Source organism: Paenibacillus enshidis, assembly GCF_042136365.1.
GTDB classification, from domain to species: domain Bacteria; phylum Bacillota; class Bacilli; order Paenibacillales; family Paenibacillaceae; genus Paenibacillus; species Paenibacillus enshidis.
Map to the genome: position 1 here is coordinate 57,672 of NZ_JBHHMI010000003.1, position 57,671 is coordinate 115,342.

Below are 57,671 nucleotides of genomic sequence, written 5' to 3' on the forward strand. Positions count from 1 at the left end.
CACGATCGTATCCACAATCCTGACCCTGGTCATCAGCTACGCGATGGCGGTATATCTGCGCTTTGGCTCCGGATTTGTCGTGACTTGGATTCGGCGTCTCTATTTTGTGCCGATGTTCATCCCGGGAGTTATTGCGACCTATGCTCTGATCACCACCTACAGCAATCATGGCTGGGCGCCGCGTTTTCTGCTTACGCTGGGAATCGACTCGTTCCCCAAGATTATTTATGACTACAAAGGAATTCTGCTGGCTAATCTGTGGTTCAATATTCCGTTTGCCACCATGCTGCTCAGCTCGGCGCTTGCCGGCATTCCGAATTCCGTCATTGAAAGCGCAAGAGATGCCGGAGCGCGTACTCTGCAGCTGTTTGTCCGCTTTATCCTGCCACTGTCGTACAAGACGATGTGGGTGGCGGCGACCTTTATCTTTATGGGCGTGATCGGCAGCTTTACCGCCCCCTTCCTGATCGGCGCCAACTCGCCGCAGGTGCTGGGTGTGGCTATGCAGCAGGTGTTCTCCAGCTATCAGGAAACACATATGGCGAGCGCCATGGCTGTGTTTATGTTTATACTGTGCTCTTTTATGGGTTATTTCTACATCCGGACCATGGTGCAGGATGCGGATGCCAACTAAGCTGATTTCCATGATTATCGAGGAGGCAGGACCAATGACAATGACCGGCAGTAAAACGGAAGCAGAGCGGATGGAAAGTGAAAGCGGGCTGAAAAAAGAAGGAATGCCTGATGTATACGTGCTGGCAGAACATCGTCCGGAGATGGAAATCAGTCAGCAGAACAGCTGCCGTTTTCCCTTTATCATGCCGGAGGACGGATTTGCGGAGCTGGATCTGACGGCCCGATCGGACAGCGATTGGTCGGAGCCGGACCGGGAATCCGCTATTGTGCGTGTATATATGGGAGAGCAATATAACCAGGATGTCATCCTCTTTTACGGCAGCAGCTCTTTCACATATACACGACTGCTTGGACATCTGACGGCAGGAGAATATGAAGTGGAAATTGCGTTCAGAGCTGAAGCCTCGTCACCCAAGGTGGAGAGAGCATGGATTGATGCTGTGCAAGTGCGAATCGTCCCGGATTCTTCCCCACAGGCCTTGGTGTACCGGCATACTCCTCTGCTGTACGGCCGCTGTCTATCCCACCCGTATGAGAACCGGTTCACCGATACGCCGTTAATGATGTTTTATTCCGTGGATGAGCGTGAAGATAAAACAGTCATTGAATATCAGATGATGTTCAGCCATGAGGACGAAGGAACACCGGCTCCTTTTCTGATGAGCAAATGGGGAAGAACGACGGACATCGAATGGATGTACCGTATTGAGCTGGATGCAGCCGGAAATACGGTAACTGCGGAGTTCCAGGGGGAGCATCACATCACCACCTCCTTTGGCGGCGGATATGATCTGGGTGGACATCCGGTACTGCAGACGGCGACGGCGAACGGGAATATTACGGACCGTATTACTGCGGATTACCGGTTTATGCTGTCCCCGGCTTTCCAGTGGAAGCCTGAACAGGAGCCGCGCGAGGCGGTCATGATGAAGCATCCGTTTGCTTTTCAGGTCACCAACTGGGAGATGAAGCGCCAGGAGCCGCTGGAACTGCCGCCTGCACCACCTTCCATTGCCTTGGCGGATCAGCGCTATTATGTATTCGTTCAGCTGTTCAAGCAGCCGCTCCCAGCCGATGTTGCGGAGCTTGAGGGCCTGCCCAAGCGAGGTTTTAACAGACGTGAGGAAGACGGATGCGTAGATATCCAGGTGCGGCTTAAAGGCTCGGATGAATGGTATTCCTCCTGCTATCATGATTTGCATGCAGACGGTTTCCGGGCGGCGTATGAAGGGGCGGAGGCTCATTTTTCGACGACGATCAAGCTGCCGTGTCTGGCCGTGCTTGAGGATATAGTGGAAATAAAAGCTGTCCTGCTTGAGGGCGGAGCAGACCGGATGCGGGTGGGAGAGCTGCGCGCTTTTGTTCTGGATGAGCATTACAGACCGGCAGCCGATGAAATCCGCTCACCGGCGATGCGGCTGCTGACACGTCATCAGCCTGTGTCCGTGTTATGGACGGCAGGGGAAAGCGGGGCTGTATGAAAAAAATATTCGCTGCGGAAGGCTCGGTCTTCCCGGACTGCACACACAGCCACATTACGTATGCATTTCATATTCCCGAGCCTGCCTCAGAGATCTGCATTCGCTTCGCCTACGACCCTAAGCTGCTGGCAGACGAAGACCGGGCCAGGGTGATTATACAAGACAGCATGCGCAAATACGGATACGCGGAAGAGGACGGCGGTGACGGTTGGAAGAAATACGCCCCTCTCAAAAACCTGCTGACGCTGTCGGTGGATGACCCGGTTCGCCATCGCGGCGCCGCGCACAGGCATGAGCCCCGGCAGGAGCACCGTCTTGGCTTGATTGAAGCGTCCCCCGGTTTTCTGGCGGGCGCCAATCCGCAGGGAGTATGGCGTGTGACCATCAGCCTGCACGCTGTCGTAACGGAGACGCTGAATTACCGGCTTGAGATTGAGGCTGAAATGCCGCAGAAGGGAGAGACGCATGATGAAATGGATTGCATCCGAGCTGCACACCCACACCTTTCATAGCGACGGTTCCCATAGTCTGCTGGAATTGGCACAAAGCGCCGCCCGCCTCGGACTGGATTGTATTGCCCTTACAGATCATAATACGCAATCCGGATTAACGGGCGCGGAGCAGGTAGAGCGGCAGACCGGCATCCGCATTGTGCCTGGGATGGAGTGGACGACATTTTACGGGCATATGCTGACCCTGGGCGTCAAGGAGTTTGTGGACTGGCGGGTATTGGGGCTGGAAGACATTCATAAGGGCATACAGCTTGTACATGAGCAGGGCGGCATCGCCGGCCTGGCTCATCCGTACCGGATCGGCAGCCCGATCTGCACAGGCTGCTTCTGGGAATATAACATCCTGGATTGGAATGATGTCGATTTCATTGAAGTATGGTCCACCCTCATGCCTACCGTCAAGCGTGACAGCCAAAGAGCTTTTGCGCTGTGGACGGACCTGCTGAACCAGGGTTACCGGATCACGGCGACGAGTGGCCGCGATTGGCATGGCACCAAGCCTGACGATCCGCTGCCTGCTGTCACCTACATTGGGTTGGAGGAGACAGACGACGTACCTCCGTATGAGCAGATCGTCGAGGCACTACGCCTCGGCCGTGCTGCCGTCACCATGGGGCCGCTGCTTACTTTATCCGGCAAAACGGCAGGTGATGAGCGTGAGTATGCTATAGGGGACTGTGTTGAATGGCACGACGAGCCTGATCCGATGGCGATGGAATTCACTGTGAACGTGGATATGGACATCCGGCGGGAGTTTTACGAACTGCAAGGAGACCGCTTCCAGCTCGTGCTGAGAAGCGGGCAGGGCGTGTGCTGCGAAATGCAGATCCCGGCCGAGACGGCAGCTTTCAGCTTCACAATCCATGCTGAGGCAGCATGGCAATGGGTACGTGCCGAGCTGTTCGGCTGTTTGGGCAATGCCGTCACCCTTGTTGCTTTTACCAATCCTGTATATATTCATGCGCCGGCGGTTCAAGCGACGCTTGTACGGAGTGGCGGGCGCTGCGAATTTTAAGGAAAGGAAAGAGGCTTTATCGTGGCATCCAAACAGGAAAAAATCAAACAGCGGATCGAGGATTACATCCGTGACAGCGGGATCAGACAAGGCGGCAAGCTGCCGCCCGAAACCGCGCTGGCGCAAGCCTTTCAGGTGTCGCGCACCACGGTCCGCGGGGCAATTCAGCGGTTGGAAAACGAGGGGAAGCTGCTCGTCAAGCATGGCAGCGGAACGTTCATTACACGTCCGCTGCCTGCTATTCCGAGTTCTCTGGACCGGTTGTACAGCATCGGGGACATGATCCGGTCCGCAGGATTGAAGGAAGACGAGCAGCTTGAATCCATCAAGCGGCTGGATTCCTGTCCGCGTGAAATTGCGGAACGAATGGAACTGGACCGCCATGAACCGGTCATTGTGCTGGAGCGCACGAGAACAGCCAACGGAGAAGCGGTGGCTCATTCGATCAATTACATACCTGAGCAAATCGCCGAGGTGATTATGGTGAATGGCTCTTTTACAGGATCGTTGTTTCAAAATTTCGAATACAAGGCCGGAGTGCGTATTGTAGGCGCTTACTCGGAGATGACCGTACCGGCCCGGACGGACCCGCACGCTCGCCGGCTCATGACTTCGCCGCAGGCAGCCGTGCTATTGTTCAAGCAGCTTCATTATGATGAACTGAACAGGCAGGTGCTCTATTCATATGATTATGTGCGCAGCGATATTTTTCAGTTCTGGATTCGGCGCAACCGCTGACAGGAGCGGAAAAAATAATTAAGCAATGGCATGACACTCTATTGATCCACGAAAAAATACAAGCCTCAGGAGTTCCCTGGGCTTGTTTGCGTTATCTCTTTCAGCCTTTGCAATCCATGCATCAATTTAAATTAATGGACACCATGTGTTATCAAATTTTAATTGTTGTATGGTTCTTTTGAGCTTCAAGAACATCGTATAATGCCAATTTATAATTGATTTTATCCATATTATAGTATAGCTCTTTTATTTTATTCTCGATCTCTTTTTTATGGGTAAGCATCATCGTTTTACGCTCGGACATGGTCTCGTCGCCCTCTTTGAACAGCTTTACATATTTCTGGATTTGCACAATCGGCATACCTGTTGCCCGCAGTGCGGTAATAAAATGAACCCATTCTATATCTTCCTGATCGTATAGACGTTTTCCATGTTCATCACGCTTTACATAAGGAAGCAGACCTTCGCTTTCGTAATATCGAAGTGTGGGAGCCGATATGCCAGTCATCTTCGTGACCTCTTTTATACTTATCATGTGTATTAACCTCTCTACTTTTTTTATTCAAGTTAACTTTAACACAATTCAATACAATTTTAGCTATGATGATGTCTTAAAGCCATAGGTATGGGGCGAAGCCTGCTGATCATTGAAGCGCCGCGCAATTGAATTCACATATAGATGTCGCCATAGACATTGGGAAAATAGGGCCTGTTCTGGTTGGAATCAGTTGGATCAGCGACTGTTTTCAAGCGGTTTCCTTGTAATTATACACGAATCATCGAAGGGAAAAATACTGTTGACTTCAAGTTAACTTTAATATGTATGCTGTGAAAGTAATCAAATTTGACTTTTCAAAGGAGAGGGAAAACATGTGTAAAACAAGTGTGCTAAGTGCCTCAGGTATAAAAGCGCCATTCGAAAAAACAACGATTGAACGGAGAGAATTGCGACCGGATGATGTGTTGATCGATATTAAGTTTAGCGGAATTTGCCATTCGGATATTCACAGTGTGCACGGTGAGTGGGGTGGGGGGATCTTTCCGATGGTTCCCGGTCACGAAATCGCCGGAGTTGTGGCAGCAGTCGGTTCTGAAGTTACAAAATTTGCAGTTGGGGAGCGCGTTGGCGTGGGTTGCTTCGTGGACTCCTGTGGAGAATGCGAATATTGCCTCAAGGGTGAGGAGCAGTATTGCACGAAAGGTGTGGTGCAGACCTATAATGCGTTGGACTACGACGGTAATCCAACCTACGGCGGATACAGCCAAAAAATCGTGGTTACGGAAAGATTTGTTGTCCGGATTCCCGACAGTCTGGAGTTGGATGTGGCAAGTCCACTGTTGTGTGCAGGCATCACTACGTATTCTCCTTTGAAGCACTGGAATGTTGGTCCCGGTAAAAAGGTTGCCATTTTGGGCGTTGGCGGGCTCGGCCATCTGGCGATTCAATACGCGCACGCCCTGGGCGCTGAAGTTACGGTCTTGAGCCGCTCGATGGATAAGAAAAGCGAGGCTCTGGGCTTTGGCGCAGACCAATACTTTGCAACCAGCGATCCGGAAACCTTCAAAGCATTGGCTGGCCGTTTTGACCTCATTCTGAACACTGTATCTGCGAATCTTAACGTAGATGCGTATTTATCGCTGCTTCGCGTAGATGGTACGCTTGTCAATGTGGGTGCGCCGGGTACACCCGATCAGTACAATGCGTTTTCCTTACTTATGGGCCGCCGCAGCATCGCGGGCACACTCGTAGGCGGGATTCAGGAAACGCAAGAGATGCTTGATTTCTCGGCAGAGCACAGCATTGCTCCTCAAATCGAGGTCATCCGTGCCGACCAGGTAGACGAAGCCTATGATCGAGTCCTCCGCAGTGATGTGCGTTATAGGTTCGTAATTGATGTATCGACTCTGTAAGTCCAAATAACGATCATTTTGAATTTGCTCGCATAAATGAGGGGCAGCCTTGCCTGATGGGTTGCCCCTTTCATGGAGTTTTATCAACCTGACAGATTTTTATCCTCTTTTGCTGAGCTTAACCGACTTAGTAAATTGATGTAGTCTGCGCAGTCCCTCGTCAATCTCTTCGATCGTCAAATTCCCGTAGCCCAGAATCAGTCTGCCGGGGTGAGTTCCTTTCCATCTTGTATAGTCTTCAAAGGTGTCGATCCGCACGCCTTGTGTTCCCATTTCGCTCCAGTCAACATCCCCATACCCCTCGGGAGGAAACGCGAGCTGCACGTGCATGCCTGCTTCATCGCCCAAAATGCGGGCTTCATCCTTAAATAGATGACGGACCTTCTTCTCCAGAAAAATACGTTTCTTTCTGTAAAGTGCCTTCATTTTATGGATATGCCTGTCGAAATGCCCGTCATTCATGAAGCGGGCAAGAGCTGACTGGGTTAAACCGGAAGAAGCCAAATTCATGTCATACTTCGTTTGCAGCACCTGATTCATGATGGCTGGCGGCATGATCAGAAAGCCGATCCGCAGGGCTGGCGACAAGGTTTTGCTGAACGTGCCCGCATAAATGACCCGGGAAGGGGATAAAGTCTGCAGGGGCGGCACGGGAGTTCCCTTGTGACGGAACTCGCTGTCATAATCGTCTTCCACAATATAATGTCCCGCCTTTTCGGCCAGCTCTACTGCTTCCTGCCTGCGCTGGAGGGAAAGAACACTGCCTGTCGGGAATTGGTGGGACGGTGTAAGCACGATGAAGCCTCCGGGTGCTGCATACGGAATATGATTTACCTTCATCCCTTCACGATCCACTGAAACGGGATGAATATCATAATTTAACCGCCCGAAAATATCGCCGGTGAACCCAATCGTTGGATCTTCAATATAAACTGTTTGAAATTGGCCGGAAAAGGAGGAAGCAAGCAGCAGTAAGCTGTTAGAGGTGCCTGAAGTGATGAGGATATCATCCGGGCTGCAGCGGATGCCCTTGGCACGGTACACATAACGCGCTATAGCCTCCCGCAGCGTGTTGTTGCCCCGGCAATCGCCGTAATCAAAAATGTTGTCCATTTCGTAATTCATGGTTTCCCGTACATATTTACTCCACAGCCTGCGTGGAAAATGCCGCAAATCAGGAGCGCCCGGATCAAAATCAATTTCATGGATGACAGGAGCTTGGATAGCTGCTGTTGCCGCTGCCGCTTCTTGCGCAGTCAGGCGGACAGGCTCATTTTGCACATCTTCGGCGATAAAAGTGCCGGAGCCGGTTTGCGTGCATAAATATCCCTCTGCGGTCAGCCGCTCATAAACTTCGATCACAATATTCCGCGCTATGCCCAGCTCCTGAGCAGCTCTGCGTGTCGGAGGCAGCTGCAGTCCGGGGGCGAGTAAACCGTTTTCAATTTGATTACGCAAATAATCGTATAATTGCTTTGTTATGGAACCGGCACCAGGTGCCGGAGTAAATCCGAACAATGGCTATCCCTCCCCATTGGCTCCTAAAAATAAAACGGGTATTGGCTCTTATGATCTTTATTGTCTCTTATTATACTGAACGGGAATGGAAGAACAAAGGAGATGAAGACCATGTTAAAACGCCAATTGGGTAGATCGGAAATACAGGTCAGTGCATTGGGGCTGGGCTGCTGGGCTATAGGGGGCCCTTGGCATGATGCGGAAACCGGGGAGGCTTTCGGCTGGGGACAGGTGAACGATCAGGAATCGATTGCCGCGATCCACTGCGCGATTGACGCGGGCATTACATTGATTGATACTGCGGATAACTATGGGGCTGGCCATAGCGAGCGGGTGATCGGGCAGGCTTTGAAGGGGCGGAGGTCCCAGGTGGTGATTGCCACCAAATTCGGCAATGTGACGGATGAAAATACGAGGGAGGCCCGTGGACAGAAGGCCAGCCGCGCTTATATCAAGCAGGCATGTGAAGCTTCGCTTAGAAGATTGAATACCGATTATATTGATTTGTATCAATTTCATCTTAACGATTACCCCGAGGAGCTGGCACCGGAGGTTATGGAAGTGCTTGAAGAGCTTGCAGTCGAGGGGAAAATCCGCTATTTCGGCTGGTCTACCGATTACCCTGAGCGTGCCCGTATTTTTGCCAAAAATCCGTATTGCACCGCTATTCAGCATGATATGAATCTATTCAAGGATAATGCGGATATGATCCTTCTGTGTGAGGAACAGCAGCTGGCCAGCATCAACAGAGGTCCGCTTGCCATGGGCCTGCTTACCGGAAAATATTCGGATGCCGTGACCGTAACGGATGCGAAGGATATCCGCCGCAGAAGCGATTTAAGCTGGTTGACGTATTTCAAAAACGGCGTGCCTGCGCCAGGCATGATTACGCAATTGAACAGTGTCCGCGAGATTCTGACTGCGGGCGGCCGCTCTCTGACGCAAGGAGCTCTGGCTTGGCTATGGGCAAGAAGCGAGTCGACCCTTCCTATTCCAGGATTCCGCAATGTCAACCAGGTAATGGAAAATGTGAAGGCTGCCGAGTTCGGACCGCTGAACAACGAGCAGATGAAGCAAATTCAGCAGCTGCTGACTCGGGGCCGGTCACTTTAAACCAGGATGAAAGACTTGCTAGATCACCCCCTCTATGTCAGCCATGCCTATAGTGAATCATGCTATAATATTTGAAAAAAACAAGTAGGTGCGTGCAGTGGCATACAGTGACATCAAACAGAGATGGCGGGCGGAAAAGCTCGGTCACATGGGCTCGTCGATATTTGCGGAGATTGCCGGGTGGAAGGAGGAAGCGCAGCGGGCGGGAAAAGACGTCATTGATCTGAGCATCGGCAGTCCGGACCACGGACCGTCACAGGAGATTCGGACGGCGCTGAGTCAGGCGGTTCTCGCGGAAGACAGCTATGCTTATCCGGGTACAAGCGGCAGCCTCGCATTCCGCCGGCAGGCAGCCGCCTGGATGGCGCATCGTTTTGGCGTAACGCTTGATCCGGAGGCGGAGGTGCTGTCGTTGATGGGTTCACAGGATGGGCTGGCTCATCTGGCGCAGGCGGTCTGTAATCCGGGAGATACGGCCATTGTCCCTGATCCAGGCTATCCGATTTATTTTGGTGCGCTCGCGCTTGCTGGTGTAAAACCATGGCTGCTGCCCTTGCGGCAGGAAAATGGCTTTATGCCTGATCTGGACGAAATTCCCGATGGGGTGTGGGCGGAGGCGGCGTTCATCCTGCTTAATTTCCCGGGCAATCCCATTGCTGTTCAGGCGGATTATACCTTTTTTGAAAAGCTGATTGCTTTGGCCAAGAAGTGGAACGTGCTCGTCGTTCATGATCTGGCTTATTCGGAAATGGGCTTTGATGACTACCGTCCGATCAGCATTTTACAGATTCCCGGCGCGCTGGATACGGCTGTCGAGTTTCATTCCTTCTCCAAAAGCTTCAATATGGCCGGCTGCCGCATCGGCTTTCTGGCCGGTAACCGTGAGGCTGTCGCCGCACTGCGTGAGCTGAAAGGGAACATTGATTATGGTGTATTCCAGCCGGTGCAGACGGCGGCCATCGCTGCGCTTGAGCAGGCGATGCAGCGTCCTGCGGAGGACAGAGGCGTAGCGCCTCTGTATGAACGGCGCCGCGACGTGTTAGTTGAAGCCCTCGCGGCCCAGGACTGGGATATCCCAAAGCCGAAGGCGACCATGTTCCTTTGGGCTCCGCTTCCGGGCCGCTTCAGCACGGGACCGGAGGTGTGGGATTCCCGCCGCTTTGCACGCGAGCTGCTGCTCTCGACCGGGGTTGCTGTCGTTCCAGGCAGTGCATTCGGTGTCCAGGGAGAGGGCTTCGTCCGTATTGCTCTGGTGCAGGAAGAAGAGACTCTGCTGGAAGCTGCGCGCCAGATCGGCGCATTTTTAAAGGAATAGAGGGGCAAAAAAGAGCAGATCCGGGAAGGGTCTGCTTTACTATTTGAAAATTCTTATTTCAGCTATAGCTTGATGCCAAGCGCTTCATATACCCGTGAAAGCGGAATGTGATGCCGGTAACGGTCTACAACAGTAAGATCCCCTTCGATATAGGACACGAAAAGCTCTTTAGCCGCATTTCTGGTGTAGATATCATATTGATCATAGGCGGTCTGGGCCGGGTCCGGGTTGGACGTTTTGACACGAATGCTTAACGAGAAATCCTTCGTGTTAAAGCTATAGGTTTTGCCCTGTTTAATCTCTACAGGTGCTTTGGAAGCATCCGTTCTGTCCATCAGGAGAGCCTCAACCGTTTTGCCGGGAATTTGCGGCAGGCTCAGCTTCAGGGTTCCGTCCTTGTATTTGATTCCATTGAAGATGGCGGGGGCAATTTCCTTTTGCACTCCATAGGGCTCCCAGGTGTTTCCGTCCATCTCCAGCTCGGGGATTCTCCACGGTGTCTTAATGGCGAGGACCGTATTGGAATTACTCCATGACAAGGATGCACCCAGCCCTTCAAGTGCAGCTCGCAGCGGGACCATGGTCGCTGGCCGCCCGTCCCGTCCGTTTCTGACGACAGCAGGTGTACTCAGCGGTTTGGCTGTTCCTTTTACCGTCATGGTCTTTTCGTTGACCTTTAACCGGATTTCGGCGGCTGTATCCTCATTTTGAATCATGACCGTTTTCGTGTGGGCCTCCCATTTGACCTGCGAATTGAGATACTTGCTGAAAAATTGGGAGGGCACATAAATGGTGCCCAGCGTGTCATCCATAAAAGGTACGGTGCCGTCAGCCTTAAGCTCAACGCCATTTACAGTGAATGGATAGCCCTTGCTCGCCCATGCATGGCCTGTCAGCCAGAGTGGCAACACGACAGTCAAAAGCAAGATCGCAGACAGAAATCTTTTGCTCACCTTATGTTCTCTTCCTTTCCAATTAACAGATTAACCATTTTCGTGACCTATGCACTATTAATTTTACTTGGTCTGGGACCATAAATAAAAACAAAAATTACCAAATTTTTCTCAGAATCCGGCTAAAATAGTTCTCTGGGTCCCTGTAACAAGAGAAGTGAAAGAGGGGAGCTCAGCGTTTGGCTGAAGCTCCCCTTAATCCGTTATTTTGATAATGCTTCTTTGGCTTTTATCAGGTCCGGAAGCGTTAACGTGTTGTTGGCGTTCATAAATGTTTTAATTTCCCGGGTTGAGTTTTGTTCTGTAAGCAGCTTTCCGAATGTCATGGCATATACCCACTTGGGCTGTTTTGCAAGCACCTTAGCGCTCGGCAGCTCTCCGTTCTCCCCGATGGCGATCGGTTTTCCGCCGGACAGCGCCAGCAGGCCCTGGTAGTAGGAATCACGGAAGTCATTATCGTAAATATCGGCGGCGAGAATATCCACTTTGGAAAGCCCCGGGAATACTGCAGCGTACGGGGCCGAATTTGGATTCGGCGCGTTTGCATTCCACACCCATATCAGATTGTTCAAATGATGGACATTAACGAACCGGTTATACATGATAGTCCAAAGCTGTTCAAAGTTGTCCTTCTTTCCCCACCAGAACCAGTCTCCGTTCATTTCATGATAGGGCCGCCACAGGACTGGAACATCGGCGTCCCGCAGCTTTTTCAAATAGACAGCCACATCATCCAGATCAGCGATTAATTGATTATATTCCTGCGTTCCAGGGGTAACATACATGTCAAACTGCTCCTGAGTGAGCTTAGCTTGCACGTTCTTCCACGTTCGTGCCGTACCGGGTAAAGGCTGATGGAACGTCATGGCGACAATGCCGCCCTTCCGGTCCCATTGAATCGCGGAGGAGATAACGTTATTTCGCTGTTTGGCTGCTGCCTCCGCGCTCTGGTTGGAGATCGCCCCCAGCTCATAGCCATGCAGTCCGGCATAGCTGCCGCTGATCGTTTTCAGTTTATTGTTCAGCTCGTCCGGGCTTTCCAGATAGTCATGCTGGCCGGTAATCAGCTTTTTGCCTGAAATGCTTGAAAGATAGAAAAGCAGGCTGCGGGCCTCCTGTGAGGCATTGGTGTTTACAGGCTGGGCCGCTGCGCTGGCAGGTAAAGAATGCTGTGATTCCGCAAATAAAAAAACATATAAAAGGCAGATTACTGCTGCTTTCAAAATCAACTTACCCTTTCGTCGCTTTTTCACATCCATCTTCCTTTCTTCAAGTAAGAAGTAGGTGGCTTTCTTAAACAGGAAGCAGCATTATGCTATTTGTATGCGACTCATCTAATTTTATTAAAACTTGATGTCGAAATATGTATGATGCAGGATTAGTCCTATATTATAACCTCTGTAAGTAGCTTGCAACTTTTACAGAAAACAATGATTCTAATGAACTACTACATTTGACGATATGTGCAAAAAACTTCACACTGATGAAATCTTTAAAGTGCGAACTATTGTTCCCATACATACTTCTGTTATATAATGTTGTACGGTTTGATCATTATAAACGGTTCTACCCGTGTGGGAAAGGATGCTGTACAACATCATGATGGGAAGAGCCCATTTAATCATTGGTACCGGAGTTTCGCTATCCGTGCTTGCGCTGAACGGATATGACATTACGTTTTCGGCGGCTGCCGTTGCTGCAGTCAGCGCGCTGCTTCCGGATATCGATGAACCGAATTCGCTGCTGCTGACCAGAACGCTTTCCGGACGGATGCTCCGGGTTATACAGCTGCTGATGGTCGCGGCCGCGGGCTGGGTGTTTTTTGCGGAGGCTGCGCCCGCTCCCTGGAACCTGATTCTGGCCGTGCTCATCGTGGCTGCCTCGTTTATGCCTTCGCGTTTGATGCGCAAGGTGATCATCTTCGTGCTTGGGGCCGGCGTTGCGTGGTATGGCACGACTTATGCGCCCTGGAACTATATCGCAGGCATTCTGCTGATGATCTGCACGATCGTGCCGCATCGGGGGCTAACGCACACAGTCTATGCCATTGCGGCCTGGACGGGACTTTTGTTTGGCACGACACAGCAGTATGGAGCCAGCATTTGGCTTGCGGGAGGAATTGCATATACGATGCATTTGCTTCTGGATTCGCTGACGAACAATGGGATCCGCCCGCTGCCCCCACTGCCCTGGAAGCTGCGCTTCAAGCTGATGAGCACCGGGACGAGAAAAGGGGCAAGGGTGGAGATGGTGGGCATCGTTCTGACGCTCTTGCTGGCCATCTACGCTTTTGTTCAATCGGCCATCTGACTATTCCTCAAATTGCTGGTGCTCCATGTATGGAGAAAGAGCGAGTATCTGGTGGAAATCTGCCACAGATACTCGCTCTTTTAAATCCGAAACCGTTCATTCAGGAATTTTCGATAATCGTGTTCAAGGTTGTGCGGTCAAGGTTTTTTACCAAAGTTATGATCAATTCCTTGGCTGCATCATAATCATCCGTATGAATGATGGAAGAGGATGTGTGGATATAGCGCCCGCAAATGCCGATGACGGTGGAAGGTACACCTTTTCCGCTGACATGCACCTGACCGGCATCCGTTCCTCCCGGAGAAATGAAATACTGGTACTTGATATTGTGGGTATCCGCCGTGTCTTTTACATATTCCAGCAGACCGCGGTGGGTGATCATCGTCGGATCGAACACGCGCAGCAGAGCGCCCTGGCCGAGATGACCGTACGCATTTTTGTCACCGGTCATATCATTGGCCGCGCTGCAGTCGAGGGCGAAGAAAATATCCGGCTGAATCAGATTGGCTGCTGTGCGCGCCCCGCGCAGTCCCACTTCCTCCTGTACGGTTGCGCCTGTAAAGAGGGTGTTCGGCAGCTTTTCCTTATGTATGGCTTCGAGCAGTTCAATTGCGAGCCCCACGCCATAGCGGTTATCCCAGGCTTTGGCCATGATCTTTTTCGGATTCGCCAGCGGTGTGAACTCACAGACAGGTACGATTTGCAGGCCTGGCACGATGCCCAGCTTCTCCACGTCAGCGCGGCTGTCTGCGCCGATATCCAGGTACATCGCTTTCATGTCTACCGGCTTGCTGCGTGCTGCGTCGTCCAGCAGATGAGTCGGTGTCGATCCGACGACCCCAATGACCGGCCCGCCCGGTGCAATCACCTGCAGCCGCTGTGACAGCACGGCCTGGCTCCACCAGCCTCCTACGGGCTGAAAGCGGATCATGCCGGTGTCGGTTATGCCGTTCACAATGAATCCTACTTCGTCAAAATGCCCTGCAACCATTACCTTTGGACCTTGCTCATTCCCACGGACAACCCCGAATAAACTTCCAAGATGATCCTGTACAAATTCATCCGTATATGCCGACATCCGCTCCTTAACCCAGGCGCGGAGCGCCCGTTCATGGCCGGGCACAGCCGGGAATTCAGTTAATGTTTTGAATAACTCCAACGTTTGCTGTTCCATGTTGTTTCACTCCTAATTAACCAGTGGTCATATTGCTTTTTACATAAGTATGCCTTTATTGTGCTGGAATGTCCAACGGCGTGCTTATCATTTTCCATTCATAAGGCTGGACAGGATCGTAAATAATGAAAAAGCATTACCGCACAAGCGCGGAATCCTTGCAGGGGGTGTAGATGATGGCAGCCAAATCCGGATCGGCAGGTGCTGGTGCAAAGACGGGCGGCCTGCGACAAAAGACTACCCCGTCCTTGAACATACAGGAGCAGGAGTATCAGAAAATTGCCAAAAAACATGAGCCTGCCCGCAAAATCGTCGGCAATTGTATCCGTGCCTTTGTTGTAGGGGGGCTGATTTGTGTTCTGGGACAGCTGATCCTGAAAGGCTTTATGAACGGATTTCATATGACGGCCAAAGAGGCGGGAAATCCGACCGTAGCCGTGCTCATACTCATTTCTGTTATTTTAACCAGTATGGGCGTTTATGATAAGTTTGCCCAATGGGCAGGTGCGGGAACCGCGGTTCCGGTGACAGGCTTTGCGAACTCCATGTGCTCGGCCGCTTTGGAGCATCGGTCTGAAGGGCTGGTGCTCGGCGTAGGCGCGAAAATGTTCAAGCTGGCCGGATCTGTTATCGTATTCGGGGTCGTGGCCGCTTTTATCGTAGGCATTATTTACGCGATTCTTGGTGTAGGAGGGAATCACTTATGAAGCGCCTGGGGGGGCAATCATGGAAGTTTGATTCCAGACCGCGCATCAAGGGCAGCGCAACGGTCGTCGGCCCGAAGGAGGGAGAAGGGCCTTTAGGCGCAGACTTCAGCTATGTTTATGATAACCTTGAAATTGACGAAAGCACATGGGAAAAGGGAGAGCGCCGTCTGTTGGAGCGTGCCTCGTTCATGGCCCTGATCAACTCCAATTTGACGAAGGAGGATGTTCAGTTTTTCATTGCCGGCGACCTCATGAACCAGATTATCAGCGCCTCGTTTGCCGCCCGTAAGCTGGCCATTCCTTATTTGGGCGTTTTCGGCGCTTGCTCCACTTCCATGGAGAGCCTCGCGCTCGCTTCCCTGATTGTCGATTCAGGCGGGGCGGAATATGCTCTTGCTGGCACGGTAAGCCATAACTGTACCATAGAGAAGCAATTCCGTTACCCTACAGAATACGGGGCGCAGAAGCCGCCAACAGCTCAGTATACGGTAACCGGTTCCGGGTGCGCCGTTGTGGGTCATGCGGAGCGAGGTGTGATCGTGGACTGCGCCACATTAGGCAGGATTGTGGATATGGGGATAAAGGATCCCTTCAATATGGGCGGGGCAATGGCGCCTGCGGCAGCAGATACGATTTTGTCGCATTTCAAGGATACAGGGCGGGGACCTGAGGATTACGACATGATTGTCACGGGGGACTTGGCTTCCGTTGGACTCCCGATCCTCAAGGAGCTGCTTCAAAAGCAGGGTGTTGACCCGGATAAAACCGATATGAACGACTGTGGACTGATGATCTACGACAGGGAGAAGCAGGCAGACATATTCGCTGGCGGCAGCGGTTGCGGATGCTCTGCGGTCGTCACTTACGGACATTTGCTCAAAAAGCTCGAAAAGAGAGAGCTTAACCGCATACTTGTCGTAGCAACGGGCGCGCTGTTGTCCCCTTTGTCGTATCAGCAGGGAAACAGCATCCCATGTATTGCGCACGCGGTTGCGCTTGAATCAGGAGGTTGAAATAAATGGAATACTTATGGGCTTTTCTGGTAGGCGGAGCGATTTGTCTGCTCGGCCAAATCATGATGGACGGCTTCAGGATGACATCGGCTCATACGATGTCTACCCTTGTCGTGCTTGGGGCAGTTGCCGATGCCGTAGGTATTTATGATCCTTTAATTAAATTTGCGGGCGCAGGCGCGACCGTTCCGATCACCAGCTTTGGCAATCAGCTTGTTCACGGTGCGCTGACGGAGCTGGAACAGGAAGGCTGGATCGGTGTGATTACAGGCATTTTCAGTCTGACCAGTGCGGGGATTTCGTCAGCCATTATTTTCTCATTTTTGGCAGCACTGGTCGTACGCCCGAAAGGATGAGCGATGATTTGCCACCTGAGCACTCCATTGTCGCAATGGGGTGTTTTGGTGTGTTTTCGCGCGGGTATTGGAGAAGGATGACGAGTCTGCCAGCGAAGCAAAGTGTACTCAGCGACCTCCATCATGTACAATAATAGAAACATGCTTGCTATTCATTTAGGAGGTTTGCAATTTTATGCCGGTTCGCCAACAATCCTTTCAGATTATTTCCTCGATTCAGGCCAACCTTGAATCCTGCATCCTGGGAAAATCCTTTGAAATACAATTATTAATGACCGCATTGCTCGCAGGGGGACATATCCTGATCGAGGATGTGCCGGGCACAGGCAAAACGCAAATGATCAAAGCCCTGGCCAAATCGATGCGTGGAGATTACCGCCGCATTCAGTGCAATCCCGATATCCTGCCGAGCGATATTACCGGTGTATCGATTTTTCATCCGCGTGATGAGCGCTTTTATTTTAGACCGGGTCCGGTGATGACCAACATTTTGCTTGCGGACGAAATCAACCGCGCCACGACCAAGACGCAGTCCGCGCTGCTTGAGGTTATGGAGGAACGAAATGTGACAGTGGACGGGGAAACACATGAGCTGCCCGTTCCGTTTATGCTGTGCGCCACGCAGAACCCGATTGATTTTGAAGGCACCTATATTCTGCCCGAAGCCCAGCTCGACCGCTTTATGCTGAAAATCAGCCTTGGTTATCCCGATGCTGAGACGGAGAAAAATCTGCTGCTAAGGCACCAGGAGGGTCAGCCTGTAGACCGTTTGCAGCCAGTTGCCCATATGGATCAAATCGCAGCCATTCAGAAGGAAATTCGCAGTGTGCATATCAGTGACGTCGTGACCGCCTATCTGCTTGATATTGTCCGCGCCACCCGCGAAAATTCCGCTGTGCTGCTTGGTGCCAGCCCCCGTGCTGCGCTTTCGTTTGTGATGGCTGTCAAAGCCTTTGCTTTTCTGCATGAGCGTGATTATGTGCTTCCGGATGATGTAAAGAGACTGGCTCCTTATGTGCTTGCACACCGTCTGCTGCTTCGTCCCGAGGCACGGATGGAAAATTCCAATGCTGCGGGTGTTGTGCATGCCATACTGCGCCAGGTCAACGTTCCGGTTCAGCTGGAGCGGGGATAAGCGATGAGCTCCAACCGAATGATGCGAAAAAAGAGCGGAAGATCCGGCAGGATTTGGCTGTTTGGCGGTGTATGGCTGACATGTCTGCTGTATGTGCTGTTTCAGGGCGGAAAAACCTCTTTTATGCTGCTCTCCATGGTAACTCTGTTGGGCGTTTACCTGTGGATCGGAGGCAGGAGCGGGGTTAGCCGCGCCAAAGGGGTGAGGTATTTATCCAGCGGAGCAGAATATAGCGAGACACTGCATGCGGGCGATCAGATCCATGTCAGGCTGCACCTGTCCATCCCGGGATTCCTGCCGCTCCCTTATGTTATTGTCAGAGAGGTGCTTAAGCGCCATACCGGTGAGTCTTGGTCTTTTGAGGAGAGCATTATCCCCAGTATCAAGGGGAATGGGCAGCTCTCCTTTCAGACAACACCGCTGGAAAGAGGACGTTACTATTTTGCGGATACGGAGATCATCACCGAAGATATTTTCGGATTAATGGAAAACAAGGGTCTGGTGAAAGCCCCGGGGGAATTCCGAGTTCTGCCCCGTGTCGTATTTATTCCGTACTGGCAGTTGAATAACCGCAAAACAAGGCTGGCCGGCCCCGATTCTGTCCTGACCCGGACGCGGCGGGAGACGACCCAGATCAATGGTGTGCGCGATTATGTATATGGCGACCGGCTTTCCCGCATTCACTGGAATGCCACCGCCAAAACCGGGAGCTGGAAGTCCAAGGAATTCGAGCATGAGACGGTCCCGAAAACGATGCTTGTACTGGATCACCTGTCTGCCCATTACAAATCAGGCGACCAGTTCGAACTGGCCGTATCAACCACGGCTTCCCTGCTGGAGTTCGGCGGAAGAGAACGCATGGGGATCGGACTGTGTACAGCCGGACAACGGGGAAAGGCGATTCAACCGAGCGAGAACGGGATGGAGCGGCAAAAGATGCTGCATCATCTGGTCGATCTTGACCTTGATCCCGCAGGGGATATGATGGGCAGCCTGGAGAGTACGATCCGGCTGTTCCCGCAGGGCTCTTTTTTTGTGCTGGTAAGTCCGCTGGCCGATGAACGGGCATTGGAAATCTTCCGCTGGGCTGATGCAAAGGGCATGATTCCATGCCATGTTCATATTGGCGGATCCGGACGAAAGGGAGAACAGGACCAATGGATGGAAGTTGTGCGCAAGAGAGGAATTTATGCGTACAGTGTGTCTTCCCTGCAGGAGCTTCCGACCGTGATGGGGGGAGGTATGTAAATGAAAAAATGGCTGAATTCCCTGATATCATCCTGGTATCATGCCTTCACCTTATTATGGATTATTTTGATTGCCGTGCAATGGCTGTCATTTACTTCAACCCTCTGGTTTACGGAAACGAATGCGCTTGTGCTGGCTACACTGGTTGCGCTGGCTGTGATCGAAATTGCGCTCCCCGACAGGCCGGGATGGAAGCTGGCCGCGAAAGCGGCAGCAGTGCTTATTATCCTGTACAGAACGCTCAGCTCCTATTCCATTATTTCAAATTCGGGTTCACCTGGTAACCGGATCGGGGAGTTTATCGAGCATCTCACGCCGTACATCTGGTTTGCGCTGATCGCCTGGCTGATCATGGAGCTGATTCCACTTGTGGTGATCACCAGGCAGCGCATCCTCGTTTTTCTCGGCATCAATATTATCGCCTTTGGCATTCTGGATTCCTTCACTCCATCCATTCTGTGGCAGGAAGTGGCGTGGACCGTATTTGCCGGGATGGGCTGGCTGGTCTCCAAGCATTTTCAGAGCTTCAGCCTGCGCTATCCGCAGGGCTGGAAGCATCTGCGGCGCTCGCCCTTCAAGATTGTGGCGAACATTGCCATCATCTTTTCGCTCGTCATCGTTGCCGGTGTTAATATGCCGGAGGTTCCCCCAACTGTGACAGACCCCTATACGGTGTGGCGGAATTATAACGGTGTCGCAGCAGTTACGATGACCAGTGGAACCGGGGCGTTAAATCAGCAGATGAATACGGAATCCGGCTATAGCCGGCAGGATAACCGGCTTGGAGGAGGTTTTAATTTCGACTATTCGCCGGTGATGAACGTAATTACAAGCCAACGCAGCTACTGGCGCGGAGAAACCCGCAGAACATACACAGGCACCGGGTGGGTGGAGGATGCGAACCGGAGAAGCGATTTTGAGACCGTGCAGGCGAATGAGGAGCTGGAAAATGAAGACCATCCGGCGATAGAGACAGAGCAGGTCGTGCAGACTGTCAACATGGCCAGTGAGGAATCCTATCCGGTGCTGTTCGGCGCTTATTCCATCAATCGTGTTCAATCGATTGACGGCAGCACGAATACCGACTGGCTCAACTGGAAACCGGAGCAGTCGGAGATGCACTGGAATTCAACGCGGAGAGGCAATCCTTTTCCACGGACCTATACGATCATCTCAGAGGTGCCGATCGTGCCTGAGGGCGAGCTCCGCAAGCAAACGTTCGATGATCTTTATTCAGAACGCCAAAGCCAAATCGCTGAATATTTGCAGATGCCGGATAATTTTCCGGCGCGGGTGACAGAGCTGGCGCGGCAAATCACGGCGTCTGCGGATACTCCGTATGAAAAGGTAGGTCTGCTGCAGCAGTACCTGCAGCAAAACTATACCTATACAAATAACCCGGATATATCCCGCGCCCAGAGCGACGACTTCGTGGAAAGCTTCCTCTTTGATATTCGGGAAGGCTACTGTGATTACTATTCTACTTCGCTCGTTATGATGTCACGTTCACTCGGCATCCCCGCACGCTGGGTTAAAGGTTACGCGCCCGGACAGCAGGTCTTTCTGGACGATGCCCGGGAGGCGGCCAATGGAGAGAATATGACGGCATACGCGGTGTCCAATGCGGATGCCCATTCCTGGGCAGAGGTGTACTTCGGCGACTACGGCTGGATTCCGGTCGAAGCGACTCCGGGATTTGATATGCCGCTGCTGACACAGCAGGAGGATGCCGAGCCTGTGACTGCGCCTGAGGTTGAGGAAGAGCAGCCGGAGCAGCAGCAGGAGACCAGCCCAGCGGATATTAACGGCGAGCTGACCATCAACGCAGGCATTGTATGGGCTGCAGCCGCTGTACTAGTGTTATGGGCGGGGTATATGATATGGAGAAATCGCGTCGCACTGCACTTCTATATGCTCCAATTCCGCGCAGGCAGGCCGTTAACGCCAGGTGAGAAGGTGGTTGTCGAAACAGAGCGCTGGCTGCGCTACCTGCAGCGAAAAGGCTGGAACCGGGGAAGCAGCGAAACGCTTCGTGAATCGGTAACGCGATGGGAACTGGAGACCCCCGAGCTTTCGCCGGTGCTGAGGCGGCTCCTGCCGATGTTCGAGAAGGCAAGATACAGTCCTTCCGCCGTTACAGAGGAAGACTGGCTTGTGATAAGAACGTATGCGGCAGAGCTGCGCACAGCCTTGAAAGCAACCCAAGCCCGTGTCCAGGCCGGGTCAGGTTAGTTTGAATGCCGTTCGCTGGCTTGCGGACGGCTTTTTACTAACTTCCAAGATTATGGTATAGTTTGCTTTAAGAAATAGAGGTGAACGAGTTTGTTTGAATTGTTTATGCCCAGGCTGCGGGTAAATACTGTATTTGATATTGACCTTAATGAACTGTATGCCAAGGGGTACAGGGGCATAATTACCGACCTGGACAATACGCTTGTTGGAGCCAAGGAGCCGAGCGCGACGCCCGAGCTTGTTGTCTGGTTTGAAAAGGTAAAGAAAGCCGGCTTCAAGCTTGTAATCGTGTCAAATAACAATATGAACAGGGTCTCCCTGTTCGCTACACCACTTGACATTGAGTTTATTCACGCTGCCCGCAAGCCGTCCAACACCCCTTTCCGCAAAGCGATGAACATCATGGGGCTTACCCCGGAGCAGACGATCGTTGTGGGGGATCAGATGATGACGGATGTGTTCGGAGGCAACCGTCTCGGGCTGCACACGGTGCTTGTGCTCCCGATTTCCTTGCACGATGAAGGCTGGACAACCCGTATTAACCGGGGGTTGGAGCGGATCGCCCTGTCCCGGCTTCGCAGGAAAGGTATTTGGAATGAGGAGGAAAAGAAGAAATGACAGAAACAGCTGACGGCCTTCAAGCCGTCAAATGCAGCGGCTGCGGCATCCGGCTGCAGACAGCCCGGCCCGACCAACCGGGATATGTTCCCGAAAAAGCGCTCGACAAAGAGCCGGTCATATGCCAGCGCTGCTTCCGTATTAAAAATTACAACGAATCGTCTTCCGTAACGGTCGATCAGGACGAATTCCTCGCCTTGCTCTCCCGTATCGGTGATAAAGACGCGCTCGTTATTCATATAGTCGATCTTTTCGACTTTGAGGGGAGCCTGATTTCGGGGCTCCAGCGTTTTGTGGGCAGCAATCCTGTTCTGCTCGCAGTCAACAAGACCGATCTGCTGCCAAAGGTAACGAACTGGAACAAAATCCGTAATTGGGTGCAGAAGCAGGCGAAGGAGCAGGGGCTGCGCACCACCGAAATCGTACTGTGCAGCGCCAAGAAGAATCAAGGCTTTGACCGCCTGCTGGAAGCGGTGGCCGAGCAGCGCGGCAATCGGGACGTCTACGTTGTCGGGGCGACCAATGTCGGCAAATCCACGCTCATTAACCGCTTGATCCGCGATTACAGCGATCTGGAACAGGAGTTGACGACATCGCGTTATCCGGGAACGACGCTGGATATGGTCAACATTCCGCTGGATGACGGGCATTTCATTACGGATACTCCGGGTATTGTGTATCCTTGGCGCTTCAGTGAAATCGTTTCGCGGAAGGATCTGGCCGCCGTAATGCCTGACAAGCCGCTGAAGCCAGCCGCTTATCAGCTGGATTCCGGACAAACGCTGTTCTTTGGCGGCATGGCGCGTTTTGATTTTGTTGAAGGGGCCCATCAATCCTTTACCTGCTACATTAGCGGCGGATTGAAGATTCACCGTACCAAGCTGGAGAAGGCTGATGATTTGTACGCGAATCATGCGGGCGAGCTTCTTTCCCCTCCTTCAAAAGAGGATGCGGCTGCCATGCCTGAGTGGACAAGACATGAATTCCGGATTCCCAAGGGGTCCGAATCGGATATTTATATATCCGGTCTGGGATGGATCAAGGTGAACGGGAACAGCGGAGCACTCGTTGCCGTGCACGCGCCGCGCGGTATCCGCGTATTGGTGCGACCATCATTGATCTAGTCTGGCCGGTTTGCTGCATGGCGGTATGGAACTGCAGTTCCTGCCGCCGTTCATACTTTCGGGATGGAAGGGAAGTTGTAATAGAGATGGTGAGTACTGCAAACCATACAATAGACAAAGGCCCTGTGCTGCTGGGAGTCATTGGTGATCCGATTGCGCATTCCAAGTCTCCGGTCATGATGGCGGCAGCTTTTCGCGCAGCCGGTATTGAAGGGGAATACAGACGTTTGCACGTCAAGCCTGACCAGTTAAAGCAGACGCTGCAGGATATCCGCGAGCAGGGCTTTCACGGGATCAATGTGACGATCCCGCACAAGGTTGCAGTGATGGACTACCTGGACGAACTTGATGAAGCGGCGGAGAAAATCGGGGCTGTCAATACGATTGTGCATGCAAACGGCAGGCTGAAGGGATATAATACAGACGGAGCCGGTTATGTCCGATCCCTGCGGGAAGAGGCTGTTCCCGAACTGGCGGGCAGGACGGTGATGCTGCTTGGTGCCGGGGGCGCGAGCAGAGGAATTGTGCATGCTTTGCTGCAGGAGTTGCCACAGCGGGTAATGATCGTGAACCGGACGGAAGACAAGGCAAGACAGCTTGCCGGTGAATTTAGCGCAGAGATTCCCGTAGAAGGATATTCCATGGAGCAGGCACACAGGTGTCTTCCCGGCGTGGATATTTTGATCAACACCACATCGGTCGGCATGCATCCCCGGACCGAAGATATGCCTTTGCCGGTTGAGCTTATCCCGGAGGGGATTGTGGTCAGCGACCTGATCTATAACCCGCTGGAAACCCGGCTGCTTCGTGAAAGTAGAGTACAGCGGGGCTGCATGGTGCACGGAGGCCTCGGAATGTTCGTATACCAGGGGGCGATTGCCTTCGAGCACTGGCTCGGATTCCGGCCGGACGTGCAGGTCATGCGGCAGGCTGTGCTGGATAGTCTGGCTTAGAGATCACACACTGTCATCATAAATGAATATTAAGAAGGGCTGCGATACCGGTAGGGCATTGATCCGTTACCGGCTGGCCGTGAAGGAGTATATAATAACATGTTAACAGGCAAGCAGAAGCGGTATTTGCGCTCGCTGGCGCATCATCTGGATCCCGTTTTCCAGGTAGGGAAAAACGGAACGAATGATCATCTCATTCGTCATATTAATGATGCTATCGAGAAGCGTGAGCTGATGAAGGTGTCCATCCTCAACAACAATCTGGATGACAAGCACGAAATTGCGGAGGAATTGGCCGCCAAGACCGGCTCGGAGCTGGTGCAGGTGATCGGCAGCACGATTATCCTTTATAAGGAATCCCGTGATAACAAGCAGATCGAGCTTCCATAATTACGTATCCGGGATAAAGGTGGAGTTATGAGAATCGGAATTATGGGCGGAACATTTGATCCTATCCATATCGGTCACATGCTTGCAGCCGAAGCCGCATATGATACTTACCGGCTGGACAGGGTGTGGTTTATGCCTTCCCATATCCCCCCGCATAAGCAGGGGGCTGGCGTGGCAGGCGAAGAGCGACTGCAGATGGTGAAGGAGGCCGTTCAGAGCCATTCTGCATTTGAGGCCATTGACCATGAAATCCGCAGAGGAGGCGTGTCTTACACGTTTCAGACGATCAGGGAGCTGCAGGCGTTGCATTCCGGTGCAGAGTTCTATTTCATTATCGGCGCAGATATGGTCAATTTTCTTCCGCATTGGGAGCATATTGAGGAGCTGGCGCAAAGGCTCATATTTATCGGTGTAAGAAGGCCGGGCTACGAGCTTGCGCTTGATGAGCTGCCCGCCTTCTTGCATGACAGGGTGATGCTGGCCGATATGCCGGTGGTCGATATTTCCTCGACAGACATCAGGGAGCGCATCGCTGCGGGACATTCTGTCCGTTACATGGTGCCTGATCGGGTGTATGAATATATTACAAGGGGAAGTATGTATGAAATATAGCCGTGAGCAGCTGATTGAGACCGTATCCGGCCAAATGCCGGAAAAACGCTGGAAGCATACGCTTGGCGTGATGCAGACCGCCGTAGAACTGGCGGAAAAGTATGGGGCCGATCCCGTCAAGGCGGATTTGGCCGCTATTTTGCATGATGTGGCCAAGTATTGGCCTGTTGAACAGATGAAGGCTGTCATTGAGGAAAGCAGTGAGAGCAACAAAGAGCTGCTGAAGCATGACAAGCAGCTTTGGCACTCGGAAGCAGGCTTTATCGCGGCCCGTAAAGACTATGGTGTCGAGGATGCGGAGGTACTGAATGCGATCCGCTGGCACACTTCGGGCAGAGAAGAGATGGGCCTGCTCGATAAAGTGGTGTGTCTGGCTGATTACATTGAACCCGGGCGAGATTTTCCCGATGTGCATAAGATCCGCGAACTGGCCCAACATAGCCTTGAGGAGGCGCTTGTGGCCGGCTTTGATTCAACGATTTCCCTGCTGCTCACGCAGCGGAAAGTGATTTACCCGTTAACGGTATTATCGCGCAATTATTTGGTGCAACAATTAAAAATTCAATCCCATGGAGGTTTGTGAATGACCATAAAGCCAAATGAACTTTTACAGCTTGCGGTGAACACCGCCGATGACAAGAAAGCGATGAATATTGTGGCGCTTGACCTGCGCGGCATCTCTCTTGTGGCCGACTATTTCGTGATTTGCCACGGTAATTCGGATACTCAGGTACAGGCGATTGTCACCGCGATCCGCAAAGAGGTTATGGAGAAAGGCGGAATCGTGAAAGGCATCGAAGGTATGGATTCGGCGCGCTGGGTGCTGATGGATCTTGGAGATGTTATCGTGCACGTATTCCACCGCGATGAACGTGAGTATTACAATATTGAAAGGCTCTGGTCTGACGCCAAAGTCGTGGAGACGGTATGAATTTAATCGCTGGAACAATGATTAACATAATGGTGGACCGCGAGGTGTCTCCTTATGGTTATTTTCTCAGTTATGGCGATCAGGACGTGCTGTTGCATTATACCGAACTGACGCGAAAAATCGAGGTAGGCGAGCGGCTGGACGTTTTTATTTTTTTTGATACAGAGGATCGGCTGGCCGCCACCATGAAGAAGCCTTATCTTACGCTGGGCGAAATGGCCAGGCTGGAGGTGGCAGATGTTCACCCCCGGCTGGGCTGCTTTCTCGAAATGGGGCTCGGGCGTCAGCTGCTGCTGCCCATCCGGGAGCTGCCGGAAAACAAGGATTTGCATCCCAGGGTTGGCGACCATGTTTTTGCTATTATGGAGCATGACAAGCAGGGAAGACTGCGCGCCAAGCTGGCGGGGGAGCAGGAGCTGTCGCCGCTGACCTTTCACGCGCCGCAGTCATGGGTCAATACATGGGTTGAGGCGACGGTGTACAAGCCTTTGCAAATGGGCACCTTTGTGCTGATAGACGGGGGTGTGCTCGGGTTTGGCGCGATTGGCATGATTCATGCCTCGGAGCGCAGCCGCATGCTGCGTCTGGGTGAGACGGTCAAGGTGAGAGTTACGCATATCCGGGAAGATGGGCGTGTGAATCTGGCTATGGCTCCGCGCAAAGAAGTGGGACGCGTAGAGGATTCGGATCGTCTGCTTGAATTTCTGAAGGAGCGGCCGGGAGGCGGCATGCCATACTCTGACCAGACGCCTCCGGACATTATCAAGCAACGCTTCGGGATCAGCAAGTCAGCGTTCAAGCGTGCCATCGGCAAGCTGATGAAAGACGGCCTGATTGTGCAAAAGGAGAACTGGACCTATCTGGCCGAGAAGATGCCAAAGGAGCAGAATAACCAGGATCCTCAGAAGCAGTAACAGCTCTGTGCTGGAAATGGAAAGTGCGGTGTGAACATGTCTTCTTACCGGAAGTTTGCTTATGTATACGATGAATTGATGGAGGATATGCCCTATCCGGAGTGGCTGCGTTTTGCCAGGAAGGCATGGGAAAGGCATGGCATGCCCCACAGTGTAGCCGAGCTCGGCTGCGGTACGGGCGCCATCACGATTCCGCTTGTTAATTCAGGGTTCGAAGTGACCGGCATTGACCTCTCCTCCGATATGCTGGCTGTTGCCCGCAGCAAGATGGAAGCGACTTCTCAAGGCAGGAGACTGTTCAGAGAAGGCAGCGTGCGCTGGCTGCAGCAGGACATGCGGGACTGGAGGCTGCCGGAGCCGGTGGACACGGTTATTTCCTTCTGTGACTGCGTGAATTATTTGCTGGAGGAAGAGGATATCGCCCGTGTGTTCCGCAGTACCTATGAAGGCCTGGAGCCTGGCGGGACGTTCCTGTTTGATGTGCATCACCCGAATACGTTCAGGCGTTATGATGAAGAACAGCCGTTTGTGCTTGACGAGCGTTCGATTTCTTACATCTGGACATGCGAGCTGGATGCGGAGCGCTGTGAAATTGAGCATCGGCTCAGCATCTTTGCGCGGACGGGGGCGGAAGGGCACAATCTGTACGAGCGCTTCGAGGAAGTGCATGTGCAGCGGGCCTATGATCCGGAGTGGATGCGGACGGAACTGATCAAGGCAGGTTTTCGCGAGGTTCAGATTTATGCCGATTTTGAATGGGTGGGAGCCGGGGATGACGCCTCAAGGCTATTCTATGTTGCAATAAAATAGTAAACTGCAGGAGCGCTCAAAAGGTCTTTACTGACCTGCTTGGGCGCTCTTTTTGTTCTTTTGAGGCGCTCCGAGAACAAAGCATTCCTACAATCGCTCTTGTCCCCAAATTTCCTAATTATTATTTACTCAACTTTCGCAGTACGAAATCGGCAAACAGGCCTTGATGTAACTGGGCAAAACAGAGATTCACTGCTGGAGTTGACGCTGAATCAAAGTAGACAGCTTTTTGCTAGCTTTCTTGCGAGAAAGGAATTCGACCTCCTCAGAGGTCTAGTAGCCAGAGTGAGATGGGTGTCTGTAGGGTGAGGTGTCTGGTGTCCGTTGCCTGATGCCTTTCCATACATACAGCTTTGCGCGATTATCCCTTTTGCTCAGAATGCAGGGTTGAGGGGGCTAAGGGAAGGAATGGAGATAAATGAGAACAGAGAACAGAGAAAAGAGATTTAGAAAAAAGGGGCAGCTGAAGTGGAATATTCGGCTTTTGACAAGAACATATGTTTGTGTATTATGGATTCGGAGGTGAGCAGATATGGAAGTCCAAGCGGCAACGAGAACCAGGGTCTTTTTATTTTTGCTGCGCCTTGTTCCCTTCCCTCCTTCTCTCTCTCGGTTTCACATCACCTAAACGCTCTGCTTGCTCCTAAGATCGTCTCCTGATCCGAACCGATCCGCTTCTCCATAAGGCATGATCAAAAAAATAATAACCCCATTCGGTTGTCCTGAATAGCGTAACAACAGGCATGTTCGTGCCTCATTTGATCCGTTATTTTCTTTAACGCGCCTAAAGTATATTTTCGGTTCCCGGTGTTTTTTCGGTTCCCGGTGTTCTGTTTTTCTGTATCTGATCCAAAGGGATAATCATGCAAAGCTCTCGGATCGTGAGTTCACATGCTTTGCCACGGTCGACGGGCGACTTGGCTGTCAAGCATTTCACTCAACCTTCGCAGCATGAAATCGGCAAACTTGCAAGAAGGGGTTACGAATTCCTCAGAACCCAGTAGACACCGCTCCAAAGCAGAGACGGCGTCTTTAGTCATAGAGTTTTTACCAGCCCACCCGGATCAGCAGACCTTTCGGATCGCCGACCTCCAGGTAGGAGGCTTGTCCGTTGTAGTCAGTTCGTTCTTGAATGTTTATTAAAAAAATGATAAACTGCTTGACAAGAGGAGGTGTCGGATGGCTTGAATGCCACTATAAACATTTAATAAAGGAGCGGGTACTGTGGCCAGACCTAAAGAATTCGATACGACGGACGTCCTTTCCAAAGCGATGCATGTATTCTGGCAGCATGGATATGAAGGAACCTCCATTCAAGATGTGGTCGATCATGTGGGAATTAAGGCGCAGAGTCTTTATAACACTTTTGGAGGCAAGCGCGAATTGTTCTTTGCGGCTCTTAGACACTACGCCAGTCAAAAAACTTTGATTGAGATTCTGGAGAAGACGCCCTCAGGGAAAGCAGCAATTACGAAAGTGTTCCAGGACATCGTGACAACCTCTTCCGAAGCGGATCGAAAAAAGGGCTGCTTCATGATTAACACGTGTGTGGAGCTCGCACCGCATGATCCCGAGATTGCCAAATTTATTGAAAAGGAATCCGCCAGCGTTGAACACGCTTATTACGATGCACTCATTAGGGCAAAGGGGCAGGGGGAGCTTCATGAACGTCATCAAGACCTTATGGCGCTGGCCCGATTTCTGAACAGTGCGCATGGAGGATTGATCGTTACCGCCAAAACGGTATCCGATATGAAGGCCTTGGAGGATATCGTTCGGGTTACCCTTTCGATTCTTGATTGAAAGAGGGGCCCGTTTTTTTTGCTTCATTTTTTAATGAGTATTCAAAAATAATCATACGGAGGTTACACAAAATATGAGTCGCTTCGGGATCTATGTGTTGACAATCGGGGCGTTTTTGGCGGTGACAGCGGAGCTTATGCTCATCGGTGTAACCGATTTGGTGGCACGGGACCTGCAGGTTCCGCTATCTTTTATCGGACACCTGGTTACTGCCTATGCCCTGGCGTTTGCGGTCGGCACCCCTATTGTGATCACTTTGACGGCAAGACTGGAACGGAAAAGGGTGATGCTGGCCGCGCTTTTCTTTTTTGTGCTTGCTAATCTGGTGTCATCATGGAGTCCTAATTTTGCTGTTTTGATGGTTGCACGAGCGCTTCTGGGTTTAAGTGGAGGTGTATTTGTAGTTGTTGCCATGGGGGCCGTTTCCAAGCTGGTTCCGCCTGACAAAGTGGGCGGTGCGATCGGAACGATCATGATGGGACTTAGCGGTTCCCTTGTTTTTGGGGTTCCTTTAGGAATCGTGCTCAGTGGTTGGTTTAGTTGGCAGTTCGCTTTTGGTGTAATAGCGGTGCTTGGCGTATTGATTTGGATTGGCATTTTATTGATGATTCCTGCAGTTTCCGGCGGAGAATCCGTCCCGCTTCGGCGGCAATTCTCTGTTTTTATGAACAAGAAGATGGTCAGCGGTTTCTTGATCACGTTATTCGTGAATGCGGGTTCTCAGACGGTGTATACGTTTCTGACTCCGGTGTTGCAGACAACAACTCAGATGAATACCTGGATGATTAGCCTGACGATGCTGGTCTTAGGTATATTTTCGATGATAGGCTCCCGTTTGGGGGGGTTCGGTGCCGATCGTTTCGGTGTAAAAAAAACTGTTTACCTAAGCCTGATCATACATGCAACGGTGTTACTGCTCCTGCCTGTTTTTATGTTTTCCATTGCAACCTTCGTACTCGCTTTATCTGTTTGGATATGTTTTACCTGGATGGCTTCACCAGCCCTGCAAACTTATTTTGTTCAGCAGTCGCCGCAGAATCCTGATCTGGCGCTTAGTTTGAACACATCCTTCACCCAGTTGGGCATTGCTTTGGGAGCGTCTTTAGGCGGTTGGGTTGTAAATTTAACCGGAGATCTGATGCATACGACATGGGCAGGGGGGCTCATCGTTTTGCTGGCAATAGCGGTGTCGCGGATTTCTTTTGTTACTCCAGATGGACTGGGCAAGGGCAGCATTTGACATATGGAGCTGTTTTTCATATAATGGTGGCAATATTTGCGTTAAAAATCACTGATGAGGAACAGTAATTTTGTCTTGATCATTCAGAGAGCCGGCGGTGGGTGCAAGCCGGTTGATGAGCGGAATGAACTCACCTCGGAGATATGCGGGCAACGCGGGACAGAAGGCGGCAGCCTCTTTGTACATAAGCAAGTAAGCCGCATCGGATCACCCCCGTTACAGGGTGCTTAAGGGAGTAGCGGTGAAGAACGCCGTCTACTAACTAGGGTGGTACCACGGGAAACAACCTCTCGCCCCTAGCGCAGACACGCTATGGGATGCGGAGGTTTTTTTGTTGCAGACCGTATGAGGAGGAAATCAGTATGAGTGAAACGACACAGCCGAAGCATGGCTACCAACCACAAAGCATTGAGCCGAAATGGCAGCAGCATTGGGAAGAGAATAAAACATTCCGCACGGGAGAAGATCCGGCTAAACCGAAATTTTTCGCCATGGATATGTTCCCTTATCCGTCCGGAGCCGGACTGCATGTCGGCCATCCGGAGGGTTATACAGCCACGGACATCGTATCCCGTTATAAAAGAACGAGAGGTTATAACGTGCTGCATCCGATGGGCTGGGACGCCTTTGGCCTGCCAGCCGAGCAGCACGCGCTCGATACAGGCGAGCATCCGCGCGATATTACGTTCAAGAATATCGACAATTTCCGCCGCCAGATCAAATCGCTTGGCTTTTCCTATGACTGGGACCGCGAATTTAGCACAACCGATCCTGATTATTACAAATGGACGCAGTGGATTTTCATTCAGCTCTACAAGCGCGGTCTTGCTTACGTGGCCGAGGTGCCCGTGAACTGGTGTCCGGCTCTGGGCACGGTGCTGGCGAATGAAGAGGTCATTGACGGCAAGAGCGAGCGGGGCGGCCATCCGGTCATCCGCAAGCCCATGCGTCAATGGATGCTGAAAATTACGGAGTATGCCGAGCGTCTGCTGGAGGATCTGGAGGAGCTGGACTGGTCGGAAAGCATTAAGGATATGCAGCGCAACTGGATCGGAAAATCCACGGGTGCCGAAGTGCATTTCGAGATTGAAGGCCATGACCAGAGCTTGACGGTGTTTACGACCCGCCCGGATACGCTTTTTGGCGCAAGCTACTGTGTGCTGGCCCCGGAGCAGGAGCTGGTGGATGTCATTACGACAGCCGAGCAGAAGGAAGCGGTGAAGCAGTATCAGGAGCAGGCGGCACGCAAGAGCGATCTGGAGCGTACGGATCTGGCCAAGGACAAAACAGGCGTATTTACCGGGGCTTATGCCATCAATCCGGTTAACGGAGCCAAGCTGCCGATCTGGATTGCCGATTATGTGCTGGCAGGGTATGGTACAGGCGCTATCATGGCTGTGCCTGGACATGATACCCGTGACTGGGAGTTCGCCAAGCAGTTCGGCCTGGATATTATTGAAGTGGTGGCAGGCGGAGATGTAACTCAAGAAGTCTACACCGAAGACGGACCGCATGTGAACTCCGGCTTCCTCGACGGGCTTCATAACGAAGAAGCGATTGCCAGAATGATCGCCTGGCTGGAAGAGCAGGGCAAAGGACAAGGAAAGGTAACCTACCGTCTGCGTGATTGGCTGTTCAGCCGTCAGCGTTACTGGGGCGAGCCGATTCCGATTCTGCATCTGGAGGACGGGACGATGAAGACCGTTCCGGAGGATCAGCTTCCGCTTGTCCTGCCGGATGTCGATCATATCAAGCCGTCGGGAACGGGAGAATCCCCGCTGGCCAACGTGACGGAATGGGTGGAAACGATTGACCCGGAGACCGGTATGAAAGCCCGCCGCGAAACGAACACAATGCCGCAATGGGCCGGAAGCTGCTGGTACTATCTCCGTTTCATTGATCCGCACAATGATAAGGAACTGGTGTCCAAAGACAAGCAGCGCGAATGGCTGCCTGTCGACCTGTATATTGGCGGCGCCGAGCATGCGGTGCTTCACCTGCTGTATGCCCGTTTCTGGCATAAAGTGCTGTATGATCTGGGCGTGGTGGAGACGAAAGAACCGTTCCAAAGACTGGTCAACCAGGGCATGATTCTCGGCACCAACAATGAAAAAATGAGTAAATCCCGCGGTAATGTCGTTAACCCTGACGATATTGTTAAAGAATACGGTGCAGATACGCTTCGTGTGTATGAGATGTTTATGGGACCGCTGGAAGCCACAAAGCCATGGAATGAAAATGGCGTAGAGGGCACCTATCGCTTCCTGTCCCGCGTATGGAGACTCTTTATCTCGGAAGACGGAAGCCTGAACAGCAAAATCACGCCGGACGGCGGAACGGATGATTTCAAACGCATCTGGCATAAGACTATTAAAAAGGTAACCGAGGATCTGGACAACCTGCGCTTCAATACCGCGATCAGCCAGCTGATGATTTTCATCAATGAAGCTTACAAGGCGGATAGCTTGCCGCGCCAAGGCATGGAGCATTTTGTACAGCTTCTGTCACCGCTGGCGCCGCACCTTGCTGAAGAGCTTTGGGAACGGCTGGGGCATAGCGGCACCATTTCGTATGTTTCGTGGCCTGAATACGACGAGGCGTGGACCGTGGACGCCGAAGTGGAAATCGTTGTGCAAATTAACGGTAAAATCGTGCAGCGTGCGACGGTATCCAAGGATCTGGACGCCAAGGCGCTGGAGGAGCACGCCATTTCACTGGATAATGTGCAGCAGGCGCTTGCAGGCAAGACGGTGCGCAAGGTCATTGCCGTTCCTGGCAAGCTCGTCAATATTGTTGCCGGTTAAGCTGCTCCGAACTGAATAAGGCGTCTGCCCTGCGGACGTCTTCTTCATACTTGTCATGTGTGGTTCTAATCAGCTCATGGAACACATTGTGCAGGCTCATTTCCAGCAGACTGAGCGCTTCGGCCGTGATGCCGCCGGGAACGGCTACCCTGGATTGCAGCTCGGCAGGAGTGAACCCGCCTTCAGTGAGCAGCCTTCCGGTGCCGAGCAGCATTTCGCTGGCGAGTTCGCAGAGCTGCTGGCGGTCCATGCCGGTATGTTCAGCGCCGGCGTTGATCCATTGCTCCAGGAAATAGGAGAGAAACGCAGGGCCGCAGCTGGCAAAGTCGGAGGCAACCCGGGTAAACGCTTCCGGTACACGGAGCGGTTTGCTGATGGCCGACATCAGATTTTCCAGCATGTACCGGTCCTCTTCGTTGATACGGCTGCCATGTATGCATAACGAGGCTCCGCTGCCGACCAGATTTGTAATGCTGGGTATAATTTTGGATACCTTGCAGGGGAGCTCGCTCTCCAGCCGTTCAATGAGCAGGGGGCTTGTGATGGATACGACAATCTGTTCCGGTGAAACCGCATTGCGGATTTCGTCGATCACACATTTGAATTCCAGAGGCTTTACGCAAATAAACACAATATCGCTGTCCGCCGCCGTGTCGCTGTTCCGTAAGGAAAGGTTCAGGCCGGGATGGCGGTGGGCCAGCTTCTCTGCTTTGGCAAATGTCCGGCTGCTTGCCGTAATTTGCGAAGGGGTCAGGGCGCCAGCGTTAACAAATGCATCTATAAGCAGACTGCCCATGCTGCCGGTCCCGATAAAACCTACCTTCATGCTTAACGTCCTCCTTCCAACTGTTGAATAAGCCGTAGTTATTCCTCATAGTGTATGCATCCGGCCTTGGGCATCATGACGACTTTTTAGGCGGGACGTCAGCTTCTGCTTGGATATGCAGCTTTGAAAAGGGCGGTTTTGTTGAGATTGCCGAATATCTATGAAGAGAGGACAGATGGGATTGAAGCGTGCAATGAATGCCGCTGCGGTGGCGCTGGCCGTCGCGGGCAGCGGACTGATCTTATTTTCCGGCAGCCGTGCCCCGGCACCGGAGCCGGGGTGGACTCCGCTGAACCCGGTTATTGAGGAGAGGGCTGCAGAAGAGGGCAAGCCGGCCGCAGGTGTTGCTGAAAAGGCGCCTTCCGCCGCGAAGGAGACGGGCCAGGACACGGGCGAATCTGCTCCAAAAGCTGCCGCTGCTGCTGTTGAGAAAACGGCTGCTCCCAAGACTGAGCCGCAGCAGTCTCCCGAAGCTGTTCAACCGCAGGCAGCCGGGCCTTCGGGAGACAGGGAGGCATCCACGCCGCTCCCTGCCGATGGACAGATGGTCAATATCAATACCGCCTCGGCGGCGGAGCTGATGGAGCTGCCGGGCATCGGCGCGAAGAAGGCGCAGGCCATTGTGGAATACCGCAATGCACATGGACCCTTCAAGCAGCCGGAGGATCTGGACCAAGTGAAGGGCATCGGCTCCAAAATGCTGCTGAAGATGAAGCCGTATATTAAGTTGTAAGCTTGTGTAACGAATTTGAAGTGAGTGCCAATCACTACTTGTGTGCTGGAGGTAAGATATGAGCGCCGAGGGACGCAAAGACTGGGATACGTATTTTATGGATATCGCCTATATGGTGTCAACCCGCTCCCGCTGTCCGCGCCGCCACGTCGGGGCAGTGCTTGTGCAGGGGAAAAAGCTGCTGGGCACTGCCTACAACGGAGCCCCTTCGGGAGTCCCGGACTGCTCCGAAGCAGGCTGCATGATTTCCGAAGAGGTCGAGCTTGTCGTGACAGACGGCAGGGAGGAATTGGTCAAAAAGCAGCGCTGCATCCGCACGATCCATGCGGAGCAGAACCTGCTGCTGTTCACGGACCGGATCGACCGGGAAGGCTCAACCGTATATGTCACGGATGAGCCGTGCTGGACCTGCTCCAATATGCTGGCAAACAGCGGTATTGTTGAAGTGATCTATCATCGCCCTTACCCGAAGGACGCGGGCAAGGTGAAGAAGCTTATGGAGCAGAAGGGCATCGTGTTCAGACAGATGGAAAACTATCAGCCGCCGCATCAGACATGGATGAAAATATCAAATTAATGATTGCAAGAGGAGGAACCTCTGCCGCGAAGAGCGCGGGCAGAGGTTCTTTTTTTGTTAATTGAGTTTGCAAAGGAGGAACATCATGAACAACAGGCCGCTGCTTGCCGCGACTGTATGCTGGATTACAGGCCTCGGGGCTGCCCGCCTTTATTCCGGGGAAGTGCTGCTTGGCATGTGGGCAGGCATCATTTTCATGCTGCCGCTGGCCGTATGGCTGTGCAGAATCTCCTGGCGGAAGACTTTGCTGTATTTTTTGATTTTAACCGCCGGGGGGTTGTATTGGGAGCTGTATGATCATTTTCAGGCAAGCCGAATTCCTCAGGTACTGAATATCGGGAGCAGCGAGCTTGACGGCAGGACGGTGCGGGCGGAAGGCCGGATTGCGTCCCCCGTGGAGGTTGACGGAAATAAAGCGGAGTTTGAACTGGAGCTTACGGCTCTCGGAGACACAGCGGAGTCCGCACAATCCCGGGAGATATCGGAAAAAGTGCTTGTTCAGGTCAAGCTCGCCGCGCAGGAGGAACAGAATACTGCCAGAGCCTGGTCCAGGGGAGACCGGATCACACTGGCAGGGGCGATGAAGAGCCCGGAGGCAGCAAGAAATTTTGGCGGCTTCGATTACCGGAATTATCTGAAAACCAGGCAAATCCACTGGCTGCTGCAGAGCAAAGGAGCCGATTCCGTGGTCATTCTGGAGGCAGGCTCGTGGAGCAGGTACAGCCTGCTGCACTGGAGTGATAACGCCAGAATCCTGCTTGGAGAACGGATGGATACGGCCTTTGCGCCGCAGATCCATGCCGGGTTCATGAAAGGCCTGGTTCTGGGCATCACGGATGACATTGACCCTGATCTGTATGGTGAATTTACGCGTCTCGGACTGACGCATATACTTGCCATTTCTGGCATGCATGTCGCCGTATTTACGGCAGCGCTGCTTTATATGCTCAGACTGCTGAGGTTCACGCGGGAGTCGGCTTTATGGATCGTGTTTGCCCTGGTCCCTGCATATGTCCTCATTACCGGCGGTTCCCCGTCCGTGGTGAGGGCCGGGATCATGGCAATGATCGGTCTTTATGCGGCAAGGCGGGGACTTCTGAAGGACGGGCTGAATACGCTCTGTGCGGCAGCAATCATGATGCTGCTCTGGAATCCTTACCTGCTCGTCAACGTCAGCTTTCAGCTGTCTTTCCTTGTGACAGCAGGGTTAATGATTTATGGGCCGCTGCTCAGGCCGGTATTTTCAGCATGGCCGCCTGCCCTTGGCGGGTCCGCCTCCATCACGATCACCGCACAGCTGGTTTCTTTTCCGCTGACTATTTTTTACTTCAATCAGTTTTCTTTACTATCTACTGCCGCCAATTTCGTTCTTGTCCCTGTCCTTACCCTTATTGTACTTCCTTTAGGAGCGGCAGCGCTGCTGCTCTCGTTTGGCTGGGCGGGAGGAGCACGCTTGCTCGCATGGCCGGCCGAACGGCTGAATGAGCTCACATTCACGTTGGTAAAGTGGCTGAATGGTTTTGACGGATACGTCACGATATGGCCTTCCAGTTCCATTTGGTGGGTGCTGGCCTATTACGGGGTACTATATGGTTTGCTGCGCATTGTAAAAAGATGGTGGGATTCGCGATCCCCAACCTTTGCAGAATATGATACACAGCCGCTGACGGCAGAACTGAACCGCATCGGACAGGGGAGCCGCGCGCACGAACACCATAGGCCGCGTCCTGAGCCGCTTGGCTTGTCCGCTGTGCCGGAATGGTCGGTGTCCTGGTATGCAGAAGGTGCAGCCAAATATGCCGGGGTCCGTATGACAGGAAGGGAATATATAGCTTGTGCGGGCCTGTGTTTATGCTTTCTGGCATTGCTGTACATGGGCTACCGGACGCCGGATAACGGCGGAGCAGGGCTTGTCCAATTCATTGATGTGGGCCAGGGAGACAGCATCCTGATCACAACCCCGGCAGGCAGGCACCTGCTGGTGGATGCCGGGGGAACCATGGATTTCAACACAGGCAAGAATGCCTGGAAGCGGCGAAAGGATCCCTACGAAGTAGGCGCGAAGACGGTCGTCCCGCTGCTTAAACAAAGAGGCGTGCATCAGCTGGATGCGCTTATTTTGACACACGGGGACCAGGACCACGCAGGGGGAATGCAGGCGGTGCTGGAGGGAATTCCAGTGAAGTCCTTAATATTCAACGGGACTTTGACAGGCAAGGACTCGATAGACGGGCTGCTGCAAATCTGTCTGGAGCAGGATATTCCGGTGTATGGCGCAAGCCGTGGGCTGGAGTTGAAGCCGGACGGACAGACCAGGCTTCTTTTCATGCATCCGGAGAATAAGAAGGAGAGGCTACCTGTGGCAGAAGAGCAAAATGAGCAATCCGTGGTGTTCCTGCTGGAGATGGCGGGATCGTCTTTTCTGTTTACCGGAGATATGGATGCGGCGGTGGAGCAGCTATGGATCGGGCAGGAAGGGGCAAAAAATGAGCGTCATGAGGGTGTAGATGTTCTGAAGGTAGCCCATCACGGCAGCAAGACGTCTACGTCGGAGGAATGGCTGTCTTATTGGAAGCCTGCCACAGCTGTCATCTCCGCCGGAGTGAACAATACATACGGGCATCCGAACGAAGGAGTGCTGGAGCGTTTGAACCGGTCAGGGGCTGATATTTACCGGACAGACGTTCAAGGGGAAATCCAAATGAGGGTGAGCGGCGGCAACATCGAAATAAGGCATAAGCTGGCAGCACCTGAGCCGCTGTAATTCGGGTGACTAACCTCCCTTTTTCTGTTATTCTAAGGAGAGTATTAATCTTGTTTCCTGAAAAAAATTAATGAATTTACGAAAACAGACGCTTCGGCTGCAACAATTTTTACGGTGCATCCGTCTGTAATAATGCAAGGAGAGGGGGATCCTTTGTGGTAGAGCAGGAGCTCATCAGAGCCGCTCAATCAGGCGATCGCGACGCTCTAATAACCCTTTTAAGAGAAATAGAACAGCATGTATACCGAACAGCATACTACATTCTCAACAATGAACAAGATGCCATGGATGCCGCACAGGAAGCACTCATTCGAATCTACTCCAAAATTAATTCCTACGAGGAAAAGGCCCAGTTCAAAACATGGGTGCAGCGCATTGTGACCAACATTTGCATTGATAAGTTCAGAAGGAACAAGCCTTCTGTCTCGATCGAAGAGCATGAAATGGTGTTCAGTGATTCGCAGGATGTAGAAGGTGAAGTCCTGTCTCAATATATGGCAAAGGATGTTCGTGAGGCAATTAATCAACTGCCGGAGCATCACCGGACGGTTATCGTATTGCGATACTTGCAAGATTTCTCCTATAACGAAATTGCTGACTCTCTCGATTTGCCTCTCAATACAGTCAAATCTTACTTGTACCGGGCAAGGCAGCAGCTGCAAGGACTGTTACAGGAATACCAGAAAGGTGGTGTATCAGGATGAAGTGTGAAGAGGTGATGGACCTAATGCAGCGCTATGTGGATCACGATCTGGACGAGCTGGAAACGTTCAAACTGCTGGATCATATTGCGGAATGTCCGGCCTGTGCGGAAAAGTTTCATATATTGCAGGCACTGTCACGGGACCTTGAAGAACTGCCGGCCGTCACTCCAAAGTACAGCCTGGTCGATGCCATTTTGCCGCAGCTTGATGCCATTGATGAGGCGCGCAGGGAGCAGGGCAGCGCGCTTCAGGAGATGAAGCCTGTCACCCTGCAGGGCAGCCCTGGCCGGAAACAGCCAAGCGAACCGCTTCCTTGGTGGAAAAAGGCAGCAGGACGTGCGGCGCTCGGAGTGGCGGCAGCGGCGGCAGTTCTGGGAGTCGTGGCCATTACCTATGAGCCCAAGGCAGTGGAGAATGCGGAAATGCAGATGATCGATGAAAATACCGGGTCAGAGGCGAACACGCATAATGCCAGCGGCGGAGAAGAAAAGAGCAAACCTAAGGAAACGGATTCGTCAGCGGACAGCAGCACGGCAGCAGATCCGTCCAAGGATAAGGCTGCATCTTCCGGCAAGCCGGTGACGGAGGAAATGAAACCGGACGCGAAGGACTCCCAGCCGGATGATGCTGCTAATGCCGATAATGACGAGCCGGCCCAATCCTTATCCAGGGAAGAAGAGCCTACGGAGAAAGCTGACAATTCCATTGGCAGCAAAGCCGAATCGCTGAAGGAGCCGCAAGCGGGTGATGCCGGCTCTGCCAAAGAGAATACCGGAACCTCTGAAGAAGCCTCTTCAAAGCCCGCGTCTGAGAAGACGCCAAAAGCGGAGGATGCCCCGAAGGCAGAGCAGTCCCAGAAAGCAGGCGATAGTCAGACGGAGCAGGAGCCTGAGTTCCAAACATTTATCGCTTCCTCTAAAGAGGATGGCAAATCTGCAGGTGATGGCTCCCAAAACGCAACTGCTCCTGGCGCAGAGACCAGCACCGGAACGGACAGTGCTGCCCAAGAGCAGAAGCTGGGATCGGCTGACAATCCATCACTGAGAGAAAGCCAAATCCAGAACGATACTGCAGGGGATGCTTCGAGCATGGCGATCACGACACAGCCCGGGAACAACGATGTATTCCGCTCGAAAGCTTCCGAGCGGCCTGCCAACGAGTCGCCGGACGGCCAGTTTTTTGTTGAAGTGCAAGGCAAGAAGCTGACCGTGTATAAGCAGTCGGAGGATGGCTCCGAGAAAATCGCCATGGAGGTCCGGACTCTGAACGGAACCTGGGTAGGAGGCGGCTGGTCGGAAGACAGCACAACGTTCACCTATTCAACGGAGCAGGACGGCACGGTGAGCAACTATATCTACACAGTTCCCCAGGTTACGGAGTAACCGAACCCCTTGCCACTTTAAGCACGTCACTATGGCCCTCGCTTCGCGCGGGGGTCCTTTGTGCTGTCCAAGGCTTTTCGCGGCTCCAAATATCTGTTAGGATAAATCGGTGGAGGTGAGCCGTGATGGATTTGAAAACAGCAGCGAAAGTAATCCGGAAAGGCGATATCGCTCCGGTATATCTGTTATATGGCACAGAGAAATATCAGATGAGACAGTTCGTGGACATGCTGCAGAACAGCGTAATTGAGGAAGAGCACCGCGAATTTGCCGTCATCCCCTATGATTTGGCGGATACCCCGCTTGAAGCGGTCGTGGAGGAAGCGGAGACCGTTCCTTTTCTGGTGCCGAAGAAGCTTGTGCTGGTCAGGGACGCGGGGGTATTTACGGCCGGCAAGGACGGCGGAAGAGTGGAGCATCGCCTGGATACGCTTGCCGCCTACATAGAGAATCCCGCAGAATATAGCGTGATCGTATTTATGGTGCATGCGGACAAGCTGGATGAACGTAAAAAAATCGTCAAGCAGCTCAAAAATGCGGCGACCGTCCTCACTTTCAGTTCGCTAAGCAGCGAGGAGCTGCTGTCCTGGGTGGAGAAGCGTGCGGCGGAGCGACATGTCGCCCTTGAAGCGGGGGCCGCAACGGCGCTGGTCCGCAATGCCGGGACAGGGCTGCAGGCGCTGGCCGCCGAAATCGACAAGCTGTGTCTTTTCGCAGGCGAGGGTGGTACGATCGGCGTGAAAGACATCGATTCACTGGTCGCACGCAGTACGGAGCAGAACGTCTTTGTCATGGTGGAGGAGCTGGCCAATCTGCGGATGGAGAATGCGCTGTCCATTTTTTATGAGCTGCTGAAGCAGCGTGAAGAGCCGATCAAAATCGCCGCCCTCATCACCCGCCAGTTCCGTATTATTTTGCAGGTGAAGGAGCTGGCCCAGCAGAGCTACTCCCAGCAGCAGATGGCCGGACAGCTAGGGCTGCATCCGTACGCTGTCAAAATTGCGGGCGAGCAGGCCCGCCGGTTCCGACCTGAACAACTGCGCTGGATTTTAAATGAACTGGCAGAGCTGGATTACCGGATGAAAACCGGAGGGGTGGATAAAGTGCTCGGCATGGAGCTGTTTTTTCTAAAACTTGGCGCACAGACGGTGTGAATGGAATCGGTGAAATGCCAAAAAATCCTGATCGGTGATCAACCGTTCAGGATTTTTTCTTCATAGTCGTATTAGAAGCGCTAATTATGCCTGGGCATTCAGAGCGTTCAGTTTCTTCGCCAAGCGGGACTTTTTACGGGCTGCAGCATTTTTGTGGATCAGACCTTTAGTTACAGCCTTGTCCAGCTTAGTGGAAGCGGCTTTGAAAGCAGCTGCTGCAGTTTCAGCTTCGTTATTAGCCAGCGCTTGATCAGCAGCTTTCACTGCAGTACGCAGCGCGGATTTTTGGGAAGCGTTCAACGCACGGCGTTTTTCGCTCGTCTTAACGCGTTTAACAGCGGATTTGATGTTCGGCATTCCATTCACCTCCTGTAAAGGCATTCCTTATGAACACAAACGTTTCACAACTTAAAATATTTTAGCATGGCATATTTGAAAAAGCAATATGAAAAACATTTAGAAAGCCTGTTCCCGAATCAGTTTCACAGGGTTTGTATGCATATTAAGGCAACGAATCTCGCACACTACAGAAAAAGAGAAACTTCAAGGAGGCGTGATGATGGATCTCGATTTGCAAAACTATTCGGTAAGGACAGACCTTGCGATTGAATCAAGGGAAATGGCGGGTCGCGGGCAACAGCAACCCATTCCGGGAGTACAGGAAGATGTGGAGGAGCAGGACGGCATCAGGATTACAAGACTGAATGTAATGGATGAAGCGGGGGCGCAGCAGATCGGACGTGTACAGGGCAATTATGTTACGCTGGAAATCCCCAAGCTGAGGGAAGGAGACTCCGGGCTGCAGGATCGCGTCTCGTACATCTTCGCCAAAGAAATGGAAGATTTCATACGTAAAATAGGCGTTTCACCCAATGCAAAGGTGCTGGTCGTTGGTCTCGGGAACTGGAATGTCACCCCCGATTCGCTCGGGCCGCTGGTGGTGGAGAATCTTATGATCACGCGCCAATATTTCGAATTGATGCCGGATCAGGTGAATCCGGGTTACCGTGAGGTCAGTGCAATAGCGCCGGGTGTGCTCGGCACGACGGGCATTGAATCCAGTGAAATTGTGCAGAGCATTGCGGAAAAAACACGCCCTGAGCTGATTATCGCCATTGATGCCCTGGCCTCCAGGTCGCTGGAACGAATCAACACCACGATTCAGGTGGCGGATATCGGCATTCATCCCGGATCAGGCATCGGCAATAAACGCCGCGGCATTACCAAAGAGATTTTGGGCATCCCCTGCATCGCTATCGGTGTTCCAACCGTCTGTTATGCATCAACCATAGTGAACGACTCCCTGGAAATGATGAAATCTCATTTAGGCAAGGACACCGCCCAGAGAGAGGCCATTATGGGAATGCTCAACTCCATTTCCGAGCAGGAGCGACTGCAACTGGTGAAGGAAGTACTGCAGCCGCTTGGTCATGACCTGATTGTTACGCCGAAGGAAGTGGACAAGTTTATTGAAGATATTGCGAATATTATCGCTACAGGGCTGAACGCAGCGCTGCATGAGGCCGTTACTCCGGACAACGTCGCTGCCTACACGCATTAACCTATATTGATTTTCTTTCCCCCGCTGATCACAGGCGGGTTTTTTCTGCTTGTCCGTTCTAGCAATTCTTCTCCGTTCATAGAGTTGAAGTATAAGAGATTATCCCAATACGGAAGCTCCGACGGACTTGAAAGGCCGGGCTTCATTGAAAATGAAGGAGGACGGCTCTGGAAATGGGCAAATTTCAAATCTGGAACATAGGAAAGTGGAAAAGGGGAATGATCCGCGTGATGGCCATGGGCCATACGCTTGTCGTGCTCGTTACAGGGACAGCCTTGTTCTTTGTGGCGCTGGGCCTGGGAGGCATCGCGGAGAACCGTTTGCAATCCTCTCCCGTCTCCTCCATGAAGGGGCTTGCCGCCTCGGTCTCAAGCTCTTTCTTTGTGGACATGCTCGGCATGGAAATTCCCCATCTCAAGGAAGACAAGCGGGTCTCCGCCTTTTCGGCGCAGCAGATGACCACGCTCGCGTTCCAACTGCTGACCGGGGTAAATCCGCAGGACCCCAAAAGCCTGGTCGCGCGCGAAATACCGGGCATGGCTGCCGGCAGCCCAGTCCTGCTGCGGACAGGCTCCGGCAACCGGCTGGTCGAGGCTCCGGAGGACTACCAGCCGGATCCGGGAATTACGGGCTCCGTCGAGATTCCGCCCGCCTCCCCGGGCAAGACGGCAGACGAAGAGCCCCCGGCTTCAGAGGATGATGGAAAGGGGGACGATGCACCTGTGAAGGGCGGTGCGTCCAAAACGGATGGGAACCGCATATTAATCTATCATTCCCATCCGCGAGAGGCCTACAACTCGCTTTTGAGCAAAAGCAGCAGCAATCCCAATTCTTCCTCACCGTCCGCGAATGTGTCCAGGGTGGGGAGTTTTGTAGCCAAACGGCTTGAGAAGCAGGGGATCGGCACTCGGCACATCAACAAGGATTATGTAACGACGGTAAAGGACTATAACTGGAATTATTCTTACAAATATTCACGCCAAACTGTGAAAGAAGCCATGGCGGAAAATGAAGACCTGACCTACCTGATCGATATTCACCGCGATTCCCAGCGTCATGCCAAAACGACGGCAGTCATTAACGGTCTCAGCTACGCCAAAATTTATTTTATTATCGGCCATGACAATAAAAACTGGCGTGAAAATGAAGCCTTTGCCGCAAAAGTTCACGAGCAGCTGGAGAAGAAGTATCCCGGCGTGTCACGCGGTGTCTGGGGCAAGGACGGAGGAGGAGGCAATAATGGTGAGTATAACCAGTCTCTCTCTCCGAACAGCATATTGATAGAAATCGGCGGGATTGATAATACGGAGGAGGAGCTGAAGCGGACGTCCGAGGCCTTTGCCGATATGCTGGCGGAGGTGTATTGGGAAGACAACAAGGTAATCAAGGCGGATGCCGCGGATAAAGGAACCAAGAAAACTAAGGAAGCTAAAGAAGATAAGGAAGATAAGGAAGATAAGGAAGCTCCGAAGGTCGCGGACAGCACGGGGAAAAGCAAAGAAGAAGCCAGCCAGACCAGATAGCCTGAAGCAGTGAAAATATGAATCTGAGAAGAGGAGGCGGGGGAATGTCCCGTTTTGGAAGAAGAGCCTTGCTGTTCATCGGTCTGGTCGCAATGGGACTGCTGCTCGGCATGCAGCTTGCAAGCTCGGGGATGCGAAGCGTGTACGGGCCTTCCTGGGATCAAACGAAGCCGCAGGAGGGTGTTGAAGATCTGACACAAACCGTGGTGGAGGATACGCCGGCAGTCCCGCTTCCGTCTGCTCCTTCCATGACGGTGGTGCAGGTAGAGGGGCAGAACGGAGGCGGGTATGGGCATGTTCAGGCTCAGGCAGAGGGTCGGGCCTCCCTGCAGCAGATGCCGCACACGGGTGAGGCTTCCGTGGATGTTATGGCCGACAAAACGGCAGGCCTGCTGCAGCAGGCGTCGAAGAAGGGGATCGAGTGGGTGGTATCTCTTTTTGACGGTTTGACGAATTAATGCCACCGAGGACGAAGAAGGCTATGAAGTGGGGACAGGGCGGCTTATCCCCAACTTTTATTGCAGGGACATTGATGCGGCCCTACGCAACTGGTATAATGAAGCGATTGACACTAGGCTTTGTGTGGGGGTAAGGCATGACGGACATTTTAGCGAGACAGAATAAAATTCGCAACTTCAGCATCATTGCACATATAGACCATGGCAAATCGACGCTGGCGGACCGGATTCTGGAGTACACGGGAGCTCTCACCTCCCGCGAAATGCAGGAGCAGGTGCTTGACCAGATGGAGTTAGAACGCGAGCGGGGTATCACCATCAAGCTGCAGGCAGTCCGGCTGAAATACAAGGCGGACAACGGTGAGGAGTATATTCTGAACCTGATCGACACCCCGGGGCACGTAGACTTTACGTATGAGGTCTCCCGCAGTCTTGCCGCCTGTGAAGGGGCGCTGCTGGTCGTGGATGCCGCCCAGGGCATTGAGGCACAGACGCTGGCCAATGTGTACCTGGCGCTTGACAATGATCTTGAAATTCTGCCGGTGATCAACAAGATTGATCTTCCGAGCGCCGATCCGGAGCGGGTGAAGCAGGAGATTGAAGACGTGATCGGCCTAGACACCAGCGAAGCGGTGCTGGCTTCCGCGAAGGCGGGCATCGGCATCAAGGAAATTCTTGAACAGGTTGTCAAATCCGTGCCAGCGCCGCAGGGCAATCCGGGCAATCCTTTGAAGGCCCTGATTTTCGACTCGCATTATGACCCTTATAAAGGAGTTATCGTCTATGTGCGTGTCGTGGACGGCAAAATCAAGGCAGGCTCCAAAATTAAAATGATGGCTACCGACAAGACGTTCGAGGTCATTGAGGTGGGCGCATTCATGCCACGGATGACGATCGTGGACGAGCTGAATGTCGGGGACGTAGGCTTTATCGTCGCAGGCATCAAGCATGTTGGCGATACACGTGTCGGCGATACGGTTACGGATGCCAAAAATCCGACTTCAGAGCCGCTGCCGGGCTACCGCAAAATCAATCCGATGGTGTACTGCGGCCTGTATCCGATTGATACGTCCGACTACAATGATCTGCGAGAGGCTCTGGAGAAGCTGCAGCTGAACGACGCATCGCTCAGCTTCGAGCCGGAGACGTCCAGCGCCCTGGGCTTCGGCTTCCGCTGCGGCTTTCTCGGTCTGCTGCACATGGACGTCATTCAGGAGCGTATCGAGCGGGAATTCAACATTCCGCTGATTACGACGGCGCCGAGCGTTATTTACCGCATCAAGCTGACGGACGGCTCGTCGATCCAAATTGACAACCCGTCCAATTATCCGGAAATCGGGCGTATCGATTATGTGGAAGAGCCTTATGTAAAGGCTGGGATTATCGTACCTAACGATTATGTAGGAACGGTCATGGAGCTGTGCCAGACCAAGCGTGGCGAGTATGTGAATATGGAGTACCTGGATACGACACGGGTGACCATTACCTATGAAATTCCGCTGTCCGAGATCGTATATGATTTCTTTGACCAGCTGAAATCAAGCACCAAGGGTTATGCCTCGTTTGATTACGAGCTGTCCGGCTACCGCCAGTCCAATCTGGTGAAAATGGATATTCTGCTGAACGGCGAGCAGGTGGATGCCCTGTCCTTCATCGTTCACCGTGAGCGGGCCTATCACCGTGGACGCATCATTTGCGAGAAGCTGCGTGAACTGATTCCGCGCCAGATGTTCGAGGTGCCAATCCAGGCTTCTGTCGGAACGAAGGTTGTGGCACGCGAAACGGTTAAAGCCATGCGTAAAAACGTGCTTGCCAAGTGTTACGGCGGCGACATCTCCCGGAAGCGCAAGCTGCTGGAGAAGCAGAAAGAGGGCAAGAAGCGCATGAAGCAGGTCGGCAACGTAGAGGTTCCCCAGGAAGCCTTCATGGCCGTTCTGAAAATTGATGAATAAGCCTTTTGGCGCAAACAACGTATGATATGTACCTTATTTAAGGGAAAGCCTCGCTGGCTTTCCCTTTTCAAAATATATGGGCTGTATATCCTGAGCCGCTGCTGAAGGCCGGGCTGCCCGTTGCAAGCAAGGAGTGATTTTGCATGATCCTGTCCACTGGACACGAACAAGATTCTTCTGCACCCAAAGCGGTGTATATTCATATCCCTTTTTGTACGAACAAATGCTTTTACTGTGATTTTAATTCCTACGTCTTGAAGGACCAGCCTGTGATGGACTATTTGCAGGCGCTGGAGCGTGAAATGGAGCATACGGTCAGGCTGAAACCCCCGGGTGAAATCAAGACGATATTTGTCGGCGGGGGGACGCCGACCGTGCTGACGCCCAAAGAGATGGAATATTTCCTGAAATCGGTGCGTACCTATTTCCCTGACTGGTCGGATGATATCGAATTTTCCATGGAAGCCAATCCGGGAACGACGGATTTGGAGAAGCTGTCTGTCATGAAGGAAGGCGGGGTTAACCGCGTCAGCTTCGGTGTGCAGGCGTTCCAGAATTCGCTGCTGAGCGGCATCGGCCGCATCCATAATACGGATGACGTGTACCGCAGCCTGGAAAATGCCCGTGCGGCGGGCCTAACCAATCTGTCGATTGACCTGATGTTCGGTCTGCCGAATCAGACGGTTGACATGCTGAGCGAAAGCATCAGCAGGGCGCTGGATCTCGGACTGCCGCATTACTCGATTTACAGCCTGAAGGTTGAAGAGAATACGCTGTTCCATACGATGTACCAGAAAAATCAGCTGCCGCTCCCGCATGAAGACGATGAGCTGCAGATGTACCTGCTGCTTATGAGCCGGATGAAGCAGGCTGGGTATGTCCAATATGAGATCAGCAATTTTGCCAAGCCCGGGTATGAGAGCCGCCACAACATGACATACTGGCGAAATGAGGATTATTACGGCCTTGGTGCAGGCGCTCACGGGTATGTGGCAGGTCAGCGTCATATGAACATTAAAGGGATCAATCCCTATGTCGAAGCTGCAGGCAAAGGGCTTCCACGCCTCGACAGCTTCCCGGTTCCGGCAGCGGAAGCGATGGAGGATTTTATGATGGTGGGGCTGCGCATGGCGGAGGGGGTAACCTCCGAACGCTTCAACCGTCAATTTGGCCAGCCGCTGGATGAGGTGTTTGCCCGGCCGCTTGCCAAAATGCTGGATGCCGGACTGCTTGAGCAGACACCCGTCGGCTACCGTCTGAGCGAACGGGGAATTCTGTTCGGCAATGACGTGTTCGGCGAATTTATCGGGTCGGTGGCGGTAAATTCCTAGCTTGCAATCTCATACGCCGTGTTGTATATTTATTCATATCTTTTACAGCGTGGTGCAGGAGGAGAGCGGGATGGCTTCGGTTTGCAAAGAGGTTTTATGCAGAAATGCGGTTCCTGACGATGTGGAGCCTTTATATCAAATGATCAGCGGTTATGCCGAGCGGGGTATTATGCTTCCACGTTCCCGTGAGGTGCTGAGGCGCCAGCTCGATACGTTCATCGTAGCTGAAGTCGACGGCCAGGTGGTCGGCTGCGGATCGCTTTGCAAGCTTGGTACAGACCTTGTTGAAGTACGCTCGCTCGGAATCTCCGAAGGCTATAAAGGCATGGGGATCGGCTCAAAGCTGGTGGACGGATTGATTGAGGAAGTGAAGCGTCAGAACATTCCGAAGGTTATGGCGCTTACGTATGAGGTGTCTTTTTTTATTAAAAACGGTTTTGAGATCGTAAACAAAGAAATCTTCCCGGAGAAGGTTTGGACAGACTGCATACATTGCAGCAAGCAGCATGCATGCGATGAAATCGCCGTATTGAAACAGCTGAACTGACCTGGGAAAGCCCGAGCCAGTTCAGTTTTTGTATATGAGGTTGCCTGCGTTAGCATAGATGTAGTTCAAGGCGCTGAACCGACTTGACAATACTCAGGTCGGTTTGGTATTTTTGTATTACTGGTTAGCACTCGTCAATTGTGAGTGCTAATGATTTCTTAAAACCATCTTGATCCTGTTTGGACAACAAGGGAGGAGCTCGCATGTTAACCGAACGTCAGAGATTGATTCTGAATGCCATAATCGACGACTATATCCGTTCGGCTGAGCCTGTGGGATCCCGCAGCATATCCAAGAGAAAGGATGTCGGCTTCAGTCCGGCAACCATCCGCAATGAAATGGCGGACCTGGAGGAGCAGGGATATTTGGAGCAGCCCCATACGTCTGCAGGACGGATTCCGTCACATAAAGGATATCGTTATTATGTCGACCATCTGGTGCCGCTGACCAAGCTGGGACCGCAGGAAATGCGCGAGCTGAAGACCTTTTATGCCGAAAAGCTGAATGCCATGGAACAAGTGATTCAGCATGCATCTGGAATTCTTTCCCATATGACGAATTATACTTCCATCCTGCTGGGACCGGAAGTTTTTCATACTTCTTTGCGCCATTTTCAATTGCTCCCGCTGAATGAGCATACGGCCGTAGCCATTATTGTCACGAATACGGGGCATGTGGAGAACAAGACGGTTGAACTCCCGCCGGGCATATCGGTGTCCGATATGGAGAATGTCATTAATATGCTTAACCGCAAACTGGTGGGAGCGCCGATCTATCAACTGAAGATGCGCATGCACACTGTCCTGGGACAGGAAATGCAGCGCCATCTCTCCCAGTTCGAGGATGTGATCAAAGTGCTGGATTTGGCGTTCGAGGGCGAATCGGATCAGCGTCTCTATTTGAGCGGGACCACAAATATGTTGATTCAGCCTGAATTCAAAGATGTGGATAAGGTCAAGAATATACTTGATTTGCTGTCAGAGACACCTACCATCTTGAAGATGATGGCACCCGTGCAAGGTGCGCCTGAAGTTCAGGTCCGCATTGGTACGGAGAATGATCACGAGGCTTTTGCCAATTGCAGCCTGATTACCGCTACCTATGCGATTGACGGAGAAGCGCTCGGTACGATCGGCATTCTGGGTCCTACCCGCATGGAGTATGCGAGGGTGATCAGCATTTTGGGCATTCTTTCCAAGGATTTAACGAATATGCTGACAGAGCGTTTCAGATAAAACGGCATGATGGGGATCGCAAGCAGCGCCGTTGTCGTACTACCTTAAGGAGGTGAACATCTTGAAAGATGAACAAACGGTTCAGGAAGAAGAACAGCAGTTGAATGCTGAGGAGACCCCCGAAGTCAACGGGACTGCCCAGGATACAGGCGGGGAGCCGGTGAATGAGGCAGCCTCCGTTGAAGCCGGGGAGGAGAACAGTGAAGTGACCCGTCTTCGTGCAGAGCTTGAAGAGCAGCAGCAGCGTCTTCTGCGTGTACAGGCTGATTATGATAATTTCCGCCGCCGGACGCAGAAGGAGAAAGAAGAGCTTGCGAAATACGCTTCCATGAAGCTGGTAACCGAGCTGGTGCCGGTCGTGGACAACTTCGAACGCGCGCTGGCTACGGCTCCGCAGGGTGCGGAGGCTGAATCCTTCGCCAAGGGGGTAGGCATGATCTTCCGCCAGCTGGAAGGAGTTCTGACCGCTGAAGGAGTAACTGCGATGGAATCGGTTGGCAAACCGTTCAATCCGGAATTCCACCAGGCGATTATGCAGGTGGAAAGCGAAGAGTATGAAGAGGGTATCGTTGTTGAGGAAGTCCAGAAAGGCTATATGCTGAAGGATAAAGTGCTTCGACCGGCAATGGTTAAAGTAAGCATGTAGGTATTCACGATGTTATACCCCGGATTTTTCGACAAAATCCTTACACATAGACCATAACGGGCATCATGCCTGTGGTACAATCCGAAGGAGGAACATAACGCGTATGAGTAAAGTAATCGGTATTGACTTGGGAACAACCAACTCCTGCGTAGCAGTCATGGAAGGCGGCGAAGCGGTCGTTATCCCAAATCCGGAAGGCGCACGCACAACCCCTTCTGTTGTAGGCTTCAAAAAAGACGGAGAGCGTATTGTAGGGGAAACGGCAAAACGCCAGGCGATCACCAATCCGGATCGCACGATCATTTCCATCAAACGCCATATGGGTACTAATCACAAAGAGACGATTGACAGCAAAGATTATTCCCCGCAGGAAATTTCGGCGATGATTCTGCAAAAGCTGAAATCCGATGCGGAAGCATATCTCGGCCAGCCGGTAACACAAGCGGTTATTACCGTTCCTGCTTACTTTAATGACAGCCAGCGTCAGGCAACCAAGGATGCGGGCAAAATTGCCGGCCTTGAAGTGCTGCGTATCGTTAACGAGCCGACAGCGGCTGCTTTGGCATACGGTCTTGAGAAGTCCGAAGATCAAACCATTCTGGTATATGACCTGGGCGGTGGCACGTTCGACGTATCCATTCTCGAACTGGGGGACGGCTTCTTCGAAGTTAAAGCGACCAGCGGTGACAACAAACTGGGCGGCGACGACTTTGACCAAGTTATCATCGACTATCTCGTAAGTGAATTCAAAAAAGATCAGGGCATCGATCTGAGCAAGGATAAAGCAGCCGTACAGCGTCTTAAGGATGCTGCGGAAAAAGCAAAAAAAGAACTGTCCGGTGTACTGACGACTACCATCTCCCTTCCGTTTATCACGGTTGCGGACGGTGTGCCTCAGCATTTGGAAGTGAATCTTACCCGCGCCAAATTTGAAGAAATTTCGGCTACCCTGGTTGAACGTACGCTGGGACCTACACGTCAGGCTATGAGTGACGCCGGTCTGAGCGCCAGCGATATCGACAAAATTGTGCTGGTCGGCGGCTCTACCCGTATTCCTGCCGTACAGGAAGCGATCAAAAAGCTGACAGGCAAAGAGCCGCACAAAGGCGTGAACCCGGATGAAGTGGTAGCGCTGGGTGCTGCCGTACAGGCAGGCGTTCTGACAGGCGACGTCAAAGACGTAGTGCTGCTGGACGTAACACCTCTGTCCCTCGGCATCGAAACTGCGGGCGGTGTGTTCACGAAAATGATCGACCGCAACACGACGATTCCGACCAGCAAATCGCAGGTATTCTCGACTTACGCGGACAACCAGCCGAGCGTTGAAATTCACGTCCTGCAGGGTGAACGTGAAATGGCTGCCGGCAACAAAACGCTGGGCCGCTTCCAGTTGGGCGATATCCCGCCTGCACCGCGCGGCGTGCCACAAATCGAGGTTACTTTTGACATTGATGCCAACGGTATCGTTAATGTATCGGCAACGGACAAAGGCACAAACAAAAGCCAGAAAATCACGATCACTTCTTCCAGCGGTTTGAGTGATGAGGAAGTGGAACGCATGATGAAGGACGCCGAGCTGCATGCGGAAGAAGACAAGAAGCGCAAGGAGCTTGTGGAAGCGAAAAACAGCGCCGACCAGTTGATTTATTCCGTAGACAAAACCATCAAGGACCTTGGCGACAAAGCCGACGCTTCCGAGGTGGAGAAAGCGAACGCAGCGAAAGAGAAGCTGCAAAAAACGCTCGAATCCGACAACCTGGAAGAAATCAAAGCGGCAACGGAAGAACTGAGTGAAATTATTCAGCAGCTGTCCGTCAAGCTGTACGAGCAGGCGGCGCAAGCCCAGCAGGCACAAGGCGAGCAGGCTAAAGAAGGCGGCCGCGACAACGTAGTGGACGCAGATTACGAAGTAGTAAACGAAGACAAGAAGCAGGATTAATCACGGCATAATCCGGATTAAGGGGCCTTGTCTGGCTCGGCTCCGGTAAAGTTCGCCGTTGTATGATATACTGTTCAGAAATACGCATATAACGGGTTGTGCATCCACGTTTGGGGGGAAGGTCAAAGCCGGGGCGTCCCGTGCTTTGGCTTTCCTTGTTTTGAGATGATGACTTCGTTGAAGGCATGGGGGTGGAACATTGGCTGATAAGCGTGATTATTACGAGGTGCTGGGTGTCTCCAAAGGCGCCGGCGAGGATGAGATCAAGAAGGCATACCGCAAGCTGGCCCGTCAGTATCATCCTGACGTCAACAAGGCGGCTGATGCTGAGGCCAAATTTAAAGAAGTGAAAGAGGCCTACGATGTTCTGAGCGACTCGCAACAGCGCGCTCGTTATGACCAGTATGGGCATGTAGATCCCAACCAGGGCATGGGCGGCGGTTTTTCGGGCGATTTCGGCGGCGGCTTCGGGGATATATTCGATATGTTCTTTGGCGGCGGAGGCGGCCGGCGTGATCCGAACGCTCCGCAGCGCGGGAATGATCTGCAGTACAACATGACGATTGAATTCAAGGAAGCGGTATTCGGCAAAGAGTCGGATATTACCATTCCGCGCACGGAAAGCTGTGATACATGTCACGGATCGGGCGCGAAGCCGGGCACACATCCGGAAACGTGTTCGGTCTGCCGGGGGACCGGGCAGGAAGAAATCGTACAGAATACGCCATTTGGCCGTATGGTGAACCGGCGTGCCTGCTCCAACTGCGGCGGAGCGGGTAAAATTGTCAAGGATAAATGTACGACCTGCAGCGGAACAGGCAGAGTCCGCAAGCAGCGCCAAATTCATGTGCGGATTCCCGCCGGTGTGGATGACGGCGCACAGCTGCGTATGAGCGGGGAAGGCGAAGGAGGAGTGCGCGGAGGCCCTGCAGGCGATCTGTATATTGTCATTCGCGTGAAGCCGCATGACTTCTTCGAGCGTGAAGACGACGATATCTACTGCGAAGTGCCGCTGACATTTGCGCAGGCCGCGCTCGGGGACGAGATCGAAATTCCGACGCTGACCGAAAAGGTGAAGCTGAAGATCCCGGCCGGTACCCAGACGGGCACTTACTTCCGCCTTAAGGGCAAGGGTGTGCCTCGTCTGCGCGGTATCGGGCAGGGCGACCAGCACATCAAGGTGGTGATCGTGACACCGAGCAAGCTGAGCGAGGAGCAGAAAAATCTGTTGCGTGAATTTGCGTCCTTGAGCGGTGAACAGAACCATGAGAACGAGCAATCATTTTTCGACCGTATGAAACGGGCGTTTCGCGGAGAATAAAATGTGAAATATTGCAACAGCAGGCAGGAGAAGGCTCCTGGCCTGCTGTTTTTTTGCGCTTTATTTTAACCCCCCTCTTCCTCTATTTCCCTTTTCTTAACATACGTAATCTGTGTGTCAACACAGATGCTTCCACCTAATGCCGATAAATGTATTTTGTAAATGAAAAATCGCCGTTTATTAAAGAAACTTTACATTCAGAAAATCTTTCCAGTGACTTCATTTGATTATACCTATATAACATTTATCCTTGAACCTACACATAAAAGACAGCAGATGACATCTGCCACAAACAAGAAGGAGGAAGAAGAAGGAAATGGGGTTAAGCGAAATGAAAACGATGACAAGGCGTGTACTTGTGGCCATGATCTGCTTGATTATGGTGGCCTCCACCAGCCTTCCGCAGCTTATGCCGCATGCGGCGGCTGCGGAAGAATCCAACGTATTTTTACGTTCGGGTGTAAGTGCTACGGCCAGCGGAAATGCTGCAGCAGATTCGCCCAACCAGGCGATTGACGGTGCAGCGGGCAGCAAATGGTCATATGAAACGGGGACAACCCCTCCATCTGCAGATAACCCCTACTGGCTGAAGGTTGATGCTGGTGCAACGGCGATAGTCAGCCGGTTTGAAATAAAGCATGCCGGCGCAGGCGGCGGGCAGGAGGAATACAACACCAGCGATTATACGATTGAAGTCAGTAACGATGACGTAAACTGGGAGCCGGTCGTTACGGTTACAGGCAATGTGTACGGTGAGACCGTGCATCCTTTATCCGAGCCAGTGTCGGCCAGATACTTCAAGCTGAACATCACCGCTCCTGCCAGCGGTTCGGTTGACGACGATCAGGCGAACATTTATGAATTCGAAGCCTTTGGTTACATGGAAGAAGCTGCCGCCATTCCGGTGACAGGCATTAGTCTGAACATGTCTGCCTTGCAGCTTATGGCGGGTGAAAAAGAACAGCTGTCAGTGTCGGTTACGCCACAGGATGCCGCTGTGTCTACCTATTCCTGGTCTTCCAGCGATATGAATGTGGCCAGCGTTGACAACACCGGGCTGGTGACTGCTGTAAGTGCGGGAACCGCTGAAATCACCGTGAGGACGGAAGACGGTAGCTATCAGGCTTCGGCAACAGTCACTGTAGGATGGATTCTCCCGGGTCTGGCAGGATCAACGCTGATTGCGAAGGATAGCCAGTGGGCTTATCTGGATAAGGGCTCCGATCAAGGGACGGCATGGCGTGCGGCTGATTTTGATGACAGCATCTGGGCAAAGGGTGCGGCTCCGCTGGGATATGCAAGCAGCGGCAAAGATCAGAATTTAAATACAAAGATCAAATATGGCGATGATTCCGGCAACAAACATATCACCACTTATTACCGCCAGAAATTCCAGGTTGCCGATGTCTCGGCAATTAAACAGCTGACAGGTACGCTCATCCGGGATGACGGAGCGATCATCTATTTGAACGGCCAGGAAGTGTACAGAACCAACATGCCTGAAGGGACAGTTACATACAGCACCCTTGCATCCAGCGCAGTCGGCGACGAGCGGGACGAGGTCCCTTTTACGATTGATCCGGCTCTGCTTGTGGACGGTACGAATGTGATCACCGCCGAAGTGCATCAAAATGCGGGCAGCAGCTCGGACACCTTCTTTTCGCTGGGGCTGAGCGCTTCCGATGAAGAAGTGGTGCAGCCTGCCCATGATCAGGGATTGCTGGCTGAATATTATACCAACAGCGGGGGCGATTTTGCCTTTGGCCCTTATAAAGCGACCCGCATCGATTCGCAAATCAACTTTAAAGACCTTGAAGGGACAATGAGCACCTGGGCCGGACGAAACGACAATGTGAATATCCGCTGGACAGGCCAAATCGTTCCGGAATCTTCCGAGCCATACACCTTCTCCATGATCGGAGACAACGGCTTCCGTTTGTACATTGATGGACAGCTGGCCATTGAGCATTGGAAAAACGATTGGGATGTCGAATATTCAAGCAACCCGATTACGCTTGAGGCTGGCCGGAAATATGATATTAAAATTGAATATTTTGAAGACTACGGCGGCTCGAATCTGTACTTAAGCTGGGCAAGCCCGAGCGTGCCCAAGGAGATTGTGCCTGCAAAAGCGTTTTATCTGCCTGCAGACTATAACGGTCCGGTATCCGCTGAAATTGCTCAAGACGGCAAGCATGTTGAGCTGGCGTTTATGAACGAGCTGGACGCTGTGACGGACACGCTTGCGGAGCATTTGAGAGTTACAGTCGGCGAAGGAACAAGAACAGTGAAAGCAGCAGAGCTGTCCACAGGGAACGCTTCTGTCCTGAAGCTGGAGTTAAGCACGCCGGTTCTCTCCAATCAGCTTGTGAATGTTAAATATGACGGCAGCGGAGGATTGACGGCAGCCGGACAAGGCAGCATCGGGGCTTTTACTTTCAGTCCGCTGAACAAGTCCGAGTATATGGACTATTCACCGATTTCGATTGCGATGTCGTTCTATGGAAGTCCGAAAACGAACCGCTCATTTGCTTGGTACACGAAGTATGACAAACCAGAGAATGCGCCCGCTAATGCTAAAGACAGCATCGTTGAGGTTGTGCCGGCCGAGGGAGAGTTTGATTCACCGGACGTTAAACGTTTTGCAGGCGAACCGGAAGATACCAAAGTATTGGACCTTAAAATTACCAATTCGACGAGAGGCTCTTTCATCAGCCACAAGGTGCTTGTCACCGGTCTGACCCCCGGAACCGCATATAAGTACCGGGTGGGCAGCGATGACAACTGGAGCGATGCGGGAAGCTTCACGACGGAAGCTGAAAATGAGCAAGCGTATGAATTTTTATATATGACGGACTCCCAAGGAGCCAATACGAAAGACTATGAGGTGTGGGCAGACACGCTTGGACAGGGTCTGAACAGATATCCGGAGTCCAAATTCCTCGTCATGACCGGGGATATGGTGGATGCCGGGGCGCTGGAATATCAATGGCTTGATTATTTTGGAAAACCGCAGGACAAGCTGCTCAATTTGCCTTTGATGGCTGCGGTGGGCAACCATGAAGGGCCATACAATGATAACTATTACTATCACTTCTATTATCCTAACGATTCGATAGACGATCCTTTGCCGCCGGGAAGCGTGTATTCCTATGACTATGGCGATGCCCATTTCATGGTGCTGAACACCATGGATATGGGCTGGGACAGCCGTCAGCGTGCAGCGTTCCAGCAGCAAATCGAATGGCTGAAGCGCGAGGTTGCCCAGACGGATAAAAAATGGAAGGTCGTCGCTTTCCACAAAGCGATTTATTCGGTCGGCGGACATTCGGATGAGGCTGAAATCTATGAATTGCGAGATATGCTGGTTCCGGTCTTTGATGAGCTTGGCATTGATGTCGTTTTGCAGGGTCATGATCATACTTATATGAGATCCTATCAAATGTATGGCG

Annotated in this window: 51 protein-coding genes and 1 other annotated feature (2 of these 52 cut by a window edge); of the genes, 44 read left to right on the plus strand and 7 right to left on the minus strand. The window is 52.4% G+C overall.

Annotated features, from left to right (window positions below):
- The 5 genes in view from ACE41H_RS04725 to ACE41H_RS04745 are tightly spaced (at most 34 nt apart) and all read left to right on the plus strand, a layout consistent with a single transcriptional unit that may run on beyond the window.
- On the plus strand, positions 1-634 hold the 3' portion of the coding sequence (locus ACE41H_RS04725) for an ABC transporter permease (protein WP_375354018.1). Its footprint begins 209 nt before the window's first position; only the last 634 of its 843 coding nucleotides appear in the window; its start codon lies beyond the left edge, outside the window; its stop codon occupies positions 632-634.
- A 34-nt stretch (positions 635-668) separates the two neighbouring features.
- Positions 669-2,117: a hypothetical protein gene (locus tag ACE41H_RS04730; protein WP_375353656.1), complete on the plus strand. Its 1,449-nt coding sequence runs from the start codon at positions 669-671 to the stop codon at positions 2,115-2,117.
- Complete coding sequence (locus tag ACE41H_RS04735) at positions 2,114-2,629, plus strand: hypothetical protein (protein WP_375353657.1); 516 nt, start codon at positions 2,114-2,116, stop codon at positions 2,627-2,629. The genes ACE41H_RS04730 and ACE41H_RS04735 overlap by 4 nt, the downstream gene beginning before the upstream one ends.
- On the plus strand, positions 2,583-3,644 hold the full coding sequence (locus tag ACE41H_RS04740; RefSeq protein WP_375353658.1) for a CehA/McbA family metallohydrolase: 1,062 nt from the start codon (positions 2,583-2,585) through the stop codon (positions 3,642-3,644). The genes ACE41H_RS04735 and ACE41H_RS04740 overlap by 47 nt, the downstream gene beginning before the upstream one ends.
- A 21-nt stretch (positions 3,645-3,665) precedes the next feature.
- Positions 3,666-4,382: a GntR family transcriptional regulator gene (locus ACE41H_RS04745; RefSeq protein WP_375353659.1), complete on the plus strand. Its 717-nt coding sequence runs from the start codon at positions 3,666-3,668 to the stop codon at positions 4,380-4,382.
- Between the two features lie 151 nt (positions 4,383-4,533).
- Here the strand turns inward: ACE41H_RS04745 and ACE41H_RS04750 are convergent, their stop codons facing one another.
- A complete protein-coding gene (locus tag ACE41H_RS04750) occupies positions 4,534-4,917 on the minus strand; it encodes a MerR family transcriptional regulator (RefSeq protein ID WP_375353660.1) in 384 nt (127 codons plus the stop codon).
- 284 nt (positions 4,918-5,201) lie between these two features.
- Here ACE41H_RS04750 and ACE41H_RS04755 point away from each other — a divergent pair, with 284 nt between their 5' ends.
- Positions 5,202-6,293, plus strand: coding sequence for an NAD(P)-dependent alcohol dehydrogenase (locus ACE41H_RS04755; protein ID WP_375353661.1), 1,092 nt, complete (start codon positions 5,202-5,204; stop codon positions 6,291-6,293).
- Between the two features lie 99 nt (positions 6,294-6,392).
- Here ACE41H_RS04755 and pdxR read toward each other — a convergent pair whose 3' ends face one another.
- Positions 6,393-7,811 carry a MocR-like pyridoxine biosynthesis transcription factor PdxR gene (gene pdxR, locus ACE41H_RS04760; RefSeq protein WP_375353662.1) on the minus strand — a complete coding sequence of 473 codons (1,419 nt, stop codon included), beginning with the start codon at positions 7,809-7,811 and terminating at the stop codon, positions 6,393-6,395.
- A gap of 111 nt (positions 7,812-7,922) precedes the next feature.
- On the opposite strand from pdxR, the gene ACE41H_RS04765 reads away from it, so the two are divergent.
- A complete protein-coding gene (locus tag ACE41H_RS04765) occupies positions 7,923-8,924 on the plus strand; it encodes an aldo/keto reductase (protein ID WP_375353663.1) in 1,002 nt (333 codons plus the stop codon).
- A 148-nt stretch (positions 8,925-9,072) separates the two neighbouring features.
- Entirely contained in the window at positions 9,073-10,239 is a 1,167-nt protein-coding gene (locus ACE41H_RS04770) for an aminotransferase class I/II-fold pyridoxal phosphate-dependent enzyme (RefSeq protein ID WP_375354020.1), read from the plus strand.
- A gap of 62 nt (positions 10,240-10,301) precedes the next feature.
- Here ACE41H_RS04770 and ACE41H_RS04775 read toward each other — a convergent pair whose 3' ends face one another.
- Both ACE41H_RS04775 and ACE41H_RS04780 read right to left on the minus strand, forming a co-directional pair.
- Positions 10,302-11,192, minus strand: coding sequence for a copper amine oxidase N-terminal domain-containing protein (locus ACE41H_RS04775; protein ID WP_375353664.1), 891 nt, complete (start codon positions 11,190-11,192; stop codon positions 10,302-10,304).
- A gap of 203 nt (positions 11,193-11,395) precedes the next feature.
- A complete protein-coding gene (locus tag ACE41H_RS04780) occupies positions 11,396-12,451 on the minus strand; it encodes a glycosyl hydrolase (RefSeq protein ID WP_375353665.1) in 1,056 nt (351 codons plus the stop codon).
- A 340-nt stretch (positions 12,452-12,791) separates the two neighbouring features.
- Here ACE41H_RS04780 and ACE41H_RS04785 point away from each other — a divergent pair, with 340 nt between their 5' ends.
- Positions 12,792-13,502: a metal-dependent hydrolase gene (locus tag ACE41H_RS04785; protein ID WP_375353666.1), complete on the plus strand. Its 711-nt coding sequence runs from the start codon at positions 12,792-12,794 to the stop codon at positions 13,500-13,502.
- 100 nt (positions 13,503-13,602) lie between these two features.
- Here ACE41H_RS04785 and ACE41H_RS04790 read toward each other — a convergent pair whose 3' ends face one another.
- Positions 13,603-14,676, minus strand: coding sequence for a M42 family metallopeptidase (locus ACE41H_RS04790; protein WP_375353667.1), 1,074 nt, complete (start codon positions 14,674-14,676; stop codon positions 13,603-13,605).
- A 176-nt stretch (positions 14,677-14,852) separates the two neighbouring features.
- On the opposite strand from ACE41H_RS04790, the gene spoVAC reads away from it, so the two are divergent.
- The 18 genes from spoVAC (at position 14,853) to leuS (ending at position 33,566) form a co-directional block, all read left to right on the plus strand.
- On the plus strand, positions 14,853-15,383 hold the full coding sequence (spoVAC, locus tag ACE41H_RS04795) for a stage V sporulation protein AC (protein ID WP_375354022.1): 531 nt from the start codon (positions 14,853-14,855) through the stop codon (positions 15,381-15,383).
- Positions 15,380-16,396, plus strand: coding sequence for a stage V sporulation protein AD (gene spoVAD, locus ACE41H_RS04800; protein ID WP_375353668.1), 1,017 nt, complete (start codon positions 15,380-15,382; stop codon positions 16,394-16,396). The genes spoVAC and spoVAD overlap by 4 nt, the downstream gene beginning before the upstream one ends.
- A 5-nt stretch (positions 16,397-16,401) precedes the next feature.
- Positions 16,402-16,752, plus strand: coding sequence for a stage V sporulation protein AE (spoVAE, locus tag ACE41H_RS04805; RefSeq protein ID WP_375353669.1), 351 nt, complete (start codon positions 16,402-16,404; stop codon positions 16,750-16,752).
- Positions 16,753-16,927: 175 nt separating this feature from the next.
- Positions 16,928-17,887, plus strand: coding sequence for an AAA family ATPase (locus ACE41H_RS04810; protein WP_375353670.1), 960 nt, complete (start codon positions 16,928-16,930; stop codon positions 17,885-17,887).
- Positions 17,888-17,890: 3 nt separating this feature from the next.
- Positions 17,891-19,135, plus strand: coding sequence for a DUF58 domain-containing protein (locus tag ACE41H_RS04815; protein WP_375353671.1), 1,245 nt, complete (start codon positions 17,891-17,893; stop codon positions 19,133-19,135).
- Positions 19,136-21,367 carry a DUF4129 domain-containing transglutaminase family protein gene (locus tag ACE41H_RS04820; RefSeq protein ID WP_375353672.1) on the plus strand — a complete coding sequence of 744 codons (2,232 nt, stop codon included), beginning with the start codon at positions 19,136-19,138 and terminating at the stop codon, positions 21,365-21,367.
- Between the two features lie 90 nt (positions 21,368-21,457).
- Positions 21,458-21,985 (plus strand): YqeG family HAD IIIA-type phosphatase, encoded by a 528-nt coding sequence (locus ACE41H_RS04825; protein WP_375353673.1) that lies wholly within the window; start codon positions 21,458-21,460, stop codon positions 21,983-21,985.
- On the plus strand, positions 21,982-23,109 hold the full coding sequence (yqeH, locus tag ACE41H_RS04830) for a ribosome biogenesis GTPase YqeH (protein ID WP_375353674.1): 1,128 nt from the start codon (positions 21,982-21,984) through the stop codon (positions 23,107-23,109). The genes ACE41H_RS04825 and yqeH overlap by 4 nt, the downstream gene beginning before the upstream one ends.
- A gap of 86 nt (positions 23,110-23,195) precedes the next feature.
- Positions 23,196-24,062, plus strand: coding sequence for a shikimate dehydrogenase (gene aroE, locus ACE41H_RS04835; protein ID WP_375353675.1), 867 nt, complete (start codon positions 23,196-23,198; stop codon positions 24,060-24,062).
- Between the two features lie 99 nt (positions 24,063-24,161).
- The gene (gene yhbY, locus ACE41H_RS04840) at positions 24,162-24,452 is read left to right on the plus strand and encodes a ribosome assembly RNA-binding protein YhbY (protein WP_375353676.1); all 291 of its coding nucleotides are present in this window, start codon (positions 24,162-24,164) and stop codon (positions 24,450-24,452) included.
- A gap of 27 nt (positions 24,453-24,479) precedes the next feature.
- Positions 24,480-25,064, plus strand: coding sequence for a nicotinate-nucleotide adenylyltransferase (gene nadD, locus ACE41H_RS04845; RefSeq protein ID WP_375353677.1), 585 nt, complete (start codon positions 24,480-24,482; stop codon positions 25,062-25,064).
- Positions 25,054-25,647 carry a bis(5'-nucleosyl)-tetraphosphatase (symmetrical) YqeK gene (gene yqeK, locus ACE41H_RS04850; RefSeq protein ID WP_375353679.1) on the plus strand — a complete coding sequence of 198 codons (594 nt, stop codon included), beginning with the start codon at positions 25,054-25,056 and terminating at the stop codon, positions 25,645-25,647. The genes nadD and yqeK overlap by 11 nt, the downstream gene beginning before the upstream one ends.
- A complete protein-coding gene (rsfS, locus tag ACE41H_RS04855) occupies positions 25,648-25,995 on the plus strand; it encodes a ribosome silencing factor (protein ID WP_375353680.1) in 348 nt (115 codons plus the stop codon).
- Positions 25,992-26,909, plus strand: a complete 918-nt coding sequence (locus ACE41H_RS04860; protein ID WP_375353681.1) for a CvfB family protein — start codon at positions 25,992-25,994, stop codon at positions 26,907-26,909. The genes rsfS and ACE41H_RS04860 overlap by 4 nt, the downstream gene beginning before the upstream one ends.
- Positions 26,910-26,945: 36 nt before the next feature.
- The gene (locus tag ACE41H_RS04865) at positions 26,946-27,719 is read left to right on the plus strand and encodes a class I SAM-dependent DNA methyltransferase (RefSeq protein ID WP_375353683.1); all 774 of its coding nucleotides are present in this window, start codon (positions 26,946-26,948) and stop codon (positions 27,717-27,719) included.
- Positions 27,720-28,943: 1,224 nt separating this feature from the next.
- Positions 28,944-29,522 (plus strand): TetR/AcrR family transcriptional regulator, encoded by a 579-nt coding sequence (locus ACE41H_RS04870; protein ID WP_375353684.1) that lies wholly within the window; start codon positions 28,944-28,946, stop codon positions 29,520-29,522.
- Positions 29,523-29,595: 73 nt separating this feature from the next.
- The gene (locus ACE41H_RS04875) at positions 29,596-30,762 is read left to right on the plus strand and encodes an MFS transporter (protein WP_375353685.1); all 1,167 of its coding nucleotides are present in this window, start codon (positions 29,596-29,598) and stop codon (positions 30,760-30,762) included.
- Positions 30,763-30,804: 42 nt separating this feature from the next.
- Positions 30,805-31,063: a binding site (T-box leader), on the plus strand.
- 61 nt (positions 31,064-31,124) lie between these two features.
- Positions 31,125-33,566, plus strand: coding sequence for a leucine--tRNA ligase (leuS, locus tag ACE41H_RS04880; protein WP_375353687.1), 2,442 nt, complete (start codon positions 31,125-31,127; stop codon positions 33,564-33,566).
- Here the strand turns inward: leuS and comER are convergent.
- The gene (gene comER, locus ACE41H_RS04885; protein WP_375353688.1) at positions 33,547-34,392 is read right to left on the minus strand and encodes a late competence protein ComER; all 846 of its coding nucleotides are present in this window, start codon (positions 34,390-34,392) and stop codon (positions 33,547-33,549) included. The genes leuS and comER overlap by 20 nt on opposite strands.
- 181 nt (positions 34,393-34,573) lie before the next feature.
- Between comER and ACE41H_RS04890 the strand changes: the two genes are divergently transcribed.
- The 6 genes from ACE41H_RS04890 (at position 34,574) to holA (ending at position 41,706) form a co-directional block, all read left to right on the plus strand.
- On the plus strand, positions 34,574-35,125 hold the full coding sequence (locus ACE41H_RS04890; RefSeq protein WP_375353690.1) for a helix-hairpin-helix domain-containing protein: 552 nt from the start codon (positions 34,574-34,576) through the stop codon (positions 35,123-35,125).
- Between the two features lie 58 nt (positions 35,126-35,183).
- Entirely contained in the window at positions 35,184-35,702 is a 519-nt protein-coding gene (locus ACE41H_RS04895; protein ID WP_375353691.1) for a deoxycytidylate deaminase, read from the plus strand.
- 85 nt (positions 35,703-35,787) lie between these two features.
- Positions 35,788-38,466 carry a ComEC/Rec2 family competence protein gene (locus ACE41H_RS04900; RefSeq protein WP_375353693.1) on the plus strand — a complete coding sequence of 893 codons (2,679 nt, stop codon included), beginning with the start codon at positions 35,788-35,790 and terminating at the stop codon, positions 38,464-38,466.
- Between the two features lie 155 nt (positions 38,467-38,621).
- The gene (locus ACE41H_RS04905; RefSeq protein WP_375353694.1) at positions 38,622-39,170 is read left to right on the plus strand and encodes an RNA polymerase sigma factor; all 549 of its coding nucleotides are present in this window, start codon (positions 38,622-38,624) and stop codon (positions 39,168-39,170) included.
- The gene (locus ACE41H_RS04910; protein ID WP_375353695.1) at positions 39,167-40,552 is read left to right on the plus strand and encodes an anti-sigma factor family protein; all 1,386 of its coding nucleotides are present in this window, start codon (positions 39,167-39,169) and stop codon (positions 40,550-40,552) included. Before ACE41H_RS04905 ends, ACE41H_RS04910 begins: the two co-directional genes overlap by 4 nt.
- A 125-nt stretch (positions 40,553-40,677) precedes the next feature.
- Positions 40,678-41,706 (plus strand): DNA polymerase III subunit delta, encoded by a 1,029-nt coding sequence (gene holA, locus ACE41H_RS04915; protein ID WP_375353697.1) that lies wholly within the window; start codon positions 40,678-40,680, stop codon positions 41,704-41,706.
- Between the two features lie 84 nt (positions 41,707-41,790).
- Here the strand turns inward: holA and rpsT are convergent, their stop codons facing one another.
- Positions 41,791-42,063, minus strand: coding sequence for a 30S ribosomal protein S20 (gene rpsT / locus ACE41H_RS04920; protein WP_375353698.1), 273 nt, complete (start codon positions 42,061-42,063; stop codon positions 41,791-41,793).
- Positions 42,064-42,265: 202 nt separating this feature from the next.
- Between rpsT and gpr the strand changes: the two genes are divergently transcribed.
- The 11 genes from gpr to ACE41H_RS04975 form a co-directional block, all read left to right on the plus strand.
- Entirely contained in the window at positions 42,266-43,267 is a 1,002-nt protein-coding gene (gene gpr / locus ACE41H_RS04925) for a GPR endopeptidase (protein WP_375354024.1), read from the plus strand.
- Between the two features lie 173 nt (positions 43,268-43,440).
- Positions 43,441-44,790, plus strand: coding sequence for a stage II sporulation protein P (gene spoIIP, locus ACE41H_RS04930; RefSeq protein WP_375353699.1), 1,350 nt, complete (start codon positions 43,441-43,443; stop codon positions 44,788-44,790).
- Positions 44,791-44,834: 44 nt separating this feature from the next.
- Positions 44,835-45,248 carry a hypothetical protein gene (locus ACE41H_RS04935; protein ID WP_375353700.1) on the plus strand — a complete coding sequence of 138 codons (414 nt, stop codon included), beginning with the start codon at positions 44,835-44,837 and terminating at the stop codon, positions 45,246-45,248.
- A gap of 137 nt (positions 45,249-45,385) precedes the next feature.
- A complete protein-coding gene (gene lepA, locus ACE41H_RS04940) occupies positions 45,386-47,200 on the plus strand; it encodes a translation elongation factor 4 (protein WP_375353701.1) in 1,815 nt (604 codons plus the stop codon).
- Positions 47,201-47,343: 143 nt separating this feature from the next.
- Entirely contained in the window at positions 47,344-48,531 is a 1,188-nt protein-coding gene (gene hemW, locus ACE41H_RS04945) for a radical SAM family heme chaperone HemW (protein ID WP_375353702.1), read from the plus strand.
- A gap of 70 nt (positions 48,532-48,601) precedes the next feature.
- On the plus strand, positions 48,602-49,078 hold the full coding sequence (locus tag ACE41H_RS04950) for an N-acetyltransferase (RefSeq protein ID WP_375353703.1): 477 nt from the start codon (positions 48,602-48,604) through the stop codon (positions 49,076-49,078).
- 203 nt (positions 49,079-49,281) lie between these two features.
- Positions 49,282-50,313 (plus strand): heat-inducible transcriptional repressor HrcA, encoded by a 1,032-nt coding sequence (gene hrcA, locus ACE41H_RS04955; RefSeq protein WP_375353705.1) that lies wholly within the window; start codon positions 49,282-49,284, stop codon positions 50,311-50,313.
- 61 nt (positions 50,314-50,374) lie between these two features.
- Positions 50,375-50,959 (plus strand): nucleotide exchange factor GrpE, encoded by a 585-nt coding sequence (gene grpE, locus ACE41H_RS04960; RefSeq protein WP_375353706.1) that lies wholly within the window; start codon positions 50,375-50,377, stop codon positions 50,957-50,959.
- 103 nt (positions 50,960-51,062) lie between these two features.
- On the plus strand, positions 51,063-52,898 hold the full coding sequence (gene dnaK, locus ACE41H_RS04965; RefSeq protein ID WP_375353707.1) for a molecular chaperone DnaK: 1,836 nt from the start codon (positions 51,063-51,065) through the stop codon (positions 52,896-52,898).
- 199 nt (positions 52,899-53,097) lie between these two features.
- Positions 53,098-54,219, plus strand: coding sequence for a molecular chaperone DnaJ (gene dnaJ / locus ACE41H_RS04970; protein ID WP_375353708.1), 1,122 nt, complete (start codon positions 53,098-53,100; stop codon positions 54,217-54,219).
- 316 nt (positions 54,220-54,535) lie between these two features.
- Positions 54,536-57,671, plus strand: the 5' portion of a protein-coding gene (locus tag ACE41H_RS04975) for a PA14 domain-containing protein (protein ID WP_375353709.1). The gene runs 1,127 nt beyond the window's last position; 3,136 of the gene's 4,263 nt are visible here — the first part of the coding sequence; the start codon lies at positions 54,536-54,538; the stop codon falls past the right edge of the window.

Excerpts from the sequence above, each read along its gene's own strand:
- ACE41H_RS04730 (WP_375353656.1), top strand. The coding sequence starts at position 669 with ATGACAATGACCGGCAGTAAAACGGAAGCAGAGCGGATGGAAAGTGAA.
- ACE41H_RS04735 (WP_375353657.1), top strand. The coding sequence starts at position 2,114 with ATGAAAAAAATATTCGCTGCGGAAGGCTCGGTCTTCCCGGACTGCACA.
- ACE41H_RS04740 (WP_375353658.1), top strand. The coding sequence starts at position 2,583 with ATGATGAAATGGATTGCATCCGAGCTGCACACCCACACCTTTCATAGC.
- ACE41H_RS04750 (WP_375353660.1), bottom strand. The coding sequence starts at position 4,917 with ATGATAAGTATAAAAGAGGTCACGAAGATGACTGGCATATCGGCTCCC.
- ACE41H_RS04755 (WP_375353661.1), top strand. The coding sequence starts at position 5,202 with ATGTATGCTGTGAAAGTAATCAAATTTGACTTTTCAAAGGAGAGGGAA.
- ACE41H_RS04765 (WP_375353663.1), top strand. The coding sequence starts at position 7,923 with ATGTTAAAACGCCAATTGGGTAGATCGGAAATACAGGTCAGTGCATTG.
- ACE41H_RS04770 (WP_375354020.1), top strand. The coding sequence starts at position 9,073 with ATGGGCTCGTCGATATTTGCGGAGATTGCCGGGTGGAAGGAGGAAGCG.
- ACE41H_RS04780 (WP_375353665.1), bottom strand. The coding sequence starts at position 12,451 with ATGGATGTGAAAAAGCGACGAAAGGGTAAGTTGATTTTGAAAGCAGCA.
- ACE41H_RS04785 (WP_375353666.1), top strand. The coding sequence starts at position 12,792 with ATGATGGGAAGAGCCCATTTAATCATTGGTACCGGAGTTTCGCTATCC.
- ACE41H_RS04790 (WP_375353667.1), bottom strand. The coding sequence starts at position 14,676 with ATGGAACAGCAAACGTTGGAGTTATTCAAAACATTAACTGAATTCCCG.
- spoVAC (WP_375354022.1), top strand. The coding sequence starts at position 14,853 with ATGGCAGCCAAATCCGGATCGGCAGGTGCTGGTGCAAAGACGGGCGGC.
- spoVAD (WP_375353668.1), top strand. The coding sequence starts at position 15,380 with ATGAAGCGCCTGGGGGGGCAATCATGGAAGTTTGATTCCAGACCGCGC.
- spoVAE (WP_375353669.1), top strand. The coding sequence starts at position 16,402 with ATGGAATACTTATGGGCTTTTCTGGTAGGCGGAGCGATTTGTCTGCTC.
- ACE41H_RS04810 (WP_375353670.1), top strand. The coding sequence starts at position 16,928 with ATGCCGGTTCGCCAACAATCCTTTCAGATTATTTCCTCGATTCAGGCC.
- ACE41H_RS04815 (WP_375353671.1), top strand. The coding sequence starts at position 17,891 with ATGAGCTCCAACCGAATGATGCGAAAAAAGAGCGGAAGATCCGGCAGG.
- ACE41H_RS04820 (WP_375353672.1), top strand. The coding sequence starts at position 19,136 with ATGAAAAAATGGCTGAATTCCCTGATATCATCCTGGTATCATGCCTTC.
- yqeH (WP_375353674.1), top strand. The coding sequence starts at position 21,982 with ATGACAGAAACAGCTGACGGCCTTCAAGCCGTCAAATGCAGCGGCTGC.
- aroE (WP_375353675.1), top strand. The coding sequence starts at position 23,196 with ATGGTGAGTACTGCAAACCATACAATAGACAAAGGCCCTGTGCTGCTG.
- yhbY (WP_375353676.1), top strand. The coding sequence starts at position 24,162 with ATGTTAACAGGCAAGCAGAAGCGGTATTTGCGCTCGCTGGCGCATCAT.
- nadD (WP_375353677.1), top strand. The coding sequence starts at position 24,480 with ATGAGAATCGGAATTATGGGCGGAACATTTGATCCTATCCATATCGGT.
- yqeK (WP_375353679.1), top strand. The coding sequence starts at position 25,054 with ATGAAATATAGCCGTGAGCAGCTGATTGAGACCGTATCCGGCCAAATG.
- rsfS (WP_375353680.1), top strand. The coding sequence starts at position 25,648 with ATGACCATAAAGCCAAATGAACTTTTACAGCTTGCGGTGAACACCGCC.
- ACE41H_RS04860 (WP_375353681.1), top strand. The coding sequence starts at position 25,992 with ATGAATTTAATCGCTGGAACAATGATTAACATAATGGTGGACCGCGAG.
- ACE41H_RS04865 (WP_375353683.1), top strand. The coding sequence starts at position 26,946 with ATGTCTTCTTACCGGAAGTTTGCTTATGTATACGATGAATTGATGGAG.
- ACE41H_RS04875 (WP_375353685.1), top strand. The coding sequence starts at position 29,596 with ATGAGTCGCTTCGGGATCTATGTGTTGACAATCGGGGCGTTTTTGGCG.
- leuS (WP_375353687.1), top strand. The coding sequence starts at position 31,125 with ATGAGTGAAACGACACAGCCGAAGCATGGCTACCAACCACAAAGCATT.
- comER (WP_375353688.1), bottom strand. The coding sequence starts at position 34,392 with ATGAAGGTAGGTTTTATCGGGACCGGCAGCATGGGCAGTCTGCTTATA.
- ACE41H_RS04895 (WP_375353691.1), top strand. The coding sequence starts at position 35,184 with ATGAGCGCCGAGGGACGCAAAGACTGGGATACGTATTTTATGGATATC.
- ACE41H_RS04900 (WP_375353693.1), top strand. The coding sequence starts at position 35,788 with ATGAACAACAGGCCGCTGCTTGCCGCGACTGTATGCTGGATTACAGGC.
- ACE41H_RS04910 (WP_375353695.1), top strand. The coding sequence starts at position 39,167 with ATGAAGTGTGAAGAGGTGATGGACCTAATGCAGCGCTATGTGGATCAC.
- holA (WP_375353697.1), top strand. The coding sequence starts at position 40,678 with ATGGATTTGAAAACAGCAGCGAAAGTAATCCGGAAAGGCGATATCGCT.
- rpsT (WP_375353698.1), bottom strand. The coding sequence starts at position 42,063 with ATGCCGAACATCAAATCCGCTGTTAAACGCGTTAAGACGAGCGAAAAA.
- gpr (WP_375354024.1), top strand. The coding sequence starts at position 42,266 with ATGGATCTCGATTTGCAAAACTATTCGGTAAGGACAGACCTTGCGATT.
- spoIIP (WP_375353699.1), top strand. The coding sequence starts at position 43,441 with ATGGGCAAATTTCAAATCTGGAACATAGGAAAGTGGAAAAGGGGAATG.
- ACE41H_RS04935 (WP_375353700.1), top strand. The coding sequence starts at position 44,835 with ATGTCCCGTTTTGGAAGAAGAGCCTTGCTGTTCATCGGTCTGGTCGCA.
- lepA (WP_375353701.1), top strand. The coding sequence starts at position 45,386 with ATGACGGACATTTTAGCGAGACAGAATAAAATTCGCAACTTCAGCATC.
- hemW (WP_375353702.1), top strand. The coding sequence starts at position 47,344 with ATGATCCTGTCCACTGGACACGAACAAGATTCTTCTGCACCCAAAGCG.
- ACE41H_RS04950 (WP_375353703.1), top strand. The coding sequence starts at position 48,602 with ATGGCTTCGGTTTGCAAAGAGGTTTTATGCAGAAATGCGGTTCCTGAC.
- hrcA (WP_375353705.1), top strand. The coding sequence starts at position 49,282 with ATGTTAACCGAACGTCAGAGATTGATTCTGAATGCCATAATCGACGAC.
- dnaK (WP_375353707.1), top strand. The coding sequence starts at position 51,063 with ATGAGTAAAGTAATCGGTATTGACTTGGGAACAACCAACTCCTGCGTA.